This window comes from Neorhizobium sp. LjRoot104 (genome assembly GCF_964253725.1).
In the GTDB taxonomy this organism is placed as follows: Bacteria; Pseudomonadota; Alphaproteobacteria; order Rhizobiales; family Rhizobiaceae; genus Neorhizobium.
The window spans coordinates 3,706,533-3,764,203 of record NZ_CAXURS020000001.1 but is presented as its reverse complement, the minus strand read 5'-3'; the positions used below and the strand labels follow the sequence as shown (position 1 = coordinate 3,764,203).

41 protein-coding genes (2 of these 41 cut by a window edge) are annotated in these 57,671 nt (G+C 62.6%); 27 read left to right on the top strand and 14 right to left on the bottom strand.

Features of this window, described 5'->3' with window-relative positions:
- From ACSQ8R_RS18525 to pbpC, 3 genes are all read left to right on the top strand, one after another.
- A protein-coding gene (locus tag ACSQ8R_RS18525) for an SDR family NAD(P)-dependent oxidoreductase (protein WP_436254724.1) crosses the window boundary here: on the top strand, nt 1-159 show its final stretch. 591 nt of this gene lie to the left of the window's left edge; 159 of the gene's 750 nt are visible here — the last part of the coding sequence; its start codon lies beyond the left edge, outside the window; the stop codon is at nt 157-159.
- A 126-nt stretch (nt 160-285) separates the two neighbouring features.
- A complete protein-coding gene (locus tag ACSQ8R_RS18520; RefSeq protein ID WP_436254723.1) occupies nt 286-5,733 on the top strand; it encodes an alpha-2-macroglobulin family protein in 5,448 nt (1,815 codons plus the stop codon).
- A 16-nt stretch (nt 5,734-5,749) separates the two neighbouring features.
- Nucleotides 5,750-7,831, top strand: coding sequence for a penicillin-binding protein 1C (gene pbpC, locus ACSQ8R_RS18515; protein ID WP_436254722.1), 2,082 nt, complete (start codon nt 5,750-5,752; stop codon nt 7,829-7,831).
- A 1,075-nt stretch (nt 7,832-8,906) separates the two neighbouring features.
- Here pbpC and ACSQ8R_RS18510 read toward each other — a convergent pair.
- From ACSQ8R_RS18510 to ACSQ8R_RS18490, 5 genes are all read right to left on the bottom strand, one after another.
- A complete protein-coding gene (locus ACSQ8R_RS18510) occupies nt 8,907-9,749 on the bottom strand; it encodes a dipeptide ABC transporter ATP-binding protein (RefSeq protein ID WP_436254721.1) in 843 nt (280 codons plus the stop codon).
- The gene (locus tag ACSQ8R_RS18505; RefSeq protein WP_436254720.1) at nt 9,746-10,603 is read right to left on the bottom strand and encodes an ABC transporter ATP-binding protein; all 858 of its coding nucleotides are present in this window, start codon (nt 10,601-10,603) and stop codon (nt 9,746-9,748) included. The genes ACSQ8R_RS18510 and ACSQ8R_RS18505 overlap by 4 nt, the downstream gene beginning before the upstream one ends.
- Before the next feature lie 3 nt (nt 10,604-10,606).
- Entirely contained in the window at nt 10,607-11,524 is a 918-nt protein-coding gene (locus tag ACSQ8R_RS18500; RefSeq protein ID WP_436254719.1) for an ABC transporter permease subunit, read from the bottom strand.
- Nucleotides 11,525-11,550: 26 nt separating this feature from the next.
- Nucleotides 11,551-12,555, bottom strand: coding sequence for an ABC transporter permease subunit (locus ACSQ8R_RS18495; RefSeq protein WP_436254718.1), 1,005 nt, complete (start codon nt 12,553-12,555; stop codon nt 11,551-11,553).
- A 156-nt stretch (nt 12,556-12,711) separates the two neighbouring features.
- The gene (locus tag ACSQ8R_RS18490; RefSeq protein ID WP_436254717.1) at nt 12,712-14,307 is read right to left on the bottom strand and encodes an ABC transporter substrate-binding protein; all 1,596 of its coding nucleotides are present in this window, start codon (nt 14,305-14,307) and stop codon (nt 12,712-12,714) included.
- A gap of 529 nt (nt 14,308-14,836) precedes the next feature.
- On the opposite strand from ACSQ8R_RS18490, the gene ACSQ8R_RS18485 reads away from it, so the two are divergent.
- The 6 genes from ACSQ8R_RS18485 (at nt 14,837) to ACSQ8R_RS18460 (ending at nt 21,568) form a co-directional block, all read left to right on the top strand.
- The gene (locus ACSQ8R_RS18485) at nt 14,837-16,270 is read left to right on the top strand and encodes a M20 family metallopeptidase (RefSeq protein ID WP_436254716.1); all 1,434 of its coding nucleotides are present in this window, start codon (nt 14,837-14,839) and stop codon (nt 16,268-16,270) included.
- Between the two features lie 133 nt (nt 16,271-16,403).
- A complete protein-coding gene (locus ACSQ8R_RS18480) occupies nt 16,404-17,759 on the top strand; it encodes an aspartate aminotransferase family protein (protein ID WP_436254715.1) in 1,356 nt (451 codons plus the stop codon).
- 74 nt (nt 17,760-17,833) lie between these two features.
- Nucleotides 17,834-19,294, top strand: coding sequence for a cardiolipin synthase (gene cls, locus ACSQ8R_RS18475; RefSeq protein WP_436254714.1), 1,461 nt, complete (start codon nt 17,834-17,836; stop codon nt 19,292-19,294).
- A 63-nt stretch (nt 19,295-19,357) separates the two neighbouring features.
- A complete protein-coding gene (locus ACSQ8R_RS18470) occupies nt 19,358-20,188 on the top strand; it encodes an endonuclease/exonuclease/phosphatase family protein (RefSeq protein WP_436254713.1) in 831 nt (276 codons plus the stop codon).
- A gap of 90 nt (nt 20,189-20,278) precedes the next feature.
- Entirely contained in the window at nt 20,279-21,253 is a 975-nt protein-coding gene (locus ACSQ8R_RS18465; protein WP_436254712.1) for a threonine ammonia-lyase, read from the top strand.
- A gap of 177 nt (nt 21,254-21,430) precedes the next feature.
- Complete coding sequence (locus ACSQ8R_RS18460; protein WP_436254711.1) at nt 21,431-21,568, top strand: hypothetical protein; 138 nt, start codon at nt 21,431-21,433, stop codon at nt 21,566-21,568.
- A 99-nt stretch (nt 21,569-21,667) separates the two neighbouring features.
- Here the strand turns inward: ACSQ8R_RS18460 and ACSQ8R_RS18455 are convergent, their stop codons facing one another.
- Both ACSQ8R_RS18455 and ACSQ8R_RS18450 read right to left on the bottom strand, forming a co-directional pair.
- Nucleotides 21,668-22,831, bottom strand: coding sequence for a M20 aminoacylase family protein (locus ACSQ8R_RS18455; RefSeq protein WP_436254710.1), 1,164 nt, complete (start codon nt 22,829-22,831; stop codon nt 21,668-21,670).
- The gene (locus ACSQ8R_RS18450) at nt 22,809-23,042 is read right to left on the bottom strand and encodes a hypothetical protein (RefSeq protein ID WP_436254709.1); all 234 of its coding nucleotides are present in this window, start codon (nt 23,040-23,042) and stop codon (nt 22,809-22,811) included. The genes ACSQ8R_RS18455 and ACSQ8R_RS18450 overlap by 23 nt, the downstream gene beginning before the upstream one ends.
- Before the next feature lie 222 nt (nt 23,043-23,264).
- Between ACSQ8R_RS18450 and ACSQ8R_RS18445 the strand changes: the two genes are divergently transcribed.
- Complete coding sequence (locus ACSQ8R_RS18445) at nt 23,265-31,769, top strand: GH36-type glycosyl hydrolase domain-containing protein (RefSeq protein ID WP_436254708.1); 8,505 nt, start codon at nt 23,265-23,267, stop codon at nt 31,767-31,769.
- Nucleotides 31,770-31,859: 90 nt separating this feature from the next.
- Here the strand turns inward: ACSQ8R_RS18445 and ACSQ8R_RS18440 are convergent, their stop codons facing one another.
- Entirely contained in the window at nt 31,860-33,629 is a 1,770-nt protein-coding gene (locus tag ACSQ8R_RS18440; protein WP_436254707.1) for a glucan ABC transporter ATP-binding protein/ permease, read from the bottom strand.
- Between the two features lie 311 nt (nt 33,630-33,940).
- Between ACSQ8R_RS18440 and ACSQ8R_RS18435 the strand changes: the two genes are divergently transcribed.
- Both ACSQ8R_RS18435 and pyc read left to right on the top strand, forming a co-directional pair.
- A complete protein-coding gene (locus ACSQ8R_RS18435) occupies nt 33,941-34,681 on the top strand; it encodes a LuxR family transcriptional regulator (RefSeq protein ID WP_436254706.1) in 741 nt (246 codons plus the stop codon).
- 118 nt (nt 34,682-34,799) lie between these two features.
- Nucleotides 34,800-38,261: a pyruvate carboxylase gene (pyc, locus tag ACSQ8R_RS18430; RefSeq protein WP_436254705.1), complete on the top strand. Its 3,462-nt coding sequence runs from the start codon at nt 34,800-34,802 to the stop codon at nt 38,259-38,261.
- Here the strand turns inward: pyc and ACSQ8R_RS18425 are convergent.
- Nucleotides 38,249-38,380 carry a hypothetical protein gene (locus ACSQ8R_RS18425; RefSeq protein ID WP_436254704.1) on the bottom strand — a complete coding sequence of 44 codons (132 nt, stop codon included), beginning with the start codon at nt 38,378-38,380 and terminating at the stop codon, nt 38,249-38,251. The two genes, pyc and ACSQ8R_RS18425, sit on opposite strands and share 13 nt — an antisense overlap.
- A 127-nt stretch (nt 38,381-38,507) precedes the next feature.
- Between ACSQ8R_RS18425 and ACSQ8R_RS18420 the strand changes: the two genes are divergently transcribed.
- The 4 genes from ACSQ8R_RS18420 to ACSQ8R_RS18405 all read left to right on the top strand — a co-directional run bounded on the left by ACSQ8R_RS18420 (nt 38,508) and on the right by ACSQ8R_RS18405 (nt 42,982).
- Nucleotides 38,508-39,698, top strand: a complete 1,191-nt coding sequence (locus ACSQ8R_RS18420) for an MFS transporter (RefSeq protein WP_436254703.1) — start codon at nt 38,508-38,510, stop codon at nt 39,696-39,698.
- Nucleotides 39,699-39,840: 142 nt separating this feature from the next.
- On the top strand, nt 39,841-41,091 hold the full coding sequence (gene ispG / locus ACSQ8R_RS18415; protein ID WP_436254702.1) for a flavodoxin-dependent (E)-4-hydroxy-3-methylbut-2-enyl-diphosphate synthase: 1,251 nt from the start codon (nt 39,841-39,843) through the stop codon (nt 41,089-41,091).
- Between the two features lie 4 nt (nt 41,092-41,095).
- The gene (gene hisC, locus ACSQ8R_RS18410) at nt 41,096-42,160 is read left to right on the top strand and encodes a histidinol-phosphate transaminase (RefSeq protein ID WP_436254701.1); all 1,065 of its coding nucleotides are present in this window, start codon (nt 41,096-41,098) and stop codon (nt 42,158-42,160) included.
- A 162-nt stretch (nt 42,161-42,322) separates the two neighbouring features.
- Entirely contained in the window at nt 42,323-42,982 is a 660-nt protein-coding gene (locus ACSQ8R_RS18405; RefSeq protein WP_436254700.1) for an OmpA family protein, read from the top strand.
- A 32-nt stretch (nt 42,983-43,014) separates the two neighbouring features.
- Here the strand turns inward: ACSQ8R_RS18405 and ACSQ8R_RS18400 are convergent, their stop codons facing one another.
- Nucleotides 43,015-43,656, bottom strand: a complete 642-nt coding sequence (locus ACSQ8R_RS18400; protein WP_436254699.1) for a LysE family translocator — start codon at nt 43,654-43,656, stop codon at nt 43,015-43,017.
- 18 nt (nt 43,657-43,674) lie between these two features.
- Complete coding sequence (locus ACSQ8R_RS18395; protein WP_436254698.1) at nt 43,675-44,589, bottom strand: polyprenyl synthetase family protein; 915 nt, start codon at nt 44,587-44,589, stop codon at nt 43,675-43,677.
- A 130-nt stretch (nt 44,590-44,719) separates the two neighbouring features.
- Between ACSQ8R_RS18395 and mtgA the strand changes: the two genes are divergently transcribed.
- The 4 genes from mtgA (at nt 44,720) to ACSQ8R_RS18375 (ending at nt 47,340) form a co-directional block, all read left to right on the top strand.
- The gene (gene mtgA, locus ACSQ8R_RS18390) at nt 44,720-45,466 is read left to right on the top strand and encodes a monofunctional biosynthetic peptidoglycan transglycosylase (protein WP_436254697.1); all 747 of its coding nucleotides are present in this window, start codon (nt 44,720-44,722) and stop codon (nt 45,464-45,466) included.
- Between the two features lie 72 nt (nt 45,467-45,538).
- The gene (locus ACSQ8R_RS18385; protein WP_436254696.1) at nt 45,539-46,186 is read left to right on the top strand and encodes a glutathione S-transferase family protein; all 648 of its coding nucleotides are present in this window, start codon (nt 45,539-45,541) and stop codon (nt 46,184-46,186) included.
- Between the two features lie 420 nt (nt 46,187-46,606).
- Nucleotides 46,607-46,792, top strand: a complete 186-nt coding sequence (gene rpmF / locus ACSQ8R_RS18380; protein ID WP_007759580.1) for a 50S ribosomal protein L32 — start codon at nt 46,607-46,609, stop codon at nt 46,790-46,792.
- 140 nt (nt 46,793-46,932) lie between these two features.
- Nucleotides 46,933-47,340, top strand: a complete 408-nt coding sequence (locus tag ACSQ8R_RS18375; RefSeq protein WP_306873618.1) for a hypothetical protein — start codon at nt 46,933-46,935, stop codon at nt 47,338-47,340.
- A 15-nt stretch (nt 47,341-47,355) separates the two neighbouring features.
- Here ACSQ8R_RS18375 and phaR read toward each other — a convergent pair whose 3' ends face one another.
- A complete protein-coding gene (gene phaR, locus ACSQ8R_RS18370; protein WP_436254695.1) occupies nt 47,356-47,931 on the bottom strand; it encodes a polyhydroxyalkanoate synthesis repressor PhaR in 576 nt (191 codons plus the stop codon).
- 260 nt (nt 47,932-48,191) lie between these two features.
- Between phaR and ACSQ8R_RS18365 the strand changes: the two genes are divergently transcribed.
- Together ACSQ8R_RS18365 and ACSQ8R_RS18360 are read left to right on the top strand one after the other, a co-directional pair.
- The gene (locus ACSQ8R_RS18365; RefSeq protein WP_210013159.1) at nt 48,192-49,373 is read left to right on the top strand and encodes an acetyl-CoA C-acetyltransferase; all 1,182 of its coding nucleotides are present in this window, start codon (nt 48,192-48,194) and stop codon (nt 49,371-49,373) included.
- A gap of 139 nt (nt 49,374-49,512) precedes the next feature.
- A complete protein-coding gene (locus ACSQ8R_RS18360) occupies nt 49,513-50,241 on the top strand; it encodes a beta-ketoacyl-ACP reductase (RefSeq protein WP_436254694.1) in 729 nt (242 codons plus the stop codon).
- 248 nt (nt 50,242-50,489) lie between these two features.
- On the opposite strand, the gene ACSQ8R_RS18355 is transcribed toward ACSQ8R_RS18360, so the two are convergent.
- Nucleotides 50,490-50,747 carry a YMGG-like glycine zipper-containing protein gene (locus ACSQ8R_RS18355; RefSeq protein ID WP_436254693.1) on the bottom strand — a complete coding sequence of 86 codons (258 nt, stop codon included), beginning with the start codon at nt 50,745-50,747 and terminating at the stop codon, nt 50,490-50,492.
- Nucleotides 50,748-50,788: 41 nt separating this feature from the next.
- Complete coding sequence (locus ACSQ8R_RS18350; protein ID WP_007775119.1) at nt 50,789-50,944, bottom strand: DUF3309 family protein; 156 nt, start codon at nt 50,942-50,944, stop codon at nt 50,789-50,791.
- A gap of 717 nt (nt 50,945-51,661) precedes the next feature.
- Here ACSQ8R_RS18350 and ACSQ8R_RS18345 point away from each other — a divergent pair.
- The 5 genes from ACSQ8R_RS18345 to ACSQ8R_RS18325 all read left to right on the top strand — a co-directional run.
- Nucleotides 51,662-54,892, top strand: a complete 3,231-nt coding sequence (locus ACSQ8R_RS18345; protein ID WP_436255514.1) for a helicase-related protein — start codon at nt 51,662-51,664, stop codon at nt 54,890-54,892.
- Nucleotides 54,893-54,895: 3 nt separating this feature from the next.
- The gene (locus ACSQ8R_RS18340; RefSeq protein WP_436254692.1) at nt 54,896-55,309 is read left to right on the top strand and encodes an RNA-binding S4 domain-containing protein; all 414 of its coding nucleotides are present in this window, start codon (nt 54,896-54,898) and stop codon (nt 55,307-55,309) included.
- A gap of 221 nt (nt 55,310-55,530) precedes the next feature.
- Complete coding sequence (gene fdxA, locus ACSQ8R_RS18335) at nt 55,531-55,869, top strand: ferredoxin FdxA (protein ID WP_046631722.1); 339 nt, start codon at nt 55,531-55,533, stop codon at nt 55,867-55,869.
- A gap of 386 nt (nt 55,870-56,255) precedes the next feature.
- On the top strand, nt 56,256-56,828 hold the full coding sequence (locus ACSQ8R_RS18330; protein ID WP_046605164.1) for a CarD family transcriptional regulator: 573 nt from the start codon (nt 56,256-56,258) through the stop codon (nt 56,826-56,828).
- Nucleotides 56,829-57,132: 304 nt separating this feature from the next.
- A protein-coding gene (locus ACSQ8R_RS18325) for an RNA polymerase factor sigma-32 (protein WP_436254691.1) crosses the window boundary here: on the top strand, nt 57,133-57,671 show its 5' portion. It continues 325 nt past the right edge of the window; 539 of the gene's 864 nt are visible here — the first part of the coding sequence; its start codon is at nt 57,133-57,135; its stop codon lies off the right edge, out of view.

Genomic DNA, 57,671 nt, shown 5'->3' with positions numbered 1-57,671 from the left:
CAGGAGTGGAACCGCACTGTGCCGATGCGCCGCTACGGCCGGCCGGAGGAGATCGCGTCGGCCATCGCCTTCCTCGTCGATGAGCGGCAGTCCTCCTATGTGACCGGCCAGATTCTCGCCGTCGACGGCGGATTTACCGCTGCCGGGCTGATGGCCTGATCCGTTCCGGCACGACATTTTTCCTGTGACAATCTCTTCATAAAAAGAGGTTGCAAGGCTCGTTGACAAGTCGCTGGATAGATTAGAAAACTGCCAACTTCCGACGGCAGCCACGGGGGGACTCCTATGTCTAGGCGCGCGTTTTTCGGCTTTCTCGCTCTCATCGTTTCAGCATTCGCTTTCGTCTCGCCGCTGACGGCGGCCGAGCGGCGGATCGAAAGCACTCCGAACAGCGATTATCTCGGCTTCGATCTTCGAACCGTGAAGAATGTCAGCCAGCCCCAGTGCGAGGCGGCCTGCATCGGCGACAATGCCTGCAAGGCCTTCACCTATAACGAGAAGGCCAAATGGTGCTTCCTCAAGTCGGATTATAGCCAGCTCAACCCGTTCCAGGGCGCGACGGCCGGCAAGATCGTCGTGACGGCGATCGAACCCGATATCGGCGCGCCGCCGAAACTGACCTTCCTCTCGGAAGAAGTTCTCCAGCAGGCGCGTGACCAGAAGGAGGGCCTGACGCTCGGCGACAACCAGCAGGGCTACGGCGTCGAGAACCTGAAGACGATCGCCCAGGGCCAGGTCCTGGCCGGCAATGTCGATACGGCGATCTACAATTTCAAAGGCGCGCTCTCGATCATCCCCGAAGACGGTGCGCTGTGGATCGAGCTCGCCCGCGCTGCCAGCACCGCCAGGAACAACAGCACCGCCGATGGCGAAGGCACGCTTGCCGCGGTCAACGGCTACCAGCTTTCGCGCACCACGCAGACCCGTGCCGAGGCGCTGGCGGTTCTTGGTGCCGCGCTCGCCAAGCAGCAGAATTATCGCGCGGCGCTCAACGCCTACAAGGCAAGCCTTGCGCTGGTCAACGCCCGCACCGTGCAGGCTGCCTATAACGACCTGCGTGAACGCCAGGGTTTCCGCATGACCGGCAACACGGTCGATGCCGACAGCGCCAACCCGCGCGTCTGCGTGCAGTTCTCCGAGCCGCTGGTGAAGATCGGCGTCGACTATGCGCCCTTTGTCGTGCTCAACGGCCAGGCGCCGAAGGCGATGGAAGCCAAGGACAACCAGATCTGCGTCGAAGGCCTCACTCACGGCCAGCGCTACAAGCTGTCGCTACGCCGCGGCCTGCCGTCCTCCGTGGATGAGCCGCTTGTTGCGCAGGTCGATATCGACATCTACGTCAAGGACCGTTCGCCGACCGTGCGTTTCACCGGCGACAGTTTCGTGCTGCCATCGACCGCGCGCCGCGGCATCCCGATCGTCTCGGTCAATACCGAAAAGGCCAATCTGAAGCTCTACCGGGTCGGTGACCGCAGCATCGCACCGCTGCTCGCCAATTCTCAGTTCCTGACCCAGATGGACGGCTATAATGCCACCCAGATCGAGGAGCAGAGCGGCGAACTGGTCTGGCAGGGTACGATCGATATCGCCCAGGACCTCAACAAGGACGTGGTGACGAGCTTCCCGGTCGATGAAGCCCTGCCGACCCGCAAGCCCGGCGTCTATATGCTGACGGCGGCCGCCGCCAATGCGACGAGCCAGGAATACGATACCAAGGCGACGCAATGGTTCGTGGTGTCGGATATCGGGCTCACCACCTATGCCGGCACGGACGGCCTCAACGTCTTCGCCCGCTCGCTCGGCAGTGCCAAGCCGATGGCCGGCGTCGATCTGCAGCTTCTCGCCAAGAACAACGAAATCCTCGGCACGGCGAAGACCGATGCGGATGGCCGCGCGGTATTCACCGCCGGCCTGATGCGCGGCACCGCGGCCATGGTCCCGGCCGTGCTGGCCGCCCAGAACAACGGCCAGGACTATGTCTTCCTCGACATGTCCCGCGCCGGCTTCGACCTCTCCGACCGTGGCGTCACCGGGCGCCCGGCGCCCGGCGCGATCGACATCTTGCCCTGGACGGAGCGCGGCATCTATCGGCCGGGCGAAACCGTGCACGCCTCGGCGCTCGCCCGCAATATCGATGCGACGGCGATCGAGAACCTGCCGCTCACCTTCGTCTTCCTGCGCCCGGATGGTGTTGAGGACCGGCGCATGGTCAACAATGGCTCGCTCGGCGGTTACGCGCTCGACCTGCCGCTGCTGGCGACCTCGATGCGCGGCACCTGGACGATGCAGATCTTCACCGATCCCAAGGGTTCGGCGATCGGCGAAAAGACCTTCCTGGTCGATGACTTCGTGCCGGATCGCATCGAATTCGACATGGTGAGCGATGCCAAGCAGATTGCGATCGGGGAGCCGGTGCCGGTCAATATCGACGGCCGTTATCTTTATGGAGCGCCGGCCGCCGGCCTCGGCCTCGAAGGCGAGATCGCGCTGAAGACGACCCGCGAAAATCCGGCCTTCCCGGGTTACCAGTTCGGGCTCGTCGATGAAGAGGCGAGCGAGGCGGTGCGCATTCCGCTGGAAGAGCTCGAACCGCTTGACGACGACGGCAAGGCGACCTTCGACGCGACCGTCGCCGAAGCGCCTTCGACGACTCAGCTAGTGAATGCCGATATCGTCGTGCGCATGCAGGAGGCGGGCGGTCGCGCCATCGAGCGGTCGATCACCCTGCCGGTCAAGGCCGAAGGTGCGCGGATCGGCATCAAGCCGGAATTCTCCGGCGATCTCGGCGAGAATTCGGTCGGCAATTTCACAGTGATCATGGTGGACGAGGCCGGCAGGAAGCAGGCGGTGCAGAGCCTGCCCTGGAAACTGATCAAGATCGACCGCGATTACCAATGGTACCGCGAGGGTTCGTCCTGGCGGTTCGAGCCGGTGACCCGCACCAGCCAGGCCGCCAATGGCACGGTGAATGTCACGGCCGATGGCGGCAAGGTTTCCGTTCCGGTCAAATGGGGCCGTTACCGGCTCGAGGTCGAAACCGCCGATATCGGCGGGCCGACGTCCAGCGTCGAATTCGACGCCGGCTGGTTCGTGACCGCGACCTCGACGGAAACTCCGGATGCGCTGGAAATCGCGCTCGACAAGCAGAGCTACAAGGTCGGCGAAACGGCCAAGCTCAAGGTTTCGTCGCGTTACGCCGGCGAGCTGATGATCACCTCCGGTTCCGAGAGCCTGATCGCAGTCAAGACCGCGAGCATCGGCGCTGATGGCGGTGAGGTGGAGATCCCCGTCACCGCCGCCTGGGGCGCCGGTTCCTATGTGACCGCGACGCTCTATCGTCCCGGCCAGGCGCAGGAAAGCCGCATGCCGATGCGCGCCATCGGCGTCACCTGGCTGAAGGTCGATCCGGAAAGCCGCGACCTCTCGGTGTCGATCACCGCGCCGGAAAAGACTCTGCCGCGCCAGCCGCTGAACATCTCGCTGCAGGTCGCCGGAGCGGGCGCCAACCAGGACGCCTATGTGACCGTCGCCGCGGTGGATGTCGGCATTCTCAACCTCACCCGCTACCAGCCTCCGGCGCCGGATGACTGGTATTTCGGCCAGCGCCGCCTTGGCCTCGAAATCCGCGACATTTACGGCCGGCTGATCGACGGTTCGCTCGGTGCGACCGGGCGCCTGCGCACCGGCGGCGACGGTGGCAGCACGGCGCTGCAGTCGAGCCCGCCGAAGGAAAAGCTGATCGCCTTCTTCTCGGGTCCGATCAAGCTCGATGAGCAGGGCAAGGCGAATGTCTCCTTCGACATTCCGCAGTTCAACGGCACGGCCCGCGTCATGGCGGTTGCCTGGTCGAAGACCGGCGTCGGGCATGGCGTCAAGGACGTGGTGATCCGCGATCCGGTCGTGGTGACAGCCAGCCTGCCGCGCTTCCTGGCGCCCGGCGACCAGACCAATCTTCGGCTCGACATCGCCAATACCGATGCGCCGGCCGGCGACTATCAGCTTGCCATCACAACCAACAGGCCGGTCGCCGTCGATCAGAAGGGGACCGGAAAGATCACGCTGGCAGCCGGCGGCAAGTCGGATGTCACGCTTGCGCTTCGCGGCGTAGAACCGGGTGACGGGTCGATTTCGATCCGCCTGTCGAACGCCTCCGGCATGTCGCTGGACCAGGTGCTGGATATTCCGGTGCGGCCCGCCGCGATGCCGATCACCCAGCAGCGGCTGGTCGAGCTGAAGCCGGGCGCCAGCGTGACGGTCGATTCCAACCTCTTGGCCGACAGCATCCTGCCCGGTGCCTCGATCAGCGTGAATGTCAGCCGCTCGACCGCCTTCGACATTCCCGCATTGCTGATGAGCCTCAGCCGTTATCCCTATGGCTGCGCCGAACAGACGACCAGCCGCGCATTGCCGCTTCTTTATCTCAGCCAGATGGCGGTGCAGAACGGCCTTGCCGACGACACGGAGGTCAAGAAGCGGGTCCAGGATGCGATCTATCGCGTGCTGTCCTACCAGTCCTCGGCCGGCAGCTTCGGCCTCTGGGGTCCGGGCGGCGGCGATCTGTGGCTCGATTCCTACGTGTCGGACTTCCTCAGCCGTGCCCGCGAACAGGGCTACGACGTGCCGGAACAGGCGCTCGTCCAGGCGCTCGACAGCCTGCAGAATTCGCTCGGCTTCACCAACAACGTCAAGGATCAGGGCAACGAGATCGCCTATGCGCTCTATGTGCTCGCCCGCAACCGCAAGGCCGCGATCAGCGACCTGCGTTATTATGCCGATACGATGCTGAACGACTTCCCGACGCCGCTCGCCAAGGCGCATATCGCCGCGGCGCTGGCGCTTTATGGGGACGCGCAGCGGTCGAAGAATATCTTTGCCGCCTCGCTGCAGATGTCGCAGGACGCGCAGATCCACCGGGTGAGCCTGTCGCGTTCGGATTACGGATCGTCGCTGCGTGATGGCGCCGCAGTCCTGGCGCTCGCCGCCGAAAGCCGGCCGGTGCCGCCGATCGTTCCGGCGCTTGCCACCATCGTCGCCAAGGAATGGGGGCAGAAGAAATATACCAGCACCCAGGAACAGACCTGGATGCTGCTCGCGGCCCGCGCGTTGCAGAACGGTGACGACGGTCTGCGCCTGCAGGTCAACGGCGCCGACCATCGCGGCACGCTGATGTCGCAGATGACCGGCGATGCGCTGATCGGCCACCCGCTGACCGTCAAGAACAACAGCGCCGACCCGCTGTCGGCCTCGATCACCACGGTCGCGGCACCGGCCCAGCCGCTGCCGGCCGGCGGCGACGGGTTCCAGATCTCCCGTACCTATTATTCTATGGATGGCGAGGAGGCGAATGTCAGCGAGGCGCAGCAGAACGAGCGTTATGTCGCGGTGATCAAGATCACCGAAAGCAATAGCTGGCCGTCGCGCATCGTCGTCACCGATCTTCTGCCGGCCGGGTTCGAGATCGACAATCCGAGCATCGTCAACAGCGCCAGCCTCTCCAATTTCGACTGGATCGAAGAGGTGCAGGCGGCTCATACCGAGTTCCGCAACGACCGTTTCGTCGCGGCCTTCGACCGCAGTGCCGGCGACAACCGGGAGATCACGCTCGCCTATGTGGTCCGCGCCGTGACCCCCGGCGTCTACGATCATCCGGCTGTCCAGGTCGAGGACATGTATCGTCCGCAATTCTCGGCCCGCACCGCGACCGGCAAGATGGAGGTGCTGGCCGCCCAGTAAGCGGTAGCTCGTTTTGATGAAGCTCAGGTGGAAACTTTCGATCGGTCTTACTGTCGGGCTTGTCCTCGCGGCGGGGCTGATCGTTGGCCTCGATGCGGCCGACAGGGCCTATCCGCCGCCGCTCGAAAACGCGCGGGTGGTTTCCGCCGAAGTGCTGGATGCGGATGGCGAGCTGCTGCGCGCATTTGCGACGCCGCAGGGCCGCTGGCGGCTTCGCACGACGATCGAAAACGTCGATCCGCGTTTTCTTAAAATGCTGGTCGCCTACGAGGACCAGCGTTTCTACGAGCATGCCGGCGTCGATCCCTGGGCGCTCGGCCGGGCCGCGCTGCAGCTCGTCACCAACGGCCGTGTCGTCTCGGGCGCCTCGACGCTGTCGATGCAGGTGGCGCGGCTGATCGAGCCGCGCGAGAGCCGGTCTGTTGCGGCGAAGCTGCGCCAGCTTGTTCGCGCCGTCCAGATCGAGCGGCGTCTGTCCAAGACGGAAATCCTTGAACTCTATCTCACCCATGCGCCCTATGGCGGCAACCTGGAGGGCGTGCGGGCGGCGAGCCTTGCCTATTTCGGCAAGGAGCCGCGGCGGCTGACGGTGGCGGAAGCCGCCCTCCTCGTGGCCCTGCCGCAATCGCCGGAAAGCCGGCGGCCGGACCGGCATTTCAAAATTGCCCTGGCAGCTCGGGAGCGCGTGCTCCAGCGTTCTGCCGTCGCCGCCGTCACCGGCGACGGCGAGGCGGAACGGGCGGCGGGCGATGGCATCCCGAGGCGCCGGATGCAATTGCCGGCCTATGCGGCGCATCTCGCCGAAGCGGCGATCCGCAGGGAGCCGAAGGTCGGGCAGCACCAGACCACCCTAAAGCGCAGCATCCAGCAGGGGCTGGAGCAGGTCGCGAGGGAGGCCTCGGTCAAGCTCAGCCCGAAGGTCTCGGTGGCCATGGTGATGGCGGATATCACGACCGGTGCGATCGTCGGCGAGGTCGGTTCGGCCGATTATTTCGATGCGAGCCGCTCCGGCTGGGTGGACATGACGCGGGTCAATCGTTCGCCGGGCTCGACGCTGAAGCCGTTTATCTATGGCCTTGCCTTCGAGCAGGGGCTGGTCTCCCAGGAGACGATCATCGAGGACCGGCCGGCGGATTTCTTCGGGTACCGGCCGAAAAATTTCGACATGACCTATCAGGGCGATGTCAGCGTCCGGCAGGCGCTGCAATTGTCGCTCAACGTGCCCGCCGTGCGGCTGCTCGATGCCGTCGGTCCGTCGCGGCTGATGATCCGCTTTCGTCGCGCCGATGTGCGGCCGGTCCTGCCGGCCAACGAGGCGCCGGGTCTGGCGATCGGGCTCGGCGGCGTCGGCATCACGCTGAAAGATCTGGTTCAGGCCTATGCGGCGCTCGCCAACCGCGGCAATCCGATGCGGATCGGCAATGGCATCGAGGACCAGCCGGGGATGATCGACGGCGAGCCGCTGCTAGAGCCGCAGGCGGTATGGAACGTCGCTGATATTCTCTCCGACGTGCTGCCGCCCCAGGGCAGCCGAAGGCTCGGCATCGCCTACAAGACCGGCACGAGCTACGGCTATCGCGATGCCTGGTCGGTCGGGTTCGACGGGCGTTATGTGCTGGGCGTCTGGGTCGGGCGGCCGGATAATGGCGCGGTGCCGGGGATTGCCGGTTATCAGACGGCGGCGCCGATCCTGTTCGAGGCCTTTTCGAAATCCGGCGTGCCGATCACGCCGTTGCCGTCCGCGCCGCCGGGTGCCGTCCGCATTGCGCAGGCCGAGCTACCGATCAGCCAGAGGCGGTTCTCGATGACCGCGAACGGCCTCATTTCCGCTTCGACGCGCGAGCCGGCGCCGCAGATCGTTTATCCGCCGGAAGGCGCGCGCGTCGATCTCGGGGCGCAATCGGGCGATATTTCGCCGCTGGTCCTGAAGCTCCAGGGCGGCCGGGCGCCGTTCCGCTGGCTCGCCAACGGCAAGCCGCTCAGCGATCTGTCCCGCCGCCGCACCAGTGAATGGACGCCCGACGGCGCCGGATATTCGACACTGACGGTGATCGACGCCGTGGGGCGGGCGGCGAGTGTCCGGGTGTTCGTGGAGTGAAGACCGCTCGATAAAGCCGATGGAACGATCCGGCGGATTGGATCCTCGGGTCAAGCCCGAGGATGACGAAAGAGAGGGTGTGCCCGGCTGTCCCGGAGCAATCGGGTCCTCAAATGAAGGTTTTCACAAGTGGGACGACCGTTGTTTTCACCAGTCCTCCCAACACGCTCGTCAACCTCGGGCCTGACCCGAGGATCCACTCACCAAGGATTAGAGGCTCTTGGGATATCCACGGGTTTTCGCCCTTCGGCCAACACTTTTGAGCCCGCGCAGTCGCCTGCCGTGGTTTCAAAGATCGGAGAGCCCACACGAATGCGGAACCTCAATAAGTTTAGTTAGGTGGCTCCGCATTCGCGTGGCCTTCGGCGTCTTTTCGGGGCTTCCGGCCCCTACAGGTGAAAAACCTTGCCCCACTGCGTGGCTTTGTTCGCGGCTTCCTTTCGGGAAACCTTGCCACTTGGACGGCTCAACCGAACCCGGCCCGGCGGCCAGGGGGAGGCTTGATAGAGCGGCGTGCCTTTCGACTTGCCGCCCATGGCTTTTACCTCTTCCGCCATCCCCGCACGTTACGGCTTTGATGAAAGCGCCGGCCTCCGCCTGCCCGCGAACGTCTCGCGAAACACTCCGGCGACGGAAGCGGGAGGATTGTAGGCGGAAAGCTGGAGGCCGTGGATGAGAAATGGAGCAAGTCATTGAAGACACTGGAATGCGGCGATGAATTATCCACGGCAATCACCGAAAGACAGCATTGGAAGGCGTACCTCGCCATACCCCCCCTGTCCTGCCGGACATCTGCCCCTCAAGGGGGGAGATCGGCCAGAAGCAAGATCTTGCCCGACCAGGAGCCTTGAGATTGCCGAACTCCGCTTTCTGCCGACTTCCTGCCCCTTCCACAAATCACAGAGGGACCACTGATCACACCTCCTTCGATCTCCCCCCGGAGGGGGAGATATCCGGCAGGACAGAGGGGGGTGTGACACGGCACAAGCTCTTTCAAATCGCCCGACGACCGCACTCGTCAATTCTCCGAAATAGGACTTCCGGAAAGCATGATGCCGTCGCCTGGAAGGGCGTTCTAGGCTGCCGTCGCCGCCTTCTTCTTGGCAACACGAGCGCGGATGGAGTCGATATCGGCCTTCGGCGTCGCCTTGAAAAGCGTGCGGGTATAGTCGTGCTTCGGGTCGGAAAACACCTCGTCGCGGGTGCCGTATTCCACCGCCTCGCCGAAATACATCACCATCACCTCGTCGGCGATGTAGCGCACGACGGACAGGTCGTGGCTGATGAAGACGTAGGTGAGGTCGAACTCGTCCTGCAGGTCGGCGAGAAGGTTCAAGACCTGGGCCTGCACCGAAAGGTCGAGCGCCGACACCGGCTCGTCGAGCACCAGCAGCTTCGGTTTCATCATCAGCGCGCGGGCAATGGCGATGCGCTGGCGCTGGCCGCCGGAGAACATGTGCGGGTAGCGGTTGTAGTGTTCCGGGCCGAGGCCGACCTTGGTCAGCATTTCGCTGGCGCGGTCGCGGCGTTCGGCGGCCGACATGTCGGTGTTGATCGCCAGCGGTTCGCCGAGCACGTCGCCGATCTTCTGGCGCGGATTGAGCGAACCGTAGGGGTTCTGGAAGACGATCTGCACCTTCTGGCGCATGTCCTGGGTCAGGTGGCCGGGGCGGGTATCGACCGTCTTGCCGTCGATCAGGAGTTCGCCGCCGGTCGGTTCGTCGATGAAGGTCAGCATGCGGGCGAGCGTGGACTTGCCGCAGCCGCTCTCGCCGACGATCGCCAGCGTCTTGCCGCGTTCCAGCTTGAAGGAGACGCCCTTCACCGCATGGATGATCTTCTTCGGCTTGAAGAGGCCGCCTGGCAGTTCGTAGTCGCGCTTGATGTCGCGCACCTCGAGCATCGTATTGTCGGTCATGCTGTAACTCCCGGAGCGGGTTCCGGATTGCCGTCAAAGAAGGCGGAAACGGTGGTGAGGCGGTCGCCGATGGCGTTTTCCGGCAGCGCCGCCAGAAGCGCCTTGGTGTAGTTGCTTTTCGGGCTTTCGAAGAGGGATAGCACGTCGGCTTCCTCCATCTTGCGGCCCTTGTACTGCACGACGACGCGGTCGGCGGTTTCGGCGACGACGCCCATGTCATGGGTGATCATGATCAGGCCCATGCCGTTTTTCGCCTGCAGCGCCATGATCAGGTCGAGGATCTGCTTCTGGATCGTCACGTCGAGCGCGGTGGTCGGCTCGTCGGCGATGAGCAGCTTCGGATTGCAGGCGATCGCGATGGCGATCATCACGCGCTGGCACTGGCCGCCGGACATCTGGTGCGGAAAATGGTTCAGCCGCTCTTCCGGGTTGGGCAGGCCGACCTGGCTGAACAGTTCGATGGCGCGGGCGCGGCGGGCTTTTGCGTCGAGGCCCAGATGGATGCGCAGCACTTCCTCGATCTGGAAGCCGACCGTGAAACACGGATTGAGGCTGGCGACCGGCTCCTGGAAGATCATCGCGATATCCTTGCCGATCAGCTTGCGGCGCTCGGCCGGGCTGATGTTCTGGATGTCGCGGCCTTCGAAGAGCATGCGGTCGGCGGTGATCTTGGCGGTCCAGGGCAGAAGTCCCATGACGGCCAGCATGGCGACGGACTTGCCGGAACCGGATTCGCCGACGATTGCCAGGACTTCGGCCTTTTCGACCGAGACGGAGACGCCGTCGACGGCGCGGAACCAGCCGGTCGCGGTTTCGAATTCGACGGTGAGATTGTCGATTTGCAGAAGCGCCATTCTCTAAGACCTCTTCAGTTTCGGGTCGAGCGCATCGCGCAGGCCGTCGCCCATCAGGTTGATGGCAAGGACGGTGACGAGAATTGCGACGCCGGGGAAGGTGACGACCCACCAGGCGCGCAGGATGAATTCACGCGCTTCTGCGAGCATCGTGCCCCATTCGGGTGCCGGCGGCTGGGCGCCCATGCCGAGGAAGCCCAGCGCCGCGGCGTCGAGGATGGCGTTCGAGAAGGACAGCGTCGCCTGGACGATCAGCGGCGCGGTGCAGTTTGGCAGGATGGTGCGGAACATCAGGCGCAGCGGACCGGCGCCGGCAAGCCGTGCGGCGGTCACGTAATCGCGGGTCTTTTCGGCCATCACGGCGGCGCGGGTGAGGCGCACGAAATGCGGCTGCAGGGTGAGTGCGATGGCGATCATGCCGTTGGTGAGGCTCGGCCCGAGGATCGCCACGAGCACGAGCGCGAGCAGCAGCGACGGGAAGGCCAAGATGATATCCATCAGGCGCATGATGACGGTATCGATCCAGCCGCGGTAGTAACCGGCGATCAAGCCGACGATGATGCCGCCGGTGAGCGACAGCGTCGTGACGAAGACGCCGATAAACAGCGAATATTGCGCGCCATAGATCAGTCGGGACAGGATATCGCGGCCGACAGGATCGGTGCCGAGCAGATAGGACGGGTTGCCGCCCTCGGCCCAGGCCGGCGGAAGCAGGGCGAAATCGCGGTACTGCTCGAACGGCGAATGCGGGGCGATGAACGACGCGAAGATCGCCACGATGACGAGGGCGACGAAAATGATGAGGCCCAGAACGGCGCCGCGATTTTCGGAAAAGTAGAACCAGAACTCGCGGAGCATCTGGCGGCGCATCGCGGCGCTGGAAACCGGTTCGGCGATCTTGGTAACAGTGGTATCGGCCATGGGATTTTCTCCTTCTTGGTGCCGGATCAATGTCGGATTCTGGGATTGATCAGCCCGTAGAGCAGATCAACGATGAGATTGACGAACATGATGATGGCCGCGATCAGGAGCAGGCCGCCCTGGATGACGGCGTAGTCGCGGCGGAAGACGCTGTCGACCATCCACTTGCCGATGCCCGGCCAGGAGAAGATCGTCTCGGTCAGGATCGCGCCGGCGAGCATGACGCCGATCTGCAGACCGATCGTGGTGATGACAGGGATCATCGCGTTGCGCAGCGCATGGATGCCGACGACGCGGAAGGGCGAAAGGCCCTTGGCGCGGGCGGTGCGGACGTAATCCTCCGACAGAACCTCCAGCATGGCGGAGCGCGTCTGGCGGGCGATGACCGCGAGCGGAATGGTCGCCAGCACGATCGAGGGCAGAGCCAGATGGCTGATCGCCGAGGCGAACGCGCCCTTCTGGCCCGACAGCAGCGAGTCGATCAGCATGAAGCCGGTGACCGGCGGGAAAAAGAACATCAGCGAGATGCGGCCCGAAACCGGGAACCATTGCAGGGTGCCGGAGAAAAGGATGATCAGCAGCAGGCCCCACCAGAAGATCGGCATCGAATAACCGACAAGCGCGATGCCCATAAGACCCTGGTCGAAGATCGAGCCGCGCTTGATCGCGGCGATCACGCCGGCCGGAATGCCGAGTGCGATGGCGATGACGATGGCGCAGAAGGACAGTTCCACGGTCGCCGGAAACAGCGCCCAGAACTGGTCGAGGATCGGCTTCTTGGACACGATCGACGAGCCGAAGTCGCCGGTCAGCACGCCGCCGAGATAATCGAAATACTGGACGACCAGCGGCCGGTCCATGCCGAGCTGGGCGCTGATCTGGGCATGCCGCTCCGGCGACATGACCCGTTCGCCCGAAAGAAGCGCAACGGGATCGCCCGGCAGAAGTCGGATAAATGAAAACGCAATGATCGAGACTCCGATGAAAGTCGGGATCAACACGGCGATACGCCGTAAAAGGAAGCCAAACATTCGAAACCTTTAGTGGTTTTGGTTCGTGGCCGGTTCACGGATTTGTCAAGCCATGAAGGCGGCAATTATGGCGTCTGCGCCAAATTTTGGCGTCTCATAAGAAAATGCCGCGGGAAACGCAACGCGTCCCGCGGCAAAATCGTCGTTATGCGGTAATTACTGAGCGATATCGACTGCTTCGAAGGTGAAGTCGCCGAGCGGGCTCTGGGTAAAGCCGGTCACGCCCTTGCGCATCGGAACGACTGCGAGGGAGTGGTCGATGGTTGCCCAGGGAGCGTCCTTCTTGAAGACCGCCTGAGCCTGTTCGTAGAGCTTGGTGCGCTCGGCCTGGTCGGAGACGACCTTTGCCTTCTTCACCAGTTCGTCGAATTCCTTGTTGCACCACTGGGCGCGGTTGTTGCCGCCGACGGCATCGCAGCCGAGCAGCGTGTCAAGGAAGTTGTCCGGGTCGCCGTTGTCGCCGGTCCAGCCCATGATGGCAGCGCCGTCACGGTTCTTGTCCTTCGAACGCTGCAGGTATTCAGCCCATTCGAAGGAGACGATCTCAACCTTGACGCCGATCTTGGCGAAATCGTCCTGGATGATTTCGGCCGCGCGGCGGGCGTTCAGCATGTAGGGACGCGAAACCGGCATCGCCCAGACCTTCATGGAAAGGTCCTTGACGCCTGCATCGGCGAGCATCTTCTTGGCTGCGTCGAGGTCGTAGGTGTCGTCCTGGGTGGCCTTGCTGTAGGACCACATGGTCGGCGGGATCGGGTTGACGGCAGGTGTCGCCATGCCCTGGAAGACGGCATCGACGATCGCCTTCTTGTTGATCGCCTTGTTCAGCGCCTTGCGGACTTCGACCTTGTCGAACGGAGCCTTGGTGGTGTTGTAGGCGAGGTAGGCGACGTTCAGGCCTTCCTGCTCCAGGACCTGGAGGTTCGGATCAGCCTTCATGGCCTTCACGTCGGCTGCGTTCGGATAGGGCATCAGGTGGCATTCGCCGGCCTTGAGCTTCTGGTAACGAACGGCGGCGTCGGTGGTGATGGCGAACACGAGATCGTCGATCTTCGGAGCGGGGCCCCAGAAATCGGCGTTCTTCTTGTAGCGGATGACGGCGTCCTGCTGGTAGCCGACGAAGGTGAACGGACCGGTGCCGACCGGCATCTGGTTCAGCTGTTCCTTCTTGCCGGCCTTGTCGAGGCTGTCGGCATATTCCTTCGACATGATCGAGGCGAACGGCATGGCGAGGTTGGCGAGGAACGGCGCTTCCGGACGGTTGAGCGTGACCTTGACGGTCAGGTCATCGACCTTCTCGATCGACTTGATCAGCTTCGGAAAGCCCATGCCATCGGCATATTCCCAGGTCGCGCCGGAAATGTACTTGTTCCAGGCGTTCTTCTCGTCGATCTGGCGGCCGATCGAGAAGACGACGTCGTCGGCGTTCAGGTTGCGGGTCGGCTTGAAGAAGTCGGTGGTCTGGAACTTGACGTTCGGACGCAGCTTGAAGGTGTAGACGGTGCCGTCAGCGGAAATCTCCCAGCTCTGGGCAAGGGCTGCTTCCGGCTGGGTCGTGCCCGGCTTGAACTCGAGCAGGCGGTTGTAGATCGGGTGTGCCGACGCGTCGAAGGTCGTGCCGGCGGTATAGATGCCGGGGTCGAAGCCTTCCGGAGAACCTTCCGAGCAATATACGAAGGTCTTGGCGCTGGCGGCGCTTGCGAAGAAGGTTGCCGACAGCAGCGCTGCGGCAAGGGCGAGTTTGTATTTCATATGGATCTCCCAATGACCTGTGGCCGGCTTGTCGCCGTGCCCGGTTGATGTCTTCAGTTGGAATGGCGCGCTTTCGCGCCCAACGACTGGTATTCCTGTGTTCACCTCCTGGCCGGCGATATTTCGCTGCGGCCGGCCTTCAAATGCGTTTCTCCTGGCGGTTCCTGCTCCAGCCTCTGGGCCGCGCACGTCCCCATTGTTCTGATCCCGATCAACGGCCTCCCGCCGTATCGGATTTCACGCCCGCTTTATTTTTTAGAAATTTTTCCACAAAATTGGCAAAATCCCGATGCATTTTTATTGTTTTCGGCTCCTGCCGTAGATTTGCCTGCGGGCCGTGGGGCGCGAGCATAACGATTATGGTCCCGTTGTCGAGATGCTAAGATTCGCGCTCTGGTCACATCCTCGTCCTTTTCGCCCAATCTCTCCGCAGTGCCGATTTCTGCGGCAATGCCGCATTGCCATCGGCTGAGAATTGGCTACGGTTCGGGTCTTCCGACCAGCATAGATGTATCGAGGCAACGGTTTCATGACGACAGGCAATTCCAATCTCCCCCTCGTTTGGGATTTCATCGACCGCAAGAAAGAGGTCTTCACCGAACTCGCGGACCGCGTCTGGGAGACGCCGGAGACCTGCTACATGGAGACGCTTTCGGCTGCCGCGCATCGCGAAATGCTGGAGACGCAGGGGTTCAGGATCACCGGAAATGTGGCCGGCATTCCGACCGCGCTGATCGGCGAAGCGGGCGAGGGCGGCCCGGTGATCGCCTTCCTCGGCGAGTATGACGCGCTGGCTGGCCTCAGCCAGAAGGCCGGCCTGACCCAGCACGATCCGATGATCCCCGGCGCCAACGGCCATGGCTGCGGCCATAATCTTCTCGGCTCCGCATCGCTGCTGGCCGCCACCGCCGTGAAGGATTGGCTCGAAAAGACCGGCACGCCCGGCCGCGTGCGCTATTATGGCTGCCCGGCGGAAGAAGGCGGCGCCGCCAAGGCGTTCATGGTGCGGGACGGCGCCTTCGAGGATGTCGATATCGCGATCAGCTGGCACCCGAGCAATTTCGCCGGCGTGCAGCGGGAAACCTCGCTCGCCAACTGCCGCATCGACTTCACGTTCACGGGCCGTGCGGCGCATGCGTCGGCGGTGCCGGAACTTGGCCGCAGCGCGCTCGATGCCGTCGAGCTGATGAGCGTCGGTGTCAATTATATGCGCGAGCACATGCCGTCCGAGAGCCGCATTCATTATGCGGTCCTGGATAGCGGCGGCATCTCGCCCAATGTGGTGCAGGCGCATGCCAAGGTGCGCTACGTCGTCCGCTCCGCAGACCTGCCGGGACTGTTTGCGCTGATCGAGCGCGTCAAGAAGGTTGCCGAAGGTGCGGCGCTGATGACCGAGACCAAGGTCGAGAGCACGATCCTCGCCGGCGTTTCCAACCTCGTGGTCAATACGCCGCTGATGGACGTCATGCAGGACGTCTGGGACAGCATGGGCCCCCCGCCGTTCGACGCCACAGATATCGAGTTTGCCGAAAAGATCCGCGCCACGCTGACGCCGGAAGACATTGCGGCGAGCTGGAACCAGGAGCGCCTGGAACAGCGGGATGTTCCGCTCGCCGACTTCATCCTGCCGGCGCATAGCGAAAACCGCCAGATGGGCGGTTCGACCGATGTCGGCGATGTCAGCTGGGTGGTGCCGACCGTGCAGGCCTATGGCGCGACGCTTGCCGTCGGCACCCAGCTTCACACCTGGCAGGTGGTGGCGCAGGGCAAGAGCCCGCTTGCCCACAAGGGCATGGTTTCCGTCGCCAAGGCGATGGCCGCGACCGGACTGGCCGCCATGACGAGCGATCAGCTCCGCGAGGCGGCCTGGGCCGATCTCAAGAAGCGGCGCAAGGGGCAGGACTACAAAAGTCCGATCCCGGCCGGCGCGGAACCTCCGGTCGCGGCGATGACCCTTAAATGACAAATTAAACTGATCGACGCGTCAACTATTTTGAACGGTCGGCCTCTCTGAAAACGGCGATTTGGGCTGTCCAATATCGCCGTTTCCGCCTATGGAATTCATAGACCGTTGCGTGTCTCACAGGAGGTCCGTCGTGACTATTCAGCCCAATTCCATCGAAGCCCGGGACAAGGCTTATCAGCTTCACTCCTACACCAATGCCCGCGCGCTGGAGCGTGACGGATCGCTGGTGATCGACCGCGGCGAGGGCATCTATGTCTACGACGTCAACGGCAACAAATATATCGAAGGCATGGCCGGGCTCTGGAGCGTCGGCGTCGGGTTCGGCGAAAGCCGGCTCGTCGAAGCGGCCGCCAGGCAGATGGCGAAGCTCCCCTACTACCACACCTTTACGCTGCGCAGTCACGGCCCCTCGATCGATCTTGCCGAAAAGCTGATCCAGATGGCGCCGGTGCCGATGTCCAAGGCCTATTTCACCAATTCCGGATCCGAGGCCAACGACACCGCCATCAAGATGGTCTGGTACCGTTCGAACGCGCTCGGCAAGCCGGAAAAGAAGAAGATCATTTCGCGCATCAAGGGCTATCACGGCGTGACGATCGCCAGCGCCAGCCTGACCGGCCTGCCGAACAACCACCGCTCCTTCGACCTGCCGCTCGCCGGCATTTTCCACACCACCTGCCCGCATTACCGCGCCTTCAAACAGGAAAACGAGACGGAATCGGCCTTCGTCGAGCGTTGTGCCAAGGACCTCGAAGACCTGATCCTCAAGGAAGGCCCGGAAACCGTCGCCGCCTTCATCGGCGAGCCGGTGATGGGCGCGGGCGGCGTCATCGTGCCGCCGGCCGGTTACTGGGATGCGATCCAGAAGGTGCTCAGGAAATACGATATCCTGCTGATCGCCGACGAGGTGATCTGCGGTTTCGGCCGCACCGGCGAGATGTTCGGCACCACGACCTATGCGCTGCAGCCGGATATCATGACGCTGTCGAAGCAGATCTCGTCTTCCTACCAGCCAATCTCGGCACTGCTCATCAACGAGAACGTCTATGGCCCGCTTGCCGATGAATCGGCGAAGATCGGAACGTTCGGCCATGGCGTGACCGCCGCCGGTCATCCGGTCGCCGCAGCGGTTGCGCTGGAAAACCTGGCGATCATCGAGGAACGCGACCTCGTCGGCAACGTGCGGGCGCTGGCTCCGAAGTTCCAGGGCCGGCTGAAGGCGCTGGAAGGCCATCCGCTGGCGATCGAAGCGCGCGGCGTCGGCCTGATCGGCGCGTTGGAACTGAAGCCGCGCGATGGTTTCGCGGCCGGCCAGCTCGGTCCCAAGCTTTTGGCGATCATGCTCGAAAAGGGGCTGATCTCGCGAGCGATCGGCGACTCGCTGGCGCTCTGCCCGCCGATGATCATCAACGAGCAGCAGATCGACACGATCTTCGATACGTTCGAAGCGTCGCTTGAAGTCTTCGAGAAGCAGCTCTCTGCCTGATACCTCCGGAGCCGCGCCAACCTATTGGTGCGGCTCCGATTGCTCTCGACGCGCGCGCGCCTATATTGCTCGCCATGCTGGAACTCATCGAACCCTATTGGCCGCATATCCTCTTCGTTTTGTCGGTCCTGATGGGGGCTGCGGCTGCGATCCACGCGGCGATGACCAAGGAGGAAGTCCGATCGGCGATCGGCTGGGTCGGCGTCATCGTCCTGTCCCCGATCGTCGGCGCGCTGCTTTATCTTGTGGCGGGGGTAAACCGTATCCGCCGGGCCGTCATCAGCGATCGACGGGCATTGTTGCAGGGAGAAATCCGTGCGCATGTCGTTTCCTACGATGCGACCAACGATCTGATCATCGAGGAATTCGGGCATCGCTTCCGGGCAATGAAGACGCTTGGCGACCGGGTGACGCGCCACCGGTTGACGACCGGCAACACGATCGTCGCACTCGATACCGGTGACGAGGCCTATGGGGCGATGCTGAAGGCGATCGCCAAGGCGAAGCGCAGCCTCATCCTCGAGACCTACATCTTCGACCGGGACCGGATCGGCATCCGGTTCGCCGATGCGCTGATCGCCGCGGTCAAGCGCGGCGTCGAAGTGCGCGTGCTGATCGATGCGGTGGGCGCCCGGTATTCGGTGCCGAGCGTGCTCGGCATGCTGAGAGACGGCGGGGTCACCGTCGATGTGTTCAACGGCAACGTCATCATGGGCCTGCGGCTGCCCTATGCCAACCTGCGCACCCACCGGAAGATCCTGGTCATCGACGGCCGTGTGGCGTTTACCGGGGGCATGAATATCCGCGAAGGTTTTTCGAGCGAATTCAGCGGCAACAAATGTTCGTTCGACACCCATTTCAAGATAACCGGGCCGGTAGTCGCCGACCTGTTTGCAATTGCCGCCGCCGACTGGCGATATTCCGCCGACGAGGCGCTGGAGGGCGGGGCCTGGGCGCTGCAGGCGCCGGAGACGGAGCCCGGTTCGCCGGTCGTCGTGCGCGCCGTTTCGTCCGGACCCGACCGGAGCGTCGAGACGAACCACAAGATGCTGATGGGCGCGTTTTCGGTGGCGCGCTCGTCGATCCGCATCGTCTCGCCATATTTTCTGCCGGATCGCGAGTTGATCACCGCGCTCGTTACCGCCGCGCGACGTGGAGTGGAGGTCGATATCGTGGTGCCGACCGCCAACAATCTGGTTCTGGTCGATAGGGCGATGACGGCGCAGTTCGACCAGATGCTGAAGAATTATTGCCGCATCTGGCGGGCATCCGGCCCGTTCAACCACTCCAAGCTCCTGGTGATCGACGGGCGCTGGGCCTATGTCGGGTCCTCGAACCTCGATCCACGATCGCTCCGGCTCAATTTCGAGGTCGATCTCGAGGTCCTGGATTGCCCTTTCGCGGAAGCTTTGGAGCGAAGGATAGATCTGGCGATTTCCTCCGCAACCGAAGTGACGCTCGATGGGTTGATGGCAAGGCCTTTTCTCGTGCGTCTCATCGAGCGCGTGCTCTGGCTGGGCTCACCCTATCTCTAGTTGCTGGATAGATGGGCAGCTTGCCCTATAAATTTCACTGATCGGCGAATAGTCAAAAGAACCATGCGGGAAAAACGTCCGAACCTTCCGAAAAGCATTCTGGCCTCCATCCGGGCTCGAAGGAACCGTGCCGCCGGAACGCCTGAGGGCCGTGACCGCGGGCACGGCATGCTGATCGCCTCCTACAACGTGCACAAATGCGTCGGCATCGACGGCAAGTTCGATCCCGGCCGCACAAGCCACGTGATCCGCGAGATCGGCGCCGATGTGATCGCACTGCAGGAAGCGGATTCCCGGTTCGGAGAGCGGCGTGGCCTGCTCGACCTCGCGTGGATGGAGCGGGAGATGGGGCTTTTTCCGGTGCCCGTTTCCGGTGTTGCCAAGGCGCATGGCTGGCATGGCAATGTGATCCTCTTCCGCGAAGGTCTCGTCCGCGACGTTCATCAGGTCAAGCTGCCGGGGCTCGAGCCGCGTGGTGCGCTGATCACCGAGCTGGAACTCAAGGACGGCAGCGCATTCCGGATCATCGCCGCCCATCTCGGCCTGCTGAACCGCTCGCGGCAGCAGCAGGCTCGCATGATCCTCGATATTCTGCGATCGCGTGAAGAGCAGCCGACCGTGCTGATGGGCGATCTCAACGAATGGCGGCTCGGTGATCGCTCTTCCCTGAACACGCTCGCGACCGTCTTCGGGCTGCCGGCCGCGGTGCCGAGTTTCCCGTCGCGCCTGCCCGTACTGGCGCTCGACCGCATCATGGCAAACCGGCCGGGGTTGATCGATGCGGTGGAAACCCATGACAGCCCGCTTGCGCGGCTCGCCTCCGACCACCTGCCCATCAAGGCATTGGTAAAGCTCGGCTCCCTGCCGTTTTCGCAAGGTGCGCAAGCCGGGTAGGCCTGCTTTTTTCCGGCCTTTACCGGCATGAAAAGCGTCGATAGGTTCGCGGTTCCACCCGCCCTTTTGTTTCCGAATGGAATTCCCCGCATGACCGATATCGCCATGATCGAAGCCGCCCGTGCCCGTCTCGATGGTCACGTGCGCCGCACGCCGCTGCTGTCCTCGCCCTTCCTCGACGAAATCGCCGGGCGGCGTATCTTCGTGAAGCCGGAATGCCTGCAGCATACGGGCTCGTTCAAGTTTCGCGGCGCCTGGTCGGCAATCTCGGCGCTGTCGCCCGAAGTCCGCGCCAAGGGCGTGATCGCTTTCTCCTCCGGCAACCATGCCCAGGGCGTGGCGCTGGCGGCGAAGATGCACGGTATCCCGAGCGTGATCATCATGCCGACCGATGCACCGCGCATCAAAATCGAGAATACCCGCGCCTATGGCGCGGACGTCGTGCTTTACGACCGTCTCAACGAGGACCGCGATGCCATCGGTGCGCGGCTCTCGCAGGAGCGCGGCCTGACGCTGATCAAGCCGTTCGATGAGCCGCTGGTGATCGCCGGCCAGGGCACGACCGGGCTCGAAATCGCCGAACAGGCGGGCGAAGAGGGGATCGGGAAGGCCGACGTGCTGGTGCCGACGGGCGGCGGCGGTTTCATTTCCGGTGTTGCGCTGGCATTGAACGCCAAGGCGCCCGGTTTTGTCGTGCACCCCTGCGAGCCGAAGGGGTTTGACGACGTGACGCGTTCGCTGGCGTCGGGAAAGATCGAGCGCAATGCGACCCAGGGCGGTTCGCTCTGCGATGCGATCGTCACGCCGCAGCCCGGCAACATAACCTTCCCGATCATGTCGAAGCTCTGCGGCGCGGGCCTTGTGGTGACCGACGAGGAAGCGTTGCACGCGGTGGCGCTTGCCTTCAGCCGGCTGAAGATCGTCGTGGAACCGGGTGGCGCGGTGGCCTTGGCGGCCGCTCTTTTCCATGGCGAGACGCTGGGCGACACGGTGATCGCCGTCTGCTCCGGCGGCAATATCGACCCGGACATCTTCCGTCTGGCGCTGGACCGTTTTGGCGCTTGAGGCGCTCGCAAGGCGCCTGAGCATAATAAACCGTTAATCGCGCATGTAGGTCGTTAAGAAAAAAGGATTTTCTACGGAACGGGCGGGTGTTTGGAACATTATCTCTATCGGCTTGGTAGAGATAAGATAGCATAAGCCAACGCTCGAAAAGGGCGAACCATAATCCGGGAGACATCCATGCGTCACATTGAGCATCAGACACGGTCTTTCCCAGTCCGCAGCGCCGCGGGCAAATGGCAGTGGGCGGTCAATACTGTCCTGGTGACGGCAGCCTTCATCTTCGTCGGTGCCGTGACACTCGGCCTTTTCCCCTGAGGCCTTTGGGCTTCGCCTTTTGAAATTCGGGCTTGGTCATCCCAAGACCGGAAGCACCTCCCGCGCTTCGCCGCCCGGGAGGTGTTTTCGTTTAAAGGCCTATCTCGGCGGGAGGTAGGCTTCGGCAAGCTCCACCCAGAAACTCGTTCCGATCGGCAGTGCGTCGTCGTTGAAGTCGAAACGCGGGTGGTGCAGCGGCGGGTCGTTGTCGGTGCGCCTGGTGCCGAGCAGGAAATAGGTGCCCGGCCGCTCCGCCAGCATATAGGCGAAGTCCTCGGCGCCCATGGAGGGGCGCGGCAGGTCGATGACCTTGTCCTCGCCGACAACACGACGGGCGAGATCGCGGACGAAATCGGTTTCCGCCTTGTGGTTGATTGTCGCCTCGTAACCGCGCTTGTAATCGAGCGTGACGCTCATGCCGTAGCTCGCCGCCTGGCCCTCCGCGACCATCCGGATGCGCCGTTCCAGCTCGTCGCGGACGTTGGGATCGAAGGAGCGGATGGTGAGCAGCATTTCCGCCCGTTCGGGGATGACGTTGCTCGCCATGCCGGCATGGAAGGCGCCGACGGTGATGACCATCTGGTCGAGCGGGTGGATGTTGCGCGAGGCGATCGTCTGCAGCGCCATGATGATGCTCGCGCCGCAGACGATCGGGTCCGACGTGTCCTGCGGCTCGGCGCCGTGGCCGCCGCGGCCATTGACCGTGATGCGGCATTCGTCGACGGCGGCCATCATCGGGCCTTCCTTCACGCCGATCTGGCCGAAGGGCAGTCCGGGGTCGTTGTGCAGGCCGAAGACGGCGCTGCAGGGGAAGCGCTCGAAGAGGCCATCCTCGATCATCAGTCTGGCGCCGCCGAAATTCTCCTCCGCCGGCTGGAAGATCAGATGGATGGTGCCGTCAAAATTTTTCCTCCGGGCAAGTATCCTGGCGGCGCCGAGCAGCATGGCGGTGTGGCCGTCATGGCCGCAGGCATGCATCAGCCCCTTGTTCTTGCTCGCATATTCCGCACCGGTTTCCTCCTCGATCGGCAGCGCGTCCATATCCGCCCGGATGCCGATCGACCGGCTGCTGGTGCCGTTCTTCAGGGTGGCGACCACCCCCGTCCGGCCGAGACCGCGGGTGACCTCATATCCGAGGTCGGCAAGCTGCCGGGCGACGAAGTCGGACGTGTTGAATTCCGAGAGGCCGAGTTCCGGATATTGATGAAGGTAACGGCGGGTGGCCACCACGTCGGCCATGTCATTGGAAAACTGGATCGTCATTGCTCAAAACACCGAAAGTTCGATTGGATTGGTTGCGGGGCACGACGAGATCGCCCTTGTGTCTGAGATAAATAGCAGCGCCGCCTTTGGAAGGTAACCCTTGGCGTTTAAATTTCCCTCTGTTCAGCTGCGGAAAGAGGTTCAGGCGGGCCTGTCTTGCAACGGCTGAATTCGCCGCATTATCAATGGGCTGCTTCCGTTCAGGTTCCATTCAGGCTATCCTCGCTAGAGCCGGAACATGTGTCAATCCGCAGGAAGTGAGCAATAGATTCCCGTCAGTCGTTTGCAATATCCGGACTGCTCTCTATTTCCCATTCTCGCGGGTTTGCATCCGGCCGGTCACCATAATCCAAATGATGACTGGCGCTTCCGATGCAGGCCGAGTAAGGCGAGGCCGACAAACCCTTAGAGTTTTCACCAGAAGCCCGTATCCATGTCATTTCACACTACGCCGTCAGCTTCCTCGCGCGAAACCGAAGCCAAGCAGATCGATCATAACGACTCGATCCGCTCGACTTATTTCAACATCGATGCATTGAGGGAATGCGGCGAGAAACTCGGCAAGGAGGGCACGCCCAGCCTGCCGGGCTTGATGGAGTTCGATTTCTTCAAGCGGCACCATGAAAACGAGAAGGAGATCCTTCGCGTCTATCGGGCGACTGCTACCGACGTCGATGCGGGCGCGTCGATCACTCCCGCCGCCGAATGGCTGCTCGACAATTATTACATCGCCGAAGAGGCAATCCAGGAGGTCCGCCGCGACTTCCCGAAGAAGTTCTTCCGCCAGTTGCCTACGATGTCGGTCGGCGGCCAGCAATTGCCGCGTGTCCTGGTGCTCGCCTGGCTCTATGTCGCCCATACGCACAGCAGCGTTTCCCGCGAAGCGCTGGCCTCCATGGTCGAAGGTTTCCAGGTCAAGGAGCCGCTCGAGATCGGCGAACTCTGGGCATTGCCCTCGTTCATCCGTTTCGTGCTGATCGAGAACCTGCGCCGCATCGCGACCCGCGTCGACCGTTCCCGCAACATGCGCCGCCGCGCCAACGAGACGGCCGACGAGATCATCCGCCTCAATAACGAGGAGGCGAGCGCCGATGTCCTGAAGGGCATCGAGGACCTGACGAACGACAATACGTTCACGGCCCAGTTCCTCTACCGCCTTCGCAACGCTTCCCAGACCTCGGGTTTTGCCGTCGCCTGGCTGGAGCAGCGTCTCGAACAGGCCGGTACCGACGTCGAAGAGGTGATGCTCGCCGAGCAGAACCGCCTTTCGTCCGGCAACGTGACGATGGGCAATATCATCAAGAGCCTGCGCGAGATCGACGATACGGAATGGAGCGTCTGGTTCGAGGACGTCTCGCAGATCGACAAGATCTTCCGCGAGCGCACCGACTACCAGGCGCTCGATTTCGGTTCGCGCAACGCCTATCGCAATCGTATCGAACAGATTGCCCGCCGCTCCCGCAAGAGCGAGGCCGAGGTTGCCGAGGCGGCCATCCAGCTCGCCGAAAAGGCGTCGGCGGAAGAAAACGCCGATCCGCGCGAGACCAATGTCGGCGCCTTCGTCGTCGGCCGCCGCCGGCGGGAACTGGAAGCGGCAGTCGGCTACAATCTGCTGTTCGTGCAGCGATTTGTCCGCCTCGTCCGTCGCCTCAACTGGTTTGCCATTGCCGGCCCGGTGATCCTCATCACGGTGCTCGCCATGGCGATTGCCGGCTGGTTCCTGGTGCAGGCGGATATTCCGCTGCCGGTCGTCTTCTTCTTCCTGCTGATGTTCGCGCTGCCGGCTTCCGAGGGCGCAACCGGCCTGTTCAACACGCTGGTGACCTATGTGGTCCGGCCGGCCCGGCTGGTCGGCTACGAGTTCAAGGAAGGCATTCCGGAAGCGGCCAGGACGCTGGTCGCCGTCCCCTGCCTGATCACCGACCGGGACACCGTGGACGAACTCGTCCGGAACCTCGAAGTCCACTATCTCGCCAATCCGCACGGCGAGATCTATTTCTCGCTGCTCAGCGACTGGCGCGACAGCAAGTTCGAGGAGACCGATACCGACCTCGAAATCCTCGACTATGCGAAGCGCGAGATCGCGGCACTCAACGCCAAGTATGGAGAAGACGGCAAGACGCGGTTCTATCTGCTGCATCGCCGCCGTCTGTTCAATCCGAACGAAGGCGCATGGATGGGCTGGGAGCGCAAGCGCGGCAAGCTGCATGAACTCAACATGCTGCTGCGTGGCGATCGCGACACCAGCTATCTTCCGGGTGCCAATATCGTTCCGCCGAACGTCCAATACGTCATGACGCTCGATGCCGATACGCGCCTGATGCGCGACGCGGTGACCAAGCTCGTCGGCAAGATGCACCACCCGATCAACCAGCCGGTGCTCGATCCGAAAACCAATCGCGTCATCCATGGCTATGGCCTGATGCAGCCGCGCGTGACGCCGTCGCTGACGACCGGCAAGGAAGCCTCGGTCTTCCAGCGCGTCTTCTCCGTCGGCCGCGGCCTCGATCCTTACGTCTTCACCGTCTCCGACGTCTATCAGGACCTGACCGGCGAAGGCAGTTTCACCGGCAAGGGCCTCTATCACGTCGATGCCTTCGAGGCTTCGCTGAAGGGCCGGATCGACGAGAATTCGGTGCTCTCGCACGACCTTCTCGAAGGTTCGTTCGCACGCTGCGCCCTCGTCACCGACGTGGAACTGGTCGAGGACTTTCCAGTCCGCTACGAGGTCGAAGTCTCGCGCCAGCATCGCTGGGCCCGCGGCGACTGGCAGCTGCTGCCTTACATCCTCGATCCGAAGCGCGGCGTGACCGCGCTCGGCCGCTGGAAGATGATCGACAACCTGCGCCGGTCGCTGACCCCGATCGCCTGGTTCTTCGCTTCCGTGCTCGGCTGGTACTTCATGGATCCGCTCGGCGCGCTGATCTGGCAGATCCTGCTGATCTTCTCGCTGTTCGTCGCCCCGACCCTCAGCCTGGTCACCGGTCTTCTGCCGGGCTCTACCGATATCGTCCCGGGCGCGCATTTCTATTCCGTCTGGTCGGACATGCGTTCCGCCAATGCGCAGGTCGCGCTGCGCGTCGTCTTCATCGCGGATTCCGCCTGCATCATGACTGATGCGATCTCCCGGTCCCTCTACCGCCTGTTCTTCAGCCGCAAGCTGATGCTGGAATGGCGCACCGCAGCCTCGATCCAGTCGAGCGCCCAGGGCAGCCCGCAGGACTACTACAAGACGATGTGGCATGCGCCGGCGATCGCCGTGCTCAGCATCATCCTGGCGGCGATGCCGGGCGACAATGCGTTCCTGGTCGGCATCCCGTTCGCCGTGCTGTGGATATTCTCGCCGCTCGTCGCCTGGTATGTCAGCCAGTCGGCCGAGACCGAAGACCGGCTGTTCGTGCCGGAACCCGTGTCGGTCGAACTGCGCAAGATCGCGCGCCGCACCTGGCGGTATTTCGAGACCTTCGTGACCGCGGAGCAGAACTATCTGCCGCCGGACAATTTCCAGGAGAAGCCGAACCCGGTCATCGCCAAGCGCACGTCGCCGACCAATATCGGCGTCTACCTGCTGTCGACGATCTCGGCGCGGCATTTCGGCTGGATCAGCTTCGCCGACACGATCGAGCGCATCGAGCAGACGATCTCGGCGGTTGAGAGAGCCGACAAGTTCCGCGGCCACATGTACAACTGGTATCATACCGATACCCTGCAGCCGCTGATGCCGCGCTACGTTTCGTCGGTCGACAGCGGCAATTTCGCCGGCCATCTGATCGCCATCTCGTCGGCTTTGCGGATCTGGGCAGAAGCTCCTTCCGCGCACCTTCAGGGCAATCTCGACGGCCTCGGCGACGTTTCCGGTATCCTGGCCGAAACGCTGAAGGCCCTGCCGGACGACCGCAAGACCGTGCGACCGCTGCGTCGCCGTCTCGAAGAGCGCATCGCCGGCTTCGGCAACGCGCTTGCCGCGGTCAAGCGCGAGCATGAATTCGCATCGATCCGGATCATTAACCTCGCCGTGCTTCCCCGCGACATCCAGAAGCTTGCGTTCAACCTCGACCAGGAAGTCCGCTCGGCACAGAGCGATGAGGTCATCCGCTGGTCCGCTTCGCTCGTCACCGCCTGCGAGGCCCATATCGCCGACAGCGTCTTCGACAATGCCAATATAGAATCGCTGCGGGAGCGGCTCGGCGTGTTGCGCGACCGAACCCGTCGGCTGGCTTTCGCGATGGATTTCAGCTTCCTGTTCCGCAAGGAACGCCGGCTCCTGTCGATCGGCTACCGCGTCGAAACCAACGAGATCGACGAAGCGTGCTATGACCTGCTCGCATCCGAAGCGCGCCTGACCAGTCTGTTCGGGATTGCCAAGGGCGACCTGCCCACCGAGCACTGGTACAAGCTTGGCCGCCAGGTCGTGCCGATCGGCGCGCGAGGCGCCCTGGTCTCCTGGTCCGGCTCGATGTTCGAATACCTCATGCCGCCGCTCGTCATGCAGGAGCGCCAGGGGGGCATTCTCAACCAGACCAACAATCTGATCGTCAAGGAACAGATGAACCATGGCCGCCGCCTCGGCACGCCATGGGGCATTTCGGAAGCGGCCTTCAACGCTCTCGACCATCAGATGTATTATCAATACTCGAACTTCGGGGTGCCGACGCTGGGCCTCAAGCGCGGTCTCGGCCAGAACGCCGTCATCGCTCCCTATGCGTCTATCCTCGCCAGCCAGTATGACCCGATCGCCGCGGCCGAAAACCTCACCGAACTGCGCTCGCTCGGAGCCCTCGGCGTATTCGGCTTCTACGACGCGGTGGACTTCACGCCGACCCGCGTACCGGAAGGCAAGCGCTGCGCGGTGGTGTTCAACTATTATGCCCACCACCACGGCATGTCGATCGCCGCGATCGCCAACGTCGTGATGAACGGTCTGCTGCGCGAGCTCTTCCATTCCGACCCGACCATCGAGGCAGCTGAACTGCTGCTGCAGGAAAAGGCGCCGCGCGACATTCCGGTGATGAGCGCCAAGCACGAAGAAACCCCCGGCAAGGGCCAGGGGGAGCTGTTGCGCTCGGAAATCCGCACCATAACCAACCCGGCCACCAAGGACCGCGAGCTGGTGCTGCTCTCCAACGGTCACTACTCGGTCATGCTCACCGCCACCGGCTCGGGCTATTCCCGCTGGAACGGACTGTCGGTCGCGCGCTGGAAGCCCGACCCGACGGAGGATCGCTGGGGTCAGTTCCTGTTCCTGCGCGACACCACGACCGGCGAATGGTGGTCTGCCACCGCCGAGCCGCGTCGGGTGGAAGGCGAAAAAACCAGGGCGATCTTCTCCGACGAGCGGGCCGAATTCCACAAGACGGTCGGCGACCTCACGAGTACGGTCGAATGCATCGTCGCGAGCGAGCACGATGCCGAAGGCCGCCGCCTGACGCTGCTCAACATGGGTACCGAGGATCGCTTCATCGAAGTCACCTCCTATATGGAACCCGTGCTGACCACCGAGGACGACGACAACGCCCACCCGGTCTTCCAGCGGATGTTCGTCCGCACGGAAATCGGCCGCCGCGGCGACGTCATCCGCGCGTGGCGCAACAAGCGCGCGCCGAACGAGCCGGACATGGTGATCGCCCATCTGGCGGCCGACAATGCCGGTTCGGCCCGCCCGACCGAGTTCGAGACCGACCGCCGCAAGTTCCTAGGCCGCGGCCGCACGCTTTCCGAAGCTGCCGCCTTCGATCCCGGCGCGACGCTGTCGGGTACCGACGGCTTCACGCTCGATCCGATCCTGTCGCTGCGCCGCGTCGTGCGCGTGCCGGCCGGCAAGAAGGTGAGCGTGATCTTCTGGACCATCGCAGCGCCCCGGCGCGAAGAACTCGACCAGGCGATCGAACGTTATCGTCATCCGGATGCATTCCAGACCGAGCTCACCCAGGCCTGGACGCGCACCCAGGTGCAGATGCGCCATCTCGGCGTCTCGTCGCAGGATGCGGCGGCGTTCCAGCATCTGGCCCGTTATCTCATCTATCCGGACATGCAGCTGCGCGCCGACCAGGCGACCATCCATGCGGGCATGCAGCCGCAGTCGTCGCTCTGGCCCTCGTCGGTTTCGGGAGACTTCCCGATCTTCACGCTGCGCATCAACGACGACAACGACATGCCCGTCGCCAAGGAGGCGATGAGCGCGCAGGAATATCTGCGCTCACGCGGCGTCGTCACCGATCTGGTGATCTTCAACGAGCGAGCGGCCTCCTACGCCCAGGAAATGCAGCAGGCGCTGGAACATCTCTCCGAGAGCGCCCGCCGCCTCAGCCAGCAGGAAGGCCAGCGCCAGCATGTCTTCTCGTTGCGCCGCGACATCATGGACGACGAGGGTTCGGAAGGCCTGATTGCCGCATCCCGCGTGGTTCTGCACGCCCGCAACGGCAAGATCAGCGACCAGCTCAACCGCACGGCGACGATCTTCGCGCCGCCGAAGGACCAGCAGATCGAGATCGATCGCCGTCCGCTGCTGAACGGCGAGATCTTCCAGCCTCCGGCTCCGATCGAGGCACCGGCAGATCTCGACTTCTGGAACGGTTTCGGCGGTTTCACCAAGGACGGCAGGGAATATGTGGTGCGCCTGCACGGCGGCCAGTCGACGCCGCAGCCGTGGATCAACATCATCTCCAACGACAAGTTCGGCTTCCACATTTCGGCGGAAGGCTCGGGCTTCACCTGGGCCAGGAACTCCCGCGACTATCAGCTGACGGCCTGGACCAACGACATGGTCATCAACCGTCCCGGCGAGGCATTCTACATCGCCGACCGGGACAGCGGCGCCGTCATGACGCCGTTCGCGGTCCTGTCGCGCAAGCCGGAGGTCAAGTTCGAAGCCCGGCACGGGCTTGGCTACTCGGTCTTTTCGAGCGAAGAAGAAGGCCTGAAGATCAGGCTGACCCAGACGGTCGACAGGACGCGGGCGGCAAAGCTGTCGTCCATCGTCCTCCATAACGGCGGTTCGGAAACCCGCAGGCTGCGTGTCTACGGTTATGTGGAATGGCTGCTCGGTGCCAACCCGGCCCGGTCCATCCCGTTCATCCTCTCCAGCCGCGACGAGGAAACGGGCACGCTCTTCGCCACCAACTCCTACAGCATCGACTACCGCCGTTTTGCCTTCATGGGCATGAAGGAGACGCCGGTCGGCTTCACGGCGAGCCGCCGTGAATTCATCGGCCGTTTCGGTTCGGTGCAGATGCCGGCGGCGGTGATGTCCGCTTCGGCGCTCAACAACGCCCTCGATCTCGACGGCGACCCCTGCGCGGCGCTCGCCTATGACATCGAGCTCGCGCCGGGCGAAGAGAAGACGGTCACCTTCTATCTCGGCGACGCCGATACGAAGGAAGAGGCCCAGGCGTTGGCGGCCCAGCTGCGCGGCGAGGAGTTCGCTCCGATCCTCGAGGCGAACCGCGACTTCTGGACCGGCTTCACCGGCCGCCTGAAGATCTCGACGCCGGACAAGTCGCTCGACAACATGGTCAACCACTGGCTGCCCTACCAGGCGCTCGGGTGCCGCATCATGGCCCGCACCGCCTTCTACCAGGCATCCGGCGCCTTCGGCTTCCGCGATCAGCTGCAGGATACGCTCGCCTTCCTGGTGCACGAGCCGTCGCTCGCCCGCCGCCAGATCGTCAACGCGGCTTCGCGGCAGTTCAAGGAAGGCGATGTGCTGCACTGGTGGCTGCCCGGCTCCGGCGCCGGCGTCCGCACTATGATCTCCGACGACGTCGTCTGGCTCGCCTACGGTATCCACCAGTATGTCTCGGCGACCGGCGATCAATCGCTGCTCGACGAGGAACTGGCGTTCATCGAGGGTCCGGTGCTCGAAAAGAACAAGCACGACTCCTTCATCCAGCCGACGGTCTCGACCGAGACCGCAACCCTCTACGAGCATGCGGCAAGGGCGCTGGACCTGGCGATCACGCGCACCGGCGACAAGGGCCTGCCGCTCATTCTCGGCGGCGACTGGAATGACGGCATGAACCGCGTCGGCATCGGTGGCCGCGGCATGAGCGTCTGGCTCGGCTGGTTCCTGGCCGCAGCCCTGCGCAACTTCCTTCCCTATGCGCAAGCGCGCAAGGACAAGAAGCGCGTCCAGCTTTGGACCGACCATATCGAAACCCTCAAGCAGGCGCTCGAGAAGGCCGGCTGGGACGGCACGTACTACCGCCGGGGCTATTTCGACGATGGTTCCGCGCTCGGCTCGAGCACCAGCGACGAATGCCGCATCGACTCGCTCGCCCAGTCCTGGAGCGTGCTCTCGGGCGTCGGCGATCCGGAACGTGCCGCCCAGGCCATGGATGCGGTGCTCGAAAAGCTCGTCGACGGCGAAGCCGGGATCATCCGCCTCTTCACGCCGCCGTTCCAGGATACCCGCAAGGATCCGGGCTATATCAAGGCCTATCCGCCGGGTGTTCGTGAAAACGGCGGCCAGTATACCCATGCGGCGATCTGGGTCGTGCTGGCGCTGGCGGCGCTGAAGCGGGGCGATGATGCCTGGAAGTGCTTCCAGATGCTGAACCCGATCAACCATGCGCTGGACCGCGACTCGGCCGAGACCTATCGCGTTGAACCCTATGTGGTCGCGGCCGATGTCTATGGTCACGGTTCCCATACCGGGCGCGGCGGCTGGACCTGGTATACGGGTTCTGCGGGCTGGCTCTACCGCGCGGCGACCGAGGGCATTCTCGGTATCCGCCGCCAGGGCGACCGGCTGTTCGTCAATCCGGTGCTGCCGAGCGACTGGAATGGCTTCACCGCCGAACTGACCATCGACGACACGGTCCACGAGATCGCCGTCGAAGGCGACAAGGTCACCATCGACGGTCAGGCCGTCAGCGGAACGGAAGGGTTCCTGCTTGGCGGAGCCGCCGCGAGGCGCCTGCCGGAACCGGCCAACAGCTGAGACCTCGACCTGACGGGGAAGCCGAACTGACAAAAGAAACCCGCCGCCATGCGAATGGCGGCGGGTTTTTCGTTGACGTTCCTGCAGGGATCAGGCGGGCTGTGCCACCGACCCGCCGGGATCCGCCGCTTCGTCGTCCGTCAGGATGCCGCTTGCCTTCAGCAGGGAGGCGAAGCGTCCGCCGCTCTCGCTGAGTTCCTCATAACTGCCCATTTCGGCGACGCGTCCGTTCTCGAGGAAGATCACCTTGTTCGCGTCGCGAACGGTCGAAAGCCGGTGGGCGATGATGAAGGTGGTGCGGTTTTCGCGGAGGCGGTCTATGGCGGTCTTGACGCGCGCCTCGGTCTCGACGTCCAGCGCGCTGGTCGCCTCGTCGAGGACGAGGATCGGCGCGTTCTTGAGGATGGCGCGGGCGATGGCGATACGCTGACGTTCGCCGCCGGACAGCCGGTTGCCGCGCTCGCCGACCGGCGTCTCGTAGCCGTTCAGCCGCGTCTCGATGAACTCGGTAGCGGCGGCGGCCTCAGCCGCCCTGGCGATTTCCTCCTCGCTGGCGCCCTCGCGGCCGAGGCGGATGTTCTCGCTGATCGACCGGTTCAGGAGACCCGCATCCTGGAAGACGGTGGCGATGGAATGGCGCAGCGATTTTCGCGTCACCTTGCCGATATCGATGCCGTCGATCAGGATCTTGCCTTCCTGGGGGTCGTAGACACGCTGCAGGAGGTTGATGAGCGTCGTCTTGCCGGCGCCGGTCGGCCCGACGATGGCGACGGTCTCTCCGGCCTTCGCGGTAAAGGAGACGTTATGGACGCCCTGGCTGGTGCTGGCAAAGCCAAACGAGACATCGCGGAACTCGACCTCGCCGCGAACTTCGCCGAGGTCGGCGGCATCGGCCGGCTCGGCACGTTCTTCGACGGAATCCTCGAGAATGAAGAAATCCTCGAGCTTGGCGCGCGCTTCGAAGATCTGGGTCGCGAACTGGCGCAGCAGATCGAGGCGGCCAATCAGCAGGTTGGCAAAGCCGATGAAGGCCACGACATCGCCGACCCGGATTTCGCCGCGCTGGACCAGAAGCGTACCGATGACCAGGATGACACCCATGGACACCGTCGAGGCCGTGCGGTTGAGAGCGCCGGCCAGAGCCCACCAGTCCAGCACCGGATACTGGGCGGCAAGCAGGTCCTTGGTATAGTCCTTGAGCGCCAGGGTCTCGGCCTCGATGCGATTGTAGCTGTGCAGCACCGATACGTTGCTGATCGCGTCGCTCACATGGGAGAAGACCGTGTGGTAATGGTTCTCGACCGAGGCCTGCCCCTCCTTGGTGCGGTTCATTACCGTCACGCCGATGATCCAGTAGAGGATGCTGAGCACCAAAAGGACGAGGCTCAGCCGCCAATCCATCGAGATCGCCGTGGGGACCAGCAGGACGAGCGCCACTGCGGTGGCGAGATGGGTACGCATGAATTCGAGCCACAGGCCGAACAGGCTCTCCGCCGCACGCAGCAGGGTGTGCAGCGCATTGGAGGTGCCGCGGGTGTGGTGCCAGGCGAGCGGCATGGAGATGATGCGTCCGAAAGCCTCGGTGAGCAGCGATGCGCGCCGGCCGTGAGCGAGCCTGTCCGCCTCACGGGCGACGAGCACATAGGCAACGGTGTTGAAGACCCCGAAGCCGGCCCATAACGTCAGGACCGGCGTGACGGTAGTGCCGGACGAAATGGCATCGATGATCCGGCCGAAAAGGATCGGTTCGGCAATGGTGATGACGGCAAGCACGATATTGGCGATGACGACGGCGGCGACGCGCCATTTGTTCTTCGCCAGATATTGGAGGGCCCGTGCGTAAACCTGGAACAGCGTCAACTGGCGCAACCTCTTTCATGTGGAGCCGCCATCGGGGCGGCGCCGGTAATCTAGTGATCGGAAACGGCAATTCCGCGACGGAAGCCGGGAATAATACTCTTCTGCCAGAAATGTTTCATGGAGGGCAAGGCTTCCCGCAATCAGCGTCTTGCACCAACCCACGGCTTATTGCAGAAAGCCGTCAAGGGCTAGATTTCGCGGTATACCTTCAAAGAATGATAACTATGCTAATCGATTGTGAATAAGGGAAGTTACTGAAATTTAAGATAAAGACAAGAATCGCCCGAAAAGAGCGCGGCGGGGAGCAAGCCTTGAACATTCATCTGGTCGTGCAACTCTTGGTACTCGTCGGGGAAATCAAGACCGAGGCGGAGCTGACGGCGCAGCTCGAATCTCTGCTGAAGGCCTATGGATTCGAATATTATGGACTGGTCGTGCGGCCGCGCTCCCTTCAGAATCCTGCCGGCCTTGTCCTGGCCGGCCGCTGGCCGGAAGGCTGGCAGGAAATCTACGAGGCGCGCAAATATGCGCTGGTCGATCCGACTGTTCGAATGCTCGGCATCGCGCAAAGGCCCTTCCGCTGGCGGGATGCGGTCCTCAGGCTCCGCACCGATCCGCATCGGCAGCGCATGCAGCGGATGATGCAGGAGGGGACACGTTACGGCCTTCAGGACGGCTACCTGTTTCCGGTCCATGGTCGCAACGGCCTGCTTGGCAACATGACGCTCGGCGGCCGCCCGGTGGATCTCTCACCCGCTGAAATGGCGCTCTTCGAAGCTGCCGCCAAGAAGGTATTCTGGCGCTTCCTGGACCTGCGCGGCCAGGCCGAGGAACTGGAGGCCGCCGCGAAGGTGGACACCCAGCTTACCCGCCGCGAGATGGAGGTCATCGTGCTGCTCGCCGACGGCCTGACCTCCAACGAGGTCGCAAAGTCGCTCGACATCTCCAGCCATACCGTCGACTGGTACATCAACGGGCTTCAGGAGAAGCTGCGCGCCAAGAACCGCCAGCACGTCGTCGCTTCGGCATTTCGCCTCGGCCTCATCGCCTGAGCGGTCTGGTTTCGTTGCGAGACACCCGGTCTCCGGACAAATTGCGCTTGCCTGATTAAGGCAATACTGATTTCTTTGCAGTGCAGCAATATTTCGATGGCGCCTGAGGAGAACCGTCTTGCCCATTTCCAAGATCCTAGTTGCCAACCGTTCAGAAATAGCGATCCGGGTCTTCCGGGCCGCGAACGAGCTTGGCATCAAAACCGTTGCGATCTGGGCGGAGGAGGACAAGCTCTCGCTGCATCGCTTCAAGGCGGACGAGAGTTATCAGGTGGGCCGTGGCCCGCATCTGTCGAAAGACATGGGGCCGATCGAAAGCTATCTATCCATTCCCGAAGTCATCCGTGTCGCCAAGCTTTCCGGCGCCGATGCGATCCATCCGGGATACGGTCTTCTGTCCGAAAGCCCGGAGTTCGTGGAGGCCTGCAACGATGCAGGCATCATTTTTATCGGCCCTCGGCCGGATACGATGCGCCAGCTCGGCAACAAGGTTGCTGCCCGTAACCTTGCCATTTCGGTCGGCGTGCCCGTCGTACCGGCAACCGAGCCGCTGCCGGACGATATGGCGGAAGTCGCCAGGATGGCCGAGGAAATCGGCTATCCTGTCATGCTGAAAGCCTCCTGGGGTGGCGGCGGGCGCGGAATGCGTGCCATTCGCGACCCGAAGGACCTCGCCAAGGAAGTCGTGGAAGCCAAGCGCGAGGCGATGGCCGCCTTCGGCAAGGACGAAGTCTATCTGGAAAAGCTCGTCGAGCGCGCCCGCCACGTGGAGAGCCAGATCCTCGGCGATACCCACGGCAATGTCGTGCATCTCTTCGAGCGAGACTGCTCGATCCAGCGCCGCAACCAGAAAGTCGTGGAGCGTGCCCCGGCACCCTATCTGTCGGAGGCGCAGCGGCAGGAACTGGCCGCCTATTCGCTGAAGATCGCCGCGGCGACCAACTATGTCGGCGCCGGCACGGTCGAGTACCTGATGGATGCCGATACCGGGAAATTCTATTTCATCGAGGTCAACCCGCGCATCCAGGTCGAGCACACGGTGACGGAAGTCGTCACGGGCATCGATATCGTCAAGGCGCAGATCCATATCCTCGAAGGTTTTGCGATCGGCACGCCGGAATCGGGCGTTCCGGCCCAGGCCGACATTCGCCTGCACGGCCACGCATTGCAGTGCCGTATCACCACCGAAGACCCGGAACATAATTTCATCCCGGACTACGGCCGCATCACCGCCTATCGTTCGGCCGGCGGTTTCGGCATCCGTCTGGACGGCGGTACGGCCTATTCGGGCGCGATTATCACCCGATATTACGATCCGCTGCTGGTCAAGGTAACTGCGGCCGGCACCACGCCGCAGGAAGCGATCGATCGCATGGACCGCGCGCTGCGCGAGTTCCGCATCCGCGGCGTGGCCACCAACCTGACCTTCCTCGAAGCGATCATCGGTCATCAGAAATTCCGTGACAACACCTATACGACGCGGTTCATCGATACGACGCCGGAACTGTTCGAGCAGGTGAAGCGCCAGGACCGGGCCACCAAGCTGCTCACCTATCTCGCCGACGTGACCGTCAACGGCCATCCGGAAACCAAGGGCCGGCCGGCGCCTTCTGAACAAGCCGCAAAACCTGTTCTGCCCTATATTAACGGGCCGATACCGGACGGCACCAAGCAGCTTCTCGACAAGCTCGGCCCGAAAAAATTCGGCGAATGGATGCGCAACGAAAAGCGCGTGCTGATGACCGATACGACGATGCGCGACGGGCACCAGTCGCTGCTCGCGACCCGCATGCGCACCTATGACATCGCGCGGGTGGCCGGCGTCTATGCGCGGGCGCTGCCGAACCTGTTCTCGCTGGAATGCTGGGGCGGGGCGACTTTCGACGTTTCCATGCGCTTCCTGACCGAAGACCCTTGGGAACGGCTGGCGATGATCCGCGAGGACGCGCCGAACCTGCTTTTGCAGATGCTGCTGCGCGGCGCCAACGGCGTCGGCTACAAGAACTATCCCGACAACGTCGTCAAATTTTTCGTGCGCCAGGCCGCCAAGGGCGGCATCGACCTGTTCCGCGTCTTCGACTGCCTCAACTGGGTCGAGAACATGCGCGTCTCGATGGATGCGATCCAGGAGGAGAACAAGCTCTGCGAGGCAGCGATCTGCTATACCGGCGATCTGCTCAACTCCGCCCGGCCGAAATACGACCTCAAATATTATGTCTCTCTCGCCGAAGAACTGGAGAAGGCGGGCGCTCATATCATCGCGCTGAAGGACATGGCCGGTCTTCTGAAGCCGGCTGCGGCGAAGGTGCTGTTCACGGCGCTGCGCGAGGCGACCTCGCTGCCGATCCATTTCCACACGCATGACACGTCCGGGATTTCGGCGGCGACCGTGCTGGCCGCGGTGGATGCCGGCGTCGATGCGGTCGATGCGGCAATGGACGCTCTTTCCGGCAATACGTCGCAGCCCTGCCTCGGCTCGATCGTCGAGGCACTGGCGGGTTCGGAACGCGATCCGGGCCTCGATCCGGAATGGATCAGAAAAATCTCCTTCTATTGGGAAGCGGTGCGCAACCAGTACGCCGCCTTCGAGAGCGATCTCAAGGGACCGGCGTCCGAAGTCTACCTGCACGAAATGCCGGGCGGCCAGTTCACCAACCTCAAGGAACAGGCCCGCTCACTCGGCCTCGATACCAGGTGGCACAAGGTCGCGCAGACCTATGCGGACGTGAACCAGATGTTCGGCGACATCGTCAAGGTGACGCCGTCCTCCAAGGTGGTCGGCGACATGGCGCTGATGATGGTCTCACAGGACTTGACCGTCGCCGATGTCGAAAACCCGGCGAGGGACATCGCGTTTCCGGATTCGGTCGTGTCGATGCTGAAGGGCGATCTCGGCCAGCCCCCTGGCGGCTGGCCGGAGGCGCTGCAGAAAAAGGCGCTGAAGGGTGAGGCGCCCTATACGGCGGTGCCCGGCTCGCTTCTCCCGCCCGCTGACCTGGCTGCGGAGCGCAAGGTTATCGAGGACAAGCTGGAGCGCAAGGTCGATGACTTCGAGTTCGCCTCCTACCTGATGTATCCGAAAGTGTTTACGGATTTCGCGCTGGCCTCCGACACCTATGGCCCCGTCTCTGTTCTGCCGACGCATTCCTATTTCTACGGGCTGAAGGACGGCGAGGAGCTGTTCGCCGATATCGAGCGGGGCAAGACGCTTGTCGTCGTCAACCAGGCGATGAGCGGCACGGATGCCCAGGGCATGGTTACCGTGTTCTTCGAGTTGAACGGCCAGCCGCGCCGCATCAAGGTGCCGGACCGCGCGCATGGCGCCTCGGGCTCGGCGGTTCGCCGCAAGGCCGACATAGGCAATGCGACCCATCTCGGCGCACCGATGCCGGGCGTCATCAGCCGCGTCTTCGCGACGACCGGCCAAGCCGTGAAAGCCGGCGACGTGCTGCTTTCCATCGAGGCGATGAAGATGGAAACCGCGCTGCACGCCGAAAAGGATGGCATGGTTGCGGAAGTGCTGGTCAAGGCCGGTGACCAGATTGATGCCAAGGATCTGCTGATCGTCTACGGCGGCTGATTCCAGCCGCCTTCTCGGGCCGCCCGGACTTTGCGGCCGAGCCTTTCGCGGAAAATGATCATCAGGCCGGCGCCACCGATCAGGAAGGCGCCGGGCCCATGCCCTGCGGCGAATGGCATCGCCGCGAACCTTTGTGTTCGTTGTGGGTTTCCCCTCGATACAATTTGTGAGAGGGAGCGCTTCTTCGCGGCGTTGCAATTTCAATCGATTTAAATATGTTCGCGGCGATCGAGAAGGAATTTACCCATGGATAGTCGCGCGCCCTCGAACGCTTCCTCCGGCTCACGAACTTTCATTACCCGTGAAAGAGTGGGCGTGTCGCTGCTCTTCCTGATGAACGGCTTCATGGTCGGCGCCTGGGCGCCCAAAATTCCTGAGTTCGCAAGCCGGCTGGGCCTGAGCGAGGGCTCGCTTGGGTTGATGATCCTGACTTTCGGCCTTGGATCACTGGTGATGATGCCGCTCGCGGGCAGCCAGATCGCCCGTTTCGGATCGAGCCAGGTTTCCAAATATATATCGGTGCTTCTGACGCCGACATTGCTGCTGCTCACCTGGGTCGGCAGCATCTGGTCAGGTGCGGTCGCCATCTTCCTGTTCGGCGGTTTGATCGGGGCGATGGACGTGGCGATGAACGCCAATGCGGTGTCGGTCGAGAAGAAGATGCGCCGGGCGATCATGTCGTCCTGCCATGCCTTCTGGAGCCTCGGCGGATTGCTGGGATCCTCGACTGGCGGTTTCCTGATCGAACATATCGGCGTTTCGGCACATGCCATCCTGGTGACAGTGCTTGCTGCGCTGATGATCGTTGCTGCCTGGCGGACCGTGCTGCACGATGCCCCCCATCCGGACGAAGCAAAACAGGGCGGAAGCCGGTTGCCGCGTTCGCCGCTGCCCTGGCTGATCGGCATCATGGCGCTGTTCTGCATGATCCCGGAAGGTGCGATCCTCGATTGGGGCGCGCTTTACCTGCGCAACGAGCTTGCAGCTTCCGTCACCCTGTCCGGCTTCGCCTTCGCGGCGTTTTCGCTCACCATGGCGGTGATGCGGTTCGCCGGCGACCTGATCCGCGACCGTTTCGGCGCGGTCAGGACGCTGCGCGTCTGCGCCGTCATCTCGATCTTCGGCCTGCTGCTGATCGGCTTTGCGCAAAATGCGCCCATGGCGATCGCCGGCTTTGCGCTGACGGGTATCGGCATTTCCAACATTGTGCCGATCGCTTTCTCCGCGGCCGGCAACCTGCCGGGCATGGCAGCCGGCGTCGGCCTCTCCGTGGTCACCACCATGGGTTATTCCGGCATCCTGGTCGCGCCGTCCGCGATCGGCTTCATCGCCGAGCATACCGGCCTCGCGATCATCTTCGCCGGCCTCTCGGCGCTGATCCTCGTGGTGCTGGTGCTCTCGCCCTTGGCCAAGCATGCGGATACGGCGCATCATTAGCTGCGTCAGCTTGCCGGGCTGGAACGGGGCCGGGCTGGAACGGGAAGGACCGGTGCGATAAAGTGAGTGGCGCGGCGGTTGACAAGCCGCAAGCCATACGCCACCTGAAAGGCGCTTCATTCCCAAGGCGACGAGACTTCCGATGACCGCACCCATCGACTACGACCCGAAACCGCGCCGCGCCACAGTCGCCGTCGATGTCGGCGGCGTCATCGTCGGAGGCGGCGCGCCGGTTGTCGTCCAGTCGATGACCAATACCGATACCGCCGATATCGACGGTACGGTCGCGCAGGTCGCGGCTCTTTACAAGGCCGGTTCGGAAATCGTTCGTATCACGGTCGATCGCGACGAGAGCGCCGCTGCCGTTCCCAAAATCCGCGAGCGGCTGCTGCGGCTCGGCCTGGACGTGCCGCTGGTGGGGGATTTCCATTATATCGGCCACAAGCTGCTCGCCGACCATCCGGCCTGCGCCGAGGCGCTGGCGAAATACCGCATCAATCCCGGCAATGTCGGTTTCAAGGACAAGAAGGACAAGCAGTTCGGCGACATCATCGAGATGGCGATCCGTTACGACAAGCCTGTCCGCATCGGCGTCAACTGGGGTTCGCTCGACCAGGATCTTTTGACCACGCTGATGGACCGCAATGCGGCTGACGGTTCGCCGCTGTCGGCCCGCCAGGTCATGCACGAGGCGATCGTCCAGTCGGCGCTGATTTCGGCCGAGCTTGCCGAGCAGATCGGCCTGCCGCGCAACCGCATCATCCTGTCGGCCAAGGTCAGCCAGGTGCAGGACCTGATCGCCGTTTATTCCATGCTTGCCGAGCGCTCCAACCATGCCCTGCATCTCGGCCTCACCGAGGCTGGCATGGGCTCCAAGGGCATCGTCGCCTCGTCGGCCGCCATGGGCTATGTGCTGCAGCACGGGATCGGAGATACGATCCGCGTTTCGCTGACGCCGGAGCCGAACGGCGACCGCACCCGCGAAGTGCAGGTGGCGCAGGAACTGCTGCAGGTCATGGGTTTTCGCCAGTTCGTACCCGTCGTCGCCGCCTGTCCGGGCTGCGGGCGGACGACCTCGACGGTGTTCCAGGAGCTCGCCCAGAACATCCAGAACGACCTTCGCAAGAATATGCCGGTCTGGCGCGAGAAATATCCGGGCGTCGAGGCGCTCAACGTCGCGGTGATGGGCTGCATCGTCAATGGTCCCGGCGAAAGCAAACATGCCGATATCGGCATTTCGCTGCCGGGCACCGGCGAAACGCCGGCAGCCCCTGTCTTCATCGACGGCAAGAAGGCGCTGACCCTGCGCGGCGTGAACATCGCCGCCGATTTCGAGAAGCTGGTTGTCGAATATATCGAGCAGCGTTTCGGCCAGCGCACGGCTGCCGAATAATGCCATGAGCCGATACTGGTCGCCGATCGTCAGTACGTTGAAGCCCTATGTCGCGGGCGAGCAGCCGCGTATCCGGAATCTGGTCAAGCTCAATACCAACGAGAACCCGTACGGACCTTCTCCAAAGGCGGTTGCCGCCATCCATGCGGCGGCGGACGATGCGTTGCGGCTCTACCCGGACCCGTCGGCCACCGCATTGCGCGAAGCGATCGCTGCCCGTTTCGGCGTGCAACCGGATCAGGTTTTCGTGGGCAACGGTTCGGACGAGGTGCTGGCGCACACGTTCCAGGCGCTGTTGAAACACGACAAGCCGCTGCTTTATCCGGACATCACCTACAGCTTCTATCCGACCTATAGCCGGCTCTACGATATCGACGTCGTGGAGATCCCGCTTGATGAAGGCTTCCGGATCAGGCTTTCCGACTACGACCGCTCCTGCGGCGCGATCATCATCCCGAACCCGAATGCGCCGACCGGCATCGGACTAACCCTCGCGGAGATCGAGGCGCTGGTTGCTGCACATCCGGACGTACCGGTGGTGGTGGACGAGGCCTATGTGGATTTCGGCGGCGAGACGGCCGCGAGCCTCATCGCGCGCCATCCAAACCTTCTCGTCATCCAGACGCTGTCGAAATCCCGTTCGCTTGCCGGCATGCGGGTCGGTTTCGCGATCGGCCAGCGGCATCTGATCGATGCCCTGGAGCGGGTGAAGGACAGTTTCAATTCCTATCCGCTCGACCGGCTGGCGCAGGTCGCCGCGACTGCGGCGATCGAGGACGTGGAATGGTTCGAGACCTGCCGGCGGAAGATCATCGCGACGCGGGACCGCGTCAGCGGTGAATTGCAGGCGATGGGTTTCGACGTGCTGCCGTCACAGGCGAATTTCGTCTTCGCCAGGCATCCGGCCCTGTCGGGCGCGGATGTCTATACGGCTCTCCGGGCTGAGGGCGTGCTGGTGCGGCACTGGAACAAGCCGCGCATAGCCGACTATCTGCGCATCTCGATCGGCACGGATGCCGAATGCGACCGGCTGCTCGACGTGCTGAAAAGCCTGCCGGCGGCCGGCTGATCCGCCCGTTTTTTCGCCACACCGGATTTCTTCGTCGAGTGTCTGGATCGGCACCGTTCTGGCCGGCATTCTGGTCAATGACGAAGATATGCCGGTCTCCTCGCTATTGCCGCATTTCATGGTAAATGAGTATCACCACTGACGACGGGGATATCCATTTACATGCTCAAGAAAATCGCAATCGTCGCACTTTGCGCGACCTATCTTTCCGCCTGCACCACGACCGACCCCTATACGGGCGAGCAGAAGGTTTCCAACACCGCCGGCGGCGCTGCCATCGGCGCGGGTCTCGGCGCGCTTGCCGGCGGTTTGACCGGCGGACGCCATGCGGGCCGCAATGCGCTGATCGGCGCCGGTATCGGCGCGCTCGCCGGCGGCGGGATCGGCGCCTATATGGACAACCAGGAAGCGGAACTGCGCGCCCAGCTGCAGGGCACGGGCGTTTCCGTGACCCGCGTCGGCGACCGGATCATCCTCAACATGCCGTCGAACATCACCTTCGCCACCGACCAGGATCAGGTGATCCCGCCCTTCTATAGGACGCTGGATTCCGTCGCGATCGTGCTGAACAAGTTCAACCGCACCCTGATCGACGTCAACGGCCATACGGACTCGACCGGCAGCCTGCAGCATAACCAGGCGCTCTCCGAACGCCGCGCCGCCTCGGTCGCGAACTATCTCGGCAGCCGCGGCATCGACCAGCGCCGCATGTCGACGATGGGCTTCGGGCCGTCGCAGCCGGTTGCCACCAACGCGACCTCGGACGGCCGGGCTCAGAACCGCCGCGTCGAAGTGGCGATCGCGCCGATCACCCAGGGCTGATCAAGAAAAGCGTGATGGAGAAGGCGAGCCGCTCAGATGCGGCTCGTCAGCAGCTTCAGGCCGGCAACGCTGTAGAACACAGCCATCGTGCCTTCGACCCAGCGCCGCGCGGCCTTGTAGCCGCGCAGTGCATGCGATGTCGAAAACACCATCGCGTAGGTGATGAAGATCAGCAGGCTCGAGCTCATGCAGACGCCGATGATCAGAAGGATCGCCGAGGTCGGCGCATTGTCCGGCAGGCCGAGCGAAATGATCGCCAGCCAGGCAAAGATGGCCTTCGGGTTGGTGACGTGGACCGCGTAACCGCGCAGCCAGAGCTGGCGGGCGGTATAGTTGGTTTTCGCATTGCCGAGAGCGACCTTGGAATCCGGCAGGCGCGCGGACTTGTAGGCCTTCCAGGCGAGGTAGATCAGGTAGATCCCGCCGAGCACCTTCATGATCTCAAGCGCAATCGCATAGTTGCGGAGCAGCGCCGCAAGGCCGAGGGCCGCAGCCGTCGCCCAGGTCAGCGAGCCGCTGGCGATGCCGAGGGCGGTGATCAGCCCGGCGCGGCGGCCTTGGGAGATCGAGGTGCCGATGATGGCGAAATTGGCCGGGCCCGGGCTCGCGACATTGATGACATAGGCCACATAGGCCGGCCACATGTATGGCAGATAGCTCAGGACGTCCGGCATTCTCGTTCCTATCCCTGTCTAGTTTTCCCGGCTGGCGATGAAGCGCGCCGCCTCCTGCAGAATGGACGCCTTTTCGCCGTAGGGCGCAAGTAGTTCGATGGCTTCGGCGGTCAAAAGGTCAAGCCGGTGTTCCGCCCAGGTTATGCCGTGCAGGGCGACAAGCGTGCCCTTGCCGCGTCCGGCGTCCTTGCCGGTCGCCTTGCCCATGGTGGCGGCATCCGAGGTCAGGTCGAGCAGATCGTCGGCAAGCTGGAAGGCAAGGCCGATCTTCTGGCCGAAGAGCCGCAGCCGTTGGCGGTGCTCCTGCTCGGAGCCGGCGATAATCGCGCCCGCCTCGCAGGCGAACCGCAGCAGGGCGCCGGTCTTCATCGCCTGCAACGTGGTGATCCCCGCCTCGTCGGGTGGTGATTTTTCGGCGGCGAGATCGAGCGCCTGGCCGCCCGCCATGCCGCCCGGGCCGGCGGCGCGGGCAAGCGACAGGACGAGTTCGGTCTTCAACCGGTCGGCAAGCGCGGTTTCCGGTGCTGCGATGATGTCGAAGGCGTAGGTCAGCAGGCTGTCGCCGGCGAGGATGGCGGTGGCCTCGTCGAAGGCCTTGTGCACGGTCGGCTGGCCGCGGCGCAGGTCGTCATCGTCCATTGCCGGCAGGTCGTCGTGGACCAGCGAATAACAATGCAGGCATTCCAGCGCGACGCCGACCCGAAGTGCCGCATCCGCCGGCCCGACGAGCAGGGCCGCACTTTCGCGGACGAGGAAGGGACGCAGGCGTTTTCCGCCGTTCAGCGATCCGTGCCGCATCGCCGCCATCAGATGCGCCGGGCGTGTCGTCTCGTCGGAAAGAGGGGTATCGGACAGGAGAGACGAAAGCAGTGCTCCCGTCTCGGCGGCGCTCTGCCGCAGGCGTGTTTCGAATGCCGTTTTCGCGTCCGTCATGGCCGCTGTTTGGCATGCCGGCGATTGGCTGGCAACGGCGATTCACCGGGACGCGCGAAGTTTTCGGCGCCGGACTCGCCTTGGCCACGTTGAACGGTTATGAAATTCAAAACGAGGGACGAGTGGGATATTGGACATCACACCCGAACAGCAGGTGCAAGAGGAGGAGCCCGTGAGGGCCGGGTGGAGACGGCGCCGGGTTTCCGGCAATCTGATCCGCCGGATCGTGACGATCGCGATCGCGCTGGTGGTGTTGCCCTATCTGCTGATCTTCGTCTACGCGCTGCCGTTCACCCGCCCCGTCTCGACGCTGATGTTGTCGGAACTGGTGTTGTTGCGTGGCTACGACCGGCGCTGGGTGAGCCTCGACGAGATCTCGCCCAATCTGGTCCGTTCGGTGATGATGTCCGAAGACGGCCAGTTCTGTTTCCATGGCGGCGTCGATTGGAACCAGATGCGCGGCGTGGTCGAGGATGCGCTCGACGGCGAGGCGACGCGGGGCGCCAGCACCATTCCGATGCAGACCGCCAAGAACCTGTTCCTCTGGAACGGCCGTTCCTTCATCCGCAAGGGGCTGGAACTGCCGCTGGCGCTCGGTGCGGACCTCGTCTGGTCGAAACGACGGATGATGGAGATCTATCTCAACATCGCCGAATGGGGACCCGGCATCTATGGTGCGGAAGCGGCGGCGCAATATCATTTCAAGGTGCCGGCTTCGAAACTGAGCGCCCGGCAGGCAGCACTTCTCGCCGTCGCTCTCCCCAACCCGATCACCCGCGTCGCCAGCAAACCAAGCCGCGGCGTGCAGCGGCTGGCTGGCGTCGTCGAGAGCCGGGCCCGAGGGTCCGGCGATTACATCAAATGCATTTATGATTGAGGTCTATCGATTTCATTGGTCGCATCCGGGCGGGGCCAGTATAGGCTGAATATACCAACCGGAGACGCGGCCATGGAAAAGCTTACCCTTTATATCGGCAACAAGAACTACTCCTCCTGGTCCTTCCGCCCCTGGATCGCGCTGACGGCGGCGGGTATCGACTTCGAGGAAGTGCTGATCCCCTTCGATTTCCCGGCCGGTAATCCGAAATTCAAGCCGATCTCGCCGACCGGCAAGGTGCCGGTGCTGCACCAGGGCGACATCCGGGTCTGGGAATCGCTTGCGATCATCGAATATGCCGCCGAGCTTTTTCCGGACAATGGCATCTGGCCGAAAGCGGCCGCCGATCGCGCGGTTGCACGTTCCGTCTCGATGGAGATGATTGCCGGCTTCCGGGCGCTGCGCAATGCCTGCCCGATGAACATGCGGCGGCCGAAGGGCAAGATCGAATTGCCCGAAGGCGTGATGGACGACGTGGCGCGCATCGAGACGATCTGGCGCGAACTGCGAGCGAAATCCGGCGGCCCGTTCCTTTTCGGCGAATTCTGCGGGGCGGATGCGATGTTTGCGCCTGTCGTCAACCGTTTCGATGTCTATGACCTGGTGACGGATGCCGGGACGCTTGCCTATATGGCGGCGATGAAATCCCATCCGGCATGGCTCAAATGGCAGGCGGCGGCGCTGGCCGAAACCTGGATCGTCCCGGAGGACGAAGCTTAGAGCGTTTCCTTGCTGGATTGAAACATTCTGTTGGCTCAAACGGAGTCGAATGGTCGTCCGGCCGGCGCAGGTCGTAGCTCCGTCCTACGGCCAAGCCGGCCGGACGATCAGGCGGCCCGTTTCAGCCAACCCGAAGGGCCGGGCATCTTTGCGCCAGGATCAAAGGCGATCGGCTCGGACGTACGCTGTGGTATGCCCTTCGCCGATCGCCTTTGCCCCGACGAAAACCTGCTCCGGCAGAATGCTTCAATCCAGCAAGGAAACGCTCTAAGTCGCATATTTGTCAAAAATTCCCGGCAGGGACTGGTCAAAGCCCGGTAGGGCATGTATAAGCCGCCCAAATTTCCGAGATCGAGACATGTCCAATCGGCCTCAGTTCCGGCCGGGGATTATGTTTTGCACGCAAGTGGAGTAACGAAAATGGCTGTACCGAAGAGAAAAACGAGCCCGTCGAAGCGCGGTATGCGCCGCTCCGCAGACGCACTCAAGGCTCCGACCTATATCGAAGACAAGAACTCCGGCGAACTGCGCCGCCCGCACCATGTCGATCTGAAGACCGGCATGTATCGCGGCCGTCAGGTTCTGACGCCGAAGGAAAACGCATAAGCGTTTTTTGATTTCTACTGCATCAAAGGCCGGCTCTGCTGGCCTTTTTTGTTGCGCGAAGACTTGTTTAGTTGCGCAAAGACTTGCGAAAGCAGGGCAAGCACGTACAGTCCGGACATGCCGATTGGAGTCTTGAGACCATGCTTGCCGCATTGCCGCTGATGATCATCCCGTTCATTCTTTACAATCTGGGCATGCTCGGCATTCTGGGTGGCGGCGGGGTCGCGTCGCTCGGAAATGTCATCAGTTCGCTGCAGATGCTGTCCGGCGCCGTCTGGACGATGACGCTCGGCGACGTGATCATCGTCGTCTCGCTGGTCTTCCTGTTCGTGGAAATCCTGAAAGCCAGCCGCAACGGCCGCGGCTCGCTGATCAACCACATGCTGTCGATGCTGGTCTTCATTGCCTATCTGGTCGAATTCCTGCTGGTGCGGGACGCCGCGACGCAGATCTTCTTCATCCTGATGACGATAACCTTCGTCGATGTGATCGGCGGCTTCGCGGTTGCAATCCGCTCGGCCGGCCGCGACGTGTCGATCGGGCTCTGACGGCCTCTCGACGTTTTAAAGATTATCGAGACGGCTCTGCAGGCTGCGGAGCTGTTCCTTCAGCTCGTCGATATCCTTGGCGTCGGTCTTCTTGGCGGCAGGCGCCGAGGGCTGCCCCGCAAAGGGCGAGAACATCTGCATGGCCTGGCGGAACATGTCCGTGTTGCGGCGCACCTGTTCTTCCATCATCTGGATGGGCATCTGCAGGTTCTTGCTGAGCGGCGTATCGCCGAAGGCGCGTGTCATCTGCTCGCGCATCTGGACCTGCTGGTCGGTGAAGGCTTTCATCGAGTGTTCGAGAAAGGTCGGCACCACCATCTGCATCTGGTCGCCGTAGTAGGAAATCAGCTGCCGCAGGAAGGAAATCGGCAGAAGCGTGTTGCCGGTCTTGGATTCCTGCTCGAAAATGATCTGGGTCAGAACCGAATGGGTGATGTCATCGCCGCTCTTGGCGTCCTGGACCGTGAATTCCTCGCCCTTCTTCACCATCTTCGCCAGGTCTTCCAGCGTCACATAGGTGCTGGTGCCCGTGTTGTAGAGGCGCCTGTTGGCATATTTCTTGATTATGATTTCGCCTTCGGTCTTCGCCATGATTGCCTCCTGCTCCCGTCAATATGGTTTGGTCATTATCGATTGGCATGCTTCTCCCGACAGGAATGTAAGCCTAAACGACGAGGACTTACAAACGATTTGTGCGGCGCGGCGATTGGTTTGTTGCGCAGCAAACCCGTGAAAACTAACGGGCATTTTCGAAAGCTCCGGCGGGTTTGTCCCGGTATCCGGCCGGCGTTTGACTCTCGGCTCAAGCTTTGCCAGTCTCCTGGATAAATATCTAATAAGAGGAAACGCCCATGACCAATCCATCCATCGTGATCGCGGCCGCCGGCCGTACCGCGGTCGGCTCCTTCAATGGCGCCTTTGCCAATGTCCCGGCGCATGAACTGGGCGCTGCGGCGATCAAGGGCGCGCTTGCGCGCGCCGGCGTCGAGGCGGCGGAAGTGGACGAGGTCATACTCGGCCAGGTCCTGCCGGCGGGCGAGGGCCAGAACCCGGCCCGACAGGCGGCCATGAAAGCCGGCGTGCCGAAGGAAGCGACCGCCTGGGGCATCAACCAGCTTTGCGGTTCAGGCCTGCGCGCCGTCGCGCTCGGCATGCAGCAGATCGCGCTCGGCGACGCCAGGATCATCGTCGCCGGCGGCCAGGAATCGATGTCCATGGCGCCGCATTGCGCGCACCTGCGCGGCGGCGTGAAGATGGGCGACTTCAAGATGATCGACACGATGATCAAGGACGGCCTGACCGACGCGTTCTACGGCTATCACATGGGCATCACGGCGGAGAATATCGCCCGCCAGTGGCAGCTCTCCCGCGAGGAGCAGGACCAGTTCGCCGTTTCCTCGCAGAACAAGGCGGAAGCCGCGCAGAATGCGGGTCGCTTCAAGGACGAGATCATCCCCTACCTCATCCAGACGCGGAAGGGCGACGTGACCGTCGAGAACGACGAATACATCCGCGCCGGCGCGACGCTCGACTCGATGGCCAAGCTGCGCCCGGCCTTCGACAAGGAAGGCACCGTGACGGCGGGCAATGCGTCCGGCCTCAATGACGGCGCGGCCGCGGCCGTGCTGATGACCGAGGCGGAAGCCGCCCGCCGCGGCATCACGCCGATGGCGCGTATCGTGTCCTGGGCGACTGCCGGCGTCGATCCGCAGATCATGGGCACGGGTCCGATCCCGGCGTCCCGCAAGGCGCTCGAAAAGGCCGGCTGGCGCGTCGCCGACCTGGAACTCATCGAGGCGAACGAGGCGTTCGCGGCCCAGTCCTGCGCCGTCACCAAGGACCTCGGTTTCGACCCGTCGCTCGTCAACGTCAATGGCGGGGCGATCGCCATCGGCCATCCGATCGGCGCATCGGGTGCGCGCATCCTCAACACGCTGCTTTTCGAAATGAAGCGCCGCAACGCCAAGAAGGCACTCGCAACGCTCTGCATCGGCGGCGGCATGGGCGTCGCCATGTGCCTCGAAGCCATGTGATGCGATAGATGATCGTGGATAATCCCGCCAGCGTTGCAAAAATTCGCGGCGGGACTATCTCCCTGACGAAAGCATGTCAAACTAAGTAAGTATCCGATCACACAGAAGGATCGGATCATGAGCGAGAGGGGAAGACCGCATGAGCAGGGTTGCATTGGTTTCCGGAGGAACGCGCGGGATCGGAGCCGCCATCTCCATCGCGTTGAAGGCGGCAGGTTGTCGAGTCGCCGCAAATTTCGCGGGCAATGAGGAAAAAGCGAAGGCCTTCCGCGACGAGACCGGCATTCCGGTCTTCAAGTGGGACGTCTCCAGCTATCAGGCCTGTGTCGATGGCATAGCAAAAGTCGAGGCCGAACTCGGTCCGATCGAGGTGCTCGTCAACAATGCGGGCATCACCCGTGACGGCATGTTCCACAAGATGACGCCTGAACAGTGGAACGAGGTTGTCGGCACCAACCTGACCGGGCTGTTCAACATGACGCATCCCATCTGGAACGGCATGCGCGAACGCGAGTTCGGCCGGGTCGTCAACATCTCGTCGATCAACGGCCAGAAGGGCCAGATGGGCCAGGTGAACTATTCGGCGGCCAAGGCCGGCGATCTCGGCTTCACCAAGGCTCTGGCCCAGGAAGGGGCTGCGAAGAATATCACCGTCAACGCCATATGCCCGGGTTACATCGCCACCGAAATGGTGCGCGCAGTGCCTGAAAAGGTGCTGAACGAGCGGATCATTCCGCTGATCCCGGTCGGGCGTCTCGGCGAACCGGAAGAGATTGCCCGGTGCGTCGTATTCCTCGCCTCCGACGATGCCGGCTTCATCACCGGCTCGACGCTGACGGCGAATGGCGGCCAGTTCTTCGCGAGCTGATATCCGGCGTTAACCTTTGAGGGGATTTCGGTGCATTTTGCGGCGCCGAAATCACCGTTCATATGGTTAACAGATTGTTTTTCTACGATATATGGTGGTGAACAAACCGCGAAAATGATGATGTCGCCGATTCGTCAGCGATTCGTTCCGGCTTTGGCCAACGGTTAACGGCGGCAGCCTTTCGGCCAAAACAAAACCGGCGCCGATTGCTCGGGCGCCGGTCCTGAGGGACTGGATATTGCTTGAGGTTAGCGGCAACGCGCCTCGTAACGACGGCCGTAACGGTCGCGATAGATGCAGTAACCGCGGCGTTCCGAGGACTGGCCGATGGCTGCGCCGACAAGGCCGCCTGCAACTGCGCCAACTGCCGCGCCACCCCAGCTGTTCGTTACGGCGCCGCCGATGATTGCACCCGAACCAGCACCAATCGCAGTGCCGCGTTCGGTTGCGGTGCATGAGGCGAGCGTGCCGATCATGCAGGCCGCAATCAGGATCTTCTTCATCATGTCAGTTTCCCTTCCCTTTGGTACACACGGCCACGCCGCTTTTAAATCCTGCCCATCAGCAGCAGGATAATGATGATAAGGACTACCAGGCCCAATCCGCCCGACGGACCATAGCCCCAGCCTCGGCTATAACCCCAGTTCGGCAGAGCGCCAATGAGTAGCAGAATGAGGATGACGAGCAACACGGTTCCGAGCATGATTTTCTACTCCGCTAGATAATCCGATATGGATTTGGCGAGGAAACGTGGCGCCGCGATTTTTGTTCCATCCGCTTGCAAGCGTGTGCGCTCGCGTGTGGTCAAAGTGCGTTAGCCAATGTTAACGGCACCTGAACGATTCACTTCCGAGGTCTTCACCGGGACGATTTTTCTTGCGGGTCTTTCTTGATGATACCTACCATATCTTGTGAGAACAAATGGCGAAGACCTGGATGTCTGTGATTCGTCGGCGATTCGTTCCGCGTTTGGCCTGAATCTTAATTCCGACCTCGAACGAGGGTGGAGCGGACTAAATTCATTGATGAATCATTAACCATATCAATGGATTGACTCTTCCGATTCTTCGTGAAAGCGCAGCTTCGGGATGAATCCTGCGGTTGTATGCACTCAATGCCGATGCAGATTCAGGATGTCGTGGGGAAGTCCGGAGTCGCATCAACATATAGCGGTGAACAAAAGCTGAATCTTCCTGAGTCTGCGATTCGTCTCCGATTCGTTCGCGTCTGTTCCTCGACATTTAAAACTCAAGCGGCCGAGCCGCGGTCTGCCGCCGTCAGCGCTCATTCTGCGGCCGCAAAACCATTCTTCAGGCTTGCGTTTGCCGGCCGGGATCGCCATGTGTTGCGAACCTCAAGTTTCTGGCGCGAAACCTGAGGCTTATGTGATGTGCGGAACCAGGCTTTGAATTTCCAGCCCATGATGCTCAGCGGGCGCGGCGTCACCGCCGTCCTCGGACCCACCAATACCGGCAAGACCCATTATGCCATCGAGCGCATGGTGGCGCATGGCACCGGTGTGATCGGCCTGCCGCTCCGGCTGCTGGCCCGCGAGGTCTATACGCGTCTTGTCGAGAAGGTCGGTGTCTCGCAGGTGGCGCTCGTCACCGGCGAGGAAAAGATCACTCCACCGAACGCCCGCTTTTCCGTTTGCACCGTCGAAGCGATGCCCCGCGAGACGAAAGCCTCGTTCGTCGCGATCGACGAGGTCCAGCTCGCGGGAGATCTCGAGCGCGGCCATATCTTCACCGACCGCATCCTGCACCTGCGCGGCCGCGATGAAACGCTGCTCCTGGGTGCGGCGACCATGCGGCCCATCCTCGAAAGACTTCTGCCGGGAATAACCGTCGTCGAGCGGCCGCGCCTCTCGCAGCTCTTTTACGCCGGCCAGAAGAAGATTACCCGCCTGCCGCAGCGGACCGCGATCGTGGCGTTTTCGGCCGACGAGGTCTATGCGATCGCCGAGCTCATCCGTCGCCAGCGCGGCGGCGCGGCGGTGGTGCTCGGTGCGCTCAGCCCTCGTACCCGCAATGCTCAGGTCGGCCTCTACCAGTCCGGCGACGTCGAATATCTCGTGGCGACGGATGCGATCGGCATGGGCCTCAACCTCGACGTCGATCACGTGGCGTTCGCTCAGGACCGGAAATTCGACGGCTATCAGTTCCGCAGCCTCAATCCAGCGGAACTCGCACAGATCGCCGGCCGCGCCGGGCGGCATGTGCGGGACGGGGCGTTCGGCGTCACCGGCCAGGTCGCGCCTTTCGAGGACGAATTGGTCGAGCGAATCGAAAGCCATCACTTCGATCCGGTCAAAGTGCTGCAGTGGCGCTCGAAAAACCTGGATTTTTCTTCACTCAAGGCGCTCCGGGACAGCCTGGATGCTGCGCCAACGCTTCCGGGCCTGACGCGTGCGCTTCCCGCGACCGACAGCCAAGCCTTTGATTATCTTTCGCGTTATCCCGAAATCAAGGATATCGCGACGACGCCGCAGCGGGTCGAGAAGCTCTGGGAGGCCTGTGCCCTGCCGGACTATCGGCGAATTGCGCCTGCACAGCACGCCGACCTTATTTCGACTCTTTTTTCCGATCTTGTGCGCTTCGGGACGGTGAACGAAGAATTCATGGCGGAACAGGTCCGCCGCGCCGACCGCACCGACGGTGAAATCGACACACTGTCGGCCCGCATAGCGCAGATCCGGACCTGGACCTACGTCTCTAATCGCCCTGGCTGGCTTGCCGATCCGACACACTGGCAAGAAAAGACGCGGGAAATAGAGGATAGGTTATCGGACGCGCTACATGAAAGGTTGACGAAACGCTTTGTTGATCGCAGGACATCTGTGCTCATGAAGCGCCTGAGAGAGAATGCGATGCTGGAAGCTGAAATCAGTGTGAATGGCGATGTCTTTGTAGAGGGACATCACGTCGGGCAATTGGCCGGTTTCCGGTTCACGCCCGTTTCGGGAACCGAGGGGCCCGACGCCAAGGCGGTGCAGGGTGCCGCTCAGAAAGCGCTGGCGCTCGAATTCGAGGCGCGGGCTGCGAGGCTCTATGCCTCCGGCAACAGCGATCTGGCAGTTGGCTCCGACGGTTTCGTGCGCTGGCTCGGCGAGCCCATCGCCCGTCTTGCGCCGACCGAGCATGTCATGCGACCGCGCGTCATCCTGCTCTCCGACGAACAGCTGACCGGCAATGCGCGCGAACACGTGCTCGCCCGCCTCGAACGCTTCGTCAACCATCACATCGCGACGGTTCTGAAGCCGCTCGACGATCTGTCGCGCGCCGAAGACCTGCAGGGCCTTGCCAAAGGCCTCGCCTTCCAGATCGTCGAAAATCTCGGCGTGCTGTTCAGGCGTGACGTCGCGGACGATGTGAAGTCGCTCGATCAGGATGCGCGCGCCTCGATGCGTCGCTACGGCATCCGTTTCGGCGCCTATCACGTCTTCATGCCGATGCTTCTGAAACCCGCGCCGGCCGAACTCATCACGCTGCTCTGGGCGCTGAAGAACGACGGCCTCGACAAGCCCGGTTACGGCGATCTCATCCCGGCGCTTGCCGCAGGGCGCACTTCCGTGGTCGCCGATCCGACGTTCGAGCGGATGTTCTACAAGCTTGCGGGCTTCCGGTTCCTCGGCAAGCGTGCCGTGCGTATCGACATCCTGGAGCGACTTGCCGATCTCATCCGTCCGCTTCTGCAGTGGAAGCCGGGCTCCACGTCGCGTCCGGAAGGCGCTTATGACGGTCGCCGCTTCACGGCCACGACCGCGATGCTCTCCATTTTGGGTGCTACGCCGGACGATATGGAAGAGATCCTCAAGGGTCTCGGATATCGTGCAGACGCCGTGAAGGCGGAAGAGGCACAGGCATTCCTGGCGGGCCAGGATGCAGGTTCGGCGAGCGCTGTGACTGCTGCCGCGCCGGCACCGGCTCCGGCAGAAGATGTGCCGGAAACTTCCGAAACCGATGACGCCGATGCGAGCGAGGCTCACGCCGAGACCGCGGCGGAAGCCGCCCCGGTCGAGTCTACGGCAGACGCTGCTCCAGCCGAGACTGTGACGGAGGCCGCTCCTGCCGAAGCTTCGGCAACCGAGCCCGTTTCCTCCGAAGAGGCTCCCGCAGAGCTGGCACCTGCCGGTGAACTGACCGACGAGGCAAAAGCTGCCGAGGCTGGAGAGCCGAAGCCGGTGCTGCTGTGGCGTCCGGGCGGCGGCCGTGAAAACAACCAGCGCGGCGGACGTCCTCAGCATGGCGATCGTCGTGGCCATGGCGGCCAGCGCAACAATGCCGGTGGCGAAGCCGGCCAGCCGGCCCAGGGCCGTCGTGATGAGCGTCGCGACGGTGGAGAACGGCGCGATGCGCGGCCGGCCGGCGAACGTGGTGGGGAGCGCAGCGGCGGTGACCGCAGGGACGGCGGCAAGCCGAACCGCGACAACAACCGCCGGCCAGATAACAACAATGCCAACAGCCGCGGTGGCGATCGCCCGAACCGCGGGGAGCGCCACGAAGGTGGTCCGCGTCCGGACCGCAACGACCGCGGCAAAGGGCCGCAGCCCGCCCGCTTCGAGGCGAAGCCGCCCCGCAAGGAAAAGCCGATCGATCCGGATTCACCCTTTGCAAAGCTTGCAGCTCTCAAGGAGCAGATGAAGAAGTAGGCCATGACGGAAAAACAGCCACAAACCGGTTCGCGCCAGCGCATCGACAAGTGGCTGTTTTTTGCCCGCATGGCAAAGTCGCGGTCTGTCGCCCAGGATCTCATCCGCTCCAACCATGTGCGGGTGAATGGAGACCTGGTGTCCCAACCCAGTTCCCAGGTGAAGCCGGGCGACCGCATCGATCTCACGCTGGAGCGTCGCGATCTGGTGCTGGTGGTCAGGGCCGGCGGGGAAAGGCGAGGGCCTTTCGAGGAGGCGCGGCTGCTGTATGAGGATCTCAGCCCTGCTCCTGAAGAAGCCAAGCGGCTGACGTTGTTCGAACAGGCGCAACGCGCGCAGGGAAGCGGCCGGCCGACCAAGAAGGAGCGACGCGAGACCGATCGGCTGTTTCCAGGCATCGACGCGGACCTGGATTAGAAAAGCGGACCCGGATTAGAAAAAACGACCCGATGTGCTTAGCTTTTCAGCACGGATATCCTTGCTAAGCAAAGCCAAAGGCTTTACCTCACTGTCGAAAAGCCGGATCGCCTACCTCCTGTCATTTTGCAGTTGGGTTTTCGCCTCTCCCGGCTTTCCGGTGTGCCGGCGCTTCCCATACGTCGACGTGCCGCTGATCCGCGATAGTCCTGGAGTGCCGCATGACGTATGTCGTGACCGACAATTGTATCCGCTGCAAGTATACCGACTGCGTCGAGGTCTGCCCGGTCGACTGCTTTTATGAAGGCGAAAACTTCCTGGTCATCCATCCCGACGAATGCATCGACTGCGGCGTCTGCGAACCGGAATGTCCTGCCGAGGCGATCAAGCCCGACACCGAGCCGGGTCTCGACAAGTGGCTCAAGATAAACACCGAATTCGCCCAGATCTGGCCCAACATCACCGTCAAGCGCGATGCGCTGCCCGAGGCCAAGGAGATGGACGGCGTCGCCAACAAGTACGAGCAGTATTTCTCGGCCGAGCCCGGCAAGGGCGATTGAGATTTGCCGGGACGGAATAGCTCGGAAGCTGTTTCGAATCACTTTGCCTTTTTGTTGGGCAGAGCCCGAATGTGGCGCCCTGTGCACCTGCAAAAGCAAATTATTGATTTCCGCACTTTTTTGTGGTAGACAATAAGAACTGTTCCACAAGGCGGCACGTGCGTGCCCAAAAAACATCACGAAAGCAACAGACCACCCAAAGCGCGGTTTCCGTGACATTGCAACGCTCGAATGTTGTCGGTCGCAGTTCGCGATGGGTGTTTTTTCGCTCGCGTTGGTCGGACCAGTATGGAGTGACCCGACGGTTTCCCCCGTCTCATCCGGGCCTGACAGACCCGGTTCCCCCGACCCGGCAACGGGTGAGTAACAGGGAGTTTGTGAAACGAATGACGACTCAGCAGAAAAAGACTTCTCCCGCACGCCAGGGCTTCAAAACTGGTGAATCGATTGTATACCCCGCTCATGGCGTAGGCACCATCTCTGCGATTGAAGAGCAGGAAGTTGCCGGCATGAAGCTCGAGCTTTTCGTAATCGATTTCGAAAAGGACAAGATGCGCCTCAAGGTGCCGGTCGCAAAGGCCGTCAGCATCGGCATGCGCAAGCTGTCCGAAACGGATTTTGTGGAGCGCGCCCTCAAGGTTGTTCAAGGCAAGGCCCGCGTGAAGCGCACCATGTGGTCGCGCCGCGCCCAGGAATACGATGCAAAGATCAATTCCGGCGATCTGATCTCGATCGCGGAAGTGGTCCGCGACCTCTATCGCGCCGACAATCAGCCGGAACAGTCCTATTCCGAACGCCAGCTTTATGAAGCCGCTCTCGACCGCATGGCTCGTGAAATCGCTGCCGTGAACAAGATGTCCGAAACCGAAGCCGTCCGCCTTGTCGAGGTCAATCTCGCCAAGGGTCCCAAGCGCGGCAAGAACGTTGAGGAAGATGAGGCGCAGGAAGAAGCGGCCTGATCATCCATCCATGGTTCTCCCAAAAACCCGGCCTTAGCGCCGGGTTTTTTATTGGAACTTTTTGCCTGCCTCCGCGTTAACCCGCCGGAACGGCGAGCTGATGTGCGTCGGTTTGCGTTCGGGACGCTTAAGTGCGGGGCAGAAGATCGGTTTCTCGGACCGATTGTGAATCCCCCGCTGAACTCAAGACGAGGGGAGCAAAAGCGGCAGGAAAACAGGCAATCATCGTTCGGGCTTGTCGCACGGTGTTTCTAGTTTGTGCCCCCGCTGTTTTTGCCGGATCAGACCGTTCACGGAGAACACGATGACAGCCATGTCCGCAGACCGCACCATGATCAAGATAGCAATGTCCGCTCCGTATCTCGCCCGGGAGGAGGAGCGCGATCTGGCGGTCCGCTGGAAGGACGATCAGGACCAGGATGCCCGAAACCAGATTGCCCTTGCGCATATGCGTCTCGTGATCGCCATGGCCTCGAAGTTCCGTGGCTTCGGCTTGCCGATGAGCGACCTTGTACAAGAGGGCTATGTAGGGCTGCTCGAAGCGGCGGCAAGGTTTGAACCGGCCCGCGACGTGCGTTTTTCCACTTATGCCAGCTGGTGGATTCGCGCCTCGATGCAGGATTACATTCTCCGCAACTGGTCGATCGTGCGGGGTGGCACCAGTTCCGCGCAGAAGGCGCTGTTCTTCAATCTTCGCCGACTGCGCGCCAAGCTCGCCCGCGGCGATTCCAATCTCACCGCCCGGGCCATCCATGAAGAGATCGCGGTGGCGCTTGGCGTCAGCGTCGCCGATGTCCAGACCATGGATGCCCGCCTTTCCGGAAACGATTCCTCGCTGCAGGC

Coding starts and splice junctions, on each gene's coding strand:
- ACSQ8R_RS18520 (WP_436254723.1), top strand. CDS start 286: ATGTCTAGGCGCGCGTTTTTCGGCTTTCTCGCTCTCATCGTTTCAGCA.
- pbpC (WP_436254722.1), top strand. CDS start 5,750: ATGAAGCTCAGGTGGAAACTTTCGATCGGTCTTACTGTCGGGCTTGTC.
- ACSQ8R_RS18510 (WP_436254721.1), bottom strand. CDS start 9,749: ATGACCGACAATACGATGCTCGAGGTGCGCGACATCAAGCGCGACTAC.
- ACSQ8R_RS18505 (WP_436254720.1), bottom strand. CDS start 10,603: ATGGCGCTTCTGCAAATCGACAATCTCACCGTCGAATTCGAAACCGCG.
- ACSQ8R_RS18500 (WP_436254719.1), bottom strand. CDS start 11,524: ATGGCCGATACCACTGTTACCAAGATCGCCGAACCGGTTTCCAGCGCC.
- ACSQ8R_RS18495 (WP_436254718.1), bottom strand. CDS start 12,555: ATGTTTGGCTTCCTTTTACGGCGTATCGCCGTGTTGATCCCGACTTTC.
- ACSQ8R_RS18490 (WP_436254717.1), bottom strand. CDS start 14,307: ATGAAATACAAACTCGCCCTTGCCGCAGCGCTGCTGTCGGCAACCTTC.
- ACSQ8R_RS18485 (WP_436254716.1), top strand. CDS start 14,837: ATGACGACAGGCAATTCCAATCTCCCCCTCGTTTGGGATTTCATCGAC.
- cls (WP_436254714.1), top strand. CDS start 17,834: ATGCTGGAACTCATCGAACCCTATTGGCCGCATATCCTCTTCGTTTTG.
- ACSQ8R_RS18470 (WP_436254713.1), top strand. CDS start 19,358: ATGCGGGAAAAACGTCCGAACCTTCCGAAAAGCATTCTGGCCTCCATC.
- ACSQ8R_RS18465 (WP_436254712.1), top strand. CDS start 20,279: ATGACCGATATCGCCATGATCGAAGCCGCCCGTGCCCGTCTCGATGGT.
- ACSQ8R_RS18460 (WP_436254711.1), top strand. CDS start 21,431: ATGCGTCACATTGAGCATCAGACACGGTCTTTCCCAGTCCGCAGCGCC.
- ACSQ8R_RS18455 (WP_436254710.1), bottom strand. CDS start 22,831: ATGACGATCCAGTTTTCCAATGACATGGCCGACGTGGTGGCCACCCGC.
- ACSQ8R_RS18450 (WP_436254709.1), bottom strand. CDS start 23,042: ATGGAACCTGAACGGAAGCAGCCCATTGATAATGCGGCGAATTCAGCC.
- ACSQ8R_RS18445 (WP_436254708.1), top strand. CDS start 23,265: ATGTCATTTCACACTACGCCGTCAGCTTCCTCGCGCGAAACCGAAGCC.
- ACSQ8R_RS18425 (WP_436254704.1), bottom strand. CDS start 38,380: ATGCCATTCGCCGCAGGGCATGGGCCCGGCGCCTTCCTGATCGGTGGC.
- ACSQ8R_RS18420 (WP_436254703.1), top strand. CDS start 38,508: ATGGATAGTCGCGCGCCCTCGAACGCTTCCTCCGGCTCACGAACTTTC.
- ispG (WP_436254702.1), top strand. CDS start 39,841: ATGACCGCACCCATCGACTACGACCCGAAACCGCGCCGCGCCACAGTC.
- hisC (WP_436254701.1), top strand. CDS start 41,096: ATGAGCCGATACTGGTCGCCGATCGTCAGTACGTTGAAGCCCTATGTC.
- ACSQ8R_RS18405 (WP_436254700.1), top strand. CDS start 42,323: ATGCTCAAGAAAATCGCAATCGTCGCACTTTGCGCGACCTATCTTTCC.
- ACSQ8R_RS18400 (WP_436254699.1), bottom strand. CDS start 43,656: ATGCCGGACGTCCTGAGCTATCTGCCATACATGTGGCCGGCCTATGTG.
- ACSQ8R_RS18395 (WP_436254698.1), bottom strand. CDS start 44,589: ATGACGGACGCGAAAACGGCATTCGAAACACGCCTGCGGCAGAGCGCC.
- ACSQ8R_RS18385 (WP_436254696.1), top strand. CDS start 45,539: ATGGAAAAGCTTACCCTTTATATCGGCAACAAGAACTACTCCTCCTGG.
- rpmF (WP_007759580.1), top strand. CDS start 46,607: ATGGCTGTACCGAAGAGAAAAACGAGCCCGTCGAAGCGCGGTATGCGC.
- ACSQ8R_RS18375 (WP_306873618.1), top strand. CDS start 46,933: ATGCTTGCCGCATTGCCGCTGATGATCATCCCGTTCATTCTTTACAAT.
- phaR (WP_436254695.1), bottom strand. CDS start 47,931: ATGGCGAAGACCGAAGGCGAAATCATAATCAAGAAATATGCCAACAGG.
- ACSQ8R_RS18365 (WP_210013159.1), top strand. CDS start 48,192: ATGACCAATCCATCCATCGTGATCGCGGCCGCCGGCCGTACCGCGGTC.
- ACSQ8R_RS18360 (WP_436254694.1), top strand. CDS start 49,513: ATGAGCAGGGTTGCATTGGTTTCCGGAGGAACGCGCGGGATCGGAGCC.
- ACSQ8R_RS18355 (WP_436254693.1), bottom strand. CDS start 50,747: ATGATGAAGAAGATCCTGATTGCGGCCTGCATGATCGGCACGCTCGCC.
- ACSQ8R_RS18350 (WP_007775119.1), bottom strand. CDS start 50,944: ATGCTCGGAACCGTGTTGCTCGTCATCCTCATTCTGCTACTCATTGGC.
- ACSQ8R_RS18345 (WP_436255514.1), top strand. CDS start 51,662: ATGATGCTCAGCGGGCGCGGCGTCACCGCCGTCCTCGGACCCACCAAT.
- ACSQ8R_RS18340 (WP_436254692.1), top strand. CDS start 54,896: ATGACGGAAAAACAGCCACAAACCGGTTCGCGCCAGCGCATCGACAAG.
- fdxA (WP_046631722.1), top strand. CDS start 55,531: ATGACGTATGTCGTGACCGACAATTGTATCCGCTGCAAGTATACCGAC.
- ACSQ8R_RS18330 (WP_046605164.1), top strand. CDS start 56,256: ATGACGACTCAGCAGAAAAAGACTTCTCCCGCACGCCAGGGCTTCAAA.